The sequence below is a fragment of the Agromyces salentinus genome (assembly GCF_009749395.1).
Lineage (GTDB): Bacteria > Actinomycetota > Actinomycetes > Actinomycetales > Microbacteriaceae > Agromyces > Agromyces salentinus.
In genome coordinates, this window is record NZ_WBIR01000018.1 from 1 (window position 1) to 55850 (window position 55850).

A 55850-nucleotide genomic window follows, 5' to 3' on the forward strand; every position below is an offset into this window, starting at 1 on the left:
GCCCGCGACCCACCACCAACGATTGGTCACCGACATGTCCGTCTCCACCGCAGCCGCGCGGCCCGCCGGCAGAGCGAGCCGACGCCGCGAGGCGATCGCCGGCCTCCTGTTCGTCCTGCCGACCATCGTCATCTTCGTGGTGTTCAAGTTCATCCCGATCGGCGGCGCCGGTGCGATGAGCCTCACGCAGTACCGCCTGAACGGCGACGTGACCTTCCTCGGCGCCGAGAACTACACCCGCCTGTTCGCCGACCCGCACTTCTGGCAGAGCCTCGGCGTCACGATCGGGTACGTCTGCATCTTCGTGCCGCTGATCATCGTGGTGTCACTCGCCGCTGGCCTGCTGCTGAACCGACTCGTCCGGGCGAGCAGCCTGTTCCGCGCCCTCCTGTTCGTGCCCTACCTCAGCTCCTTCGTGCTCGCGGGCATCATCTGGAAGTGGATCTTCGCCGCCGACGGCCCGCTCAACGCGGCCCTCGACGGGATCGGGCTCGGCCCGGTGCCGTTCCTCACGGGTGATGCGTGGCTCGTGCTCGCCAGCCTCGCGATGGTCGCCGCCTGGAAGGGCTTCGGCTACTCGATGCTGATCTTCCTGGCCGGCCTGAAGGCGCAGCCCGCCGAAGTGCACGAGGCCGCCCGCATCGACGGCGCCGGCGCCTGGAAGTCGTTCTGGCACATCACCCTGCCGCTCCTGAAGCCCGTCGTGTTCTTCGTGCTCGTGATCGAGACGATCGTCGGCTTCCAGGTCTTCGACACCATCTACGTGATGACCGGCGGCGGGCCGGCCCGTGCCAGCTACAGCCTCATCTACTTCCTGTTCGACCAGGGCTTCCGGTTCTTCGACTTCGGCTACGCAGCGGCAATCGGCATCGTCCTGTTCGTCATCGTGCTCATCCTGTCGCTCATCCAGCGACGCTTCTTCGAAGGGAAGGAAGACCAGTGACCTCCACCGCTTCCCTCGCGCTCGACGTCCCCGTCGCCGGCGACGGCTCGCTGCCCAGGGGTGCCACCGGCAACGGCTCGCCTGCGCGCCGACGCCGTCGCGGCGGCCGTGACGGCAGCCAGACCTGGGTGACCGTCTCGCTCATCGTCATCTCGCTGTTCACGGTGGCACCGCTCCTCGCGGTGATCGTGCTCGCCCTCTCGCCCGAGGACGCACCCACGATCCCCTACGCGTGGCCGTCGGACCTGACGCTCGACAACCTCGTGCGCATCTTCAACGTCGGCGAGTTCCCGCTGTGGTTCTGGAACTCGCTCGTCTACTCGGTCGTCTCGGTGGTGCTCGTGCTCCTGACCGCGTCGATGGCGGCGTACGCCCTCGCCCGCAAGCGGTTCCCGGGCCGAAACCTCGTGCTCTGGTCGATCGTGGCGACGCTCATGGTGCCGATGCAGGCGACCCTCATCCCAACATTCATCATGGTCGCAGGCTGGGGCGGCGTGAACACCCTGTGGGGTCTCATCCTGCCGACGCTCGCGAATGCGCAGGCGGTGTTCCTCATCCGCCAGTTCGTGCGCGACCTGCCCGATGAGCTGTTCGACGCCGCCCGCATCGACGGTGCCGGCGAGTGGCGCACCTTCGTGGCGATCGTGCTGCCGCTCATCCGCCCGGTGCTCGCGACGCTCGCGATCTTCGTCTTCCTCTGGCACTGGAACGACCTGCTCTGGCCGCTCGTCATCGGCCAGTCCGACGAGGCCCGCACGCTGACGGTCGGTCTCGCTTCGCTCAACACCGAGACGGTCTCGAACTCGAGCATCATGGCGGCCGCACTCATCAGCTTCATCCCGTGTCTCGTGATCTTCCTGTTCCTGCAGAAGCACATCGTGGCGAGCATCACGTCGAGCGGCGTCAAGGGATGAGCATGACCGACGACGAGCCGGTGCGCTTCGGCCTCGTCGGCGTCGACTCGTCGCACTCGGTGCAGTTCACGCGGATGCTCGGCGACGGGCGCACCGGAGCCGTGGCGGGCGGCACCATCGTTGCCGCGTGGCAGGGCCCCACCGTCGCGGACTTCCCTCCGAGTCGCGACCGCAACGATGATCTCGCGGCCGAGGTCGCGGGCCTCGGGGTGCCGCTCGCCGATTCGCCCGAGGCGGTGGCCGAGGCATCCGACGCCCTGCTCGTCGTCGCGAGCGACGCCCGATCGCATCCGACGCACCTGCGCCGGCTCGCGAGGTTCGGCAAGCCGGTCTACCTCGACACTCGCTTCGCCCCGACGCGGCGAGACGCGGTCGAGATGCTCGAGCAGGCCGAGGCGGACGGATGCCTCGTGCTGGCCGGTTCTCCGAAGCGGTTCACGCCGGAGTTCCGGGCCGCCGTGGCAGAGTCCGCCAGCATGGGCGCGATCGAGCGGATCGACCTCGACGGTCCGTTGCCCGAGCAACCCCATCACGAGTTCTTCGCCTGGTACGGGGTGCACCTCGTCGACCTCGCGGTCGCCGCACTCGGCCCGGACTGTGCGAGCGTCGACGCCACCGGCGGCCGCGTCGTCCTGGCCTGGGACGACGGGCGTGTCGCCACGCTCGGCGGCGAAGCGGAGTGGCAGCCGATCACGCGAGGCTCGATCCAATCCCCCGCGGGCTTGCACGCGTTCGAGATCGAGTCCAGCGCCGAGATGCTCGCCGGCCTCCTGACGGAGATCATCTCGTCGTGCCGAACGAACAGCCCCAACGTGCCGCGGGCCGAGATCACCGCCACCGTCTCGATCGTCGAGGCAGCGGCCCGCAGCCGGGCACTCGGCGCCCCCGTCGCCGTACCCCGGTGAGCGCGAGAACCACCGACCGACCGAATCCACGAGAAAGCGAGCGTCGACGATGACCACCGAATTCCCCGATCCCTCGACTCCCCCGACCCGATCGACGATCAGCAGGCGCACCCTCCTCCAGGCAGGCGGCGCCGGCGCGCTGGCCGTCATGGCGACCGCCGCGTTTGCCGAGCCCGCCTCGGCAGCTCGCGGACCGGCTGTGACCGTGACCGACCTCGGCCCCGGCGTCGTGCAGTTCGGCTCGAAGAGCGCCTACCAGTTCGGCGACACCCTCTACATCGGTTCTCGCAACCTCGAGCCGATGTACGTCATCGCGTACCACGTGCCGAGCGCCACGGTCACCGGGTACACGACCATCCCGGAGGGCAGGTCGACGCAGGCGATCTGCGCCGACCCCACCGGCCGCTACCTCTACATCGGCACCGAGAACGAGGTGAACACCGCGACCCTGTTCCGATGGGATCTCCAGCAGGGCGACGTGGAGGCGGAGGCACTCGGCCGGGCCGGCGACGTCCGCGTCTGGGCGCTCGACGTCGCGCCGGACGGGGTGGTGTTCTTCGGCGGCCGCGAGCCGGGCGGCAACCTGTGGAGCTACGACCCGGCGGTCGGCGAGGTCGTCGCACTCGGCATCGCGGAGCCCACGGCGACCGGGGCACGCGCCATCGTCGCCACGGAGAGCACCGTGTACTTCGGGGCCGGCAACACCCTCGGCGGCGGAACCTCGAGCAAGGCCGTGCTCTCCGCGTACGATCGCGCGAGCGGCACGTTCACGTCGATCCTGCCGCCCGAGCTGGCCGACGACGACACCGTCCGCGAACTGCGGCTCGCGGACGGACGCCTGGTGGTGACCACCGCCAATGCGTCGGGCTCCAGCATCGCGGTGCTCGACGTCGCCGATCCGACCTCATACCGCGTCGCGACCCACGACGGCATCACCACGAAGGCCACCCTCGTGCACGGGGACGACATCTACTTCCTGGCCAAGGCGGGCGACCTGCGCGTCTGCTCGATCGAGACCATGCAGATCCGACCGGTCGCCATCGACGGCCTCGACCTCGGGGAGGTGTGGGGCCTCGGCTGGATCGACGACCGACTGCACGCGGTGTCCGCATACGGATTCGTCGCGCACCTCGACGTCGCGGCGGGCTCCTTCGAGACCACCGGCCTCATCGACGCGGGCGCACCACCCGAAGCCCAGCTCGCCATGAGCGTCACCGCCGGCGGCGGCTCCGCCTACGTCGCGGCGAACGGCGTGCTCGGCCGGCACGTCCTCGACACCGGAGCGGTGCACAACATCATCGCCCCCGGCGAGACGAAGGACGCGGCCTGGTCGGCGAACCGGCTCTGGATGGCGCAGTACAGCGGGCTCGGCCTGTGGTCCTACGACCCCGTCGGGGACGTTCGGCGCCAGGCCGCTGCGCTGCCCCCGTCGTACAACCGCCCGCAGTCGGTGACCTGGGATGCGGTCAACGGGCTCGTCGTCGTGGTCGCGCTGTCCGACTCGGCGGGCGGCAGTTGCCTGGGCATCCACGATCCCTCGACCGGGACCACGGACGTGGTCGAGCTTCCGCTCGGACCCGGACAGTCCGTCTCCTCCGTGCTGGCGCACGAGGGCGTGGTGTACCTCGGCGGCGGCACGGGCGGAGCATCGAGTCCCGCGGGCGAGATCGTCGCCTTCGACCCGGTGGCCCGCACGATCGCCTGGCGGATCGATCCCGGCGACACGAAGCAGGTGACCGGGCTCGCCGTCGCGCGGCAGTACCTCTACGTCGCGCTGCACGGCGGCGGCTTCCGGGTGATCGATCGTGCGAAGGGCCGTCTCGTGCACAGCGAGCGGGTGCCCTTCGCGACGAAGGCCTGGGCGCTGACGACGAGTCGCAACCGACTCTTCGCGGTGACCGCCCAGGAGCTGCGGCACGTCGACACCACCACGTACCGCTCGCGCGTCGTCGTTCCCGGGCTGGACGGCGCCTGGTACGGGGGCGGCATCGACATCTCGACCGACGAGGCGGGCCGCATGTACACGATGAAGGACCGCAACCTCGTGCAGATCGATGTCCGGTAGCCGCCGGATGTCGCAGGCCGACCCCGCTCGCACGGAGCACGCGCCGTGGGTGCCGGTCGGGGCATCCGGCCGCCCGCTGCCTGCATGGGCACGGAACGCGACGCTCGGGGTGTTCGTGCACTGGGGGGCGTACTCGGTGCCGGCGTGGGCGGAACGCTCCGGCGCGCTCGGCGACCACCCGGACGAGGATTGGTTCGCGCACACCTCGTACGCCGAGTGGTACGCGAACACCATCCGCATCGAGGGCTCACCCGCCTCGGTCCATCACACGAGGGAACATGCCGGCCGACCATACCTGGCCTTCCTCGAGGAGTGGCGCGCCGAGTCGTACGACCCGGCGGAGTGGGCGGGGCTGTTCCGGGCGCTCGGCGCCGACTACGTCGTGCCGACGACGAAGCACCACGACGGCATCACGCTGTGGGATGCCCCGGGCGCGGCGTCGACCGCCCTCGCGGGCGGCCCCGGCCGGGACCTGATCGGCCCGCTCGCCGATGCCGTCCGCGCCGAGGGCATGCGCTTCGGCGTGTACTACTCGGGCGGATTGGACTGGTCCTTCGCCGACACACGTCCGCACACCTCGAACGAGCACATCGAGCAATTCCGGCCCAAGGGCGCCGACTACCACGCCTACGCGGCCAGGCAGCTGCGCGACCTGATCGAGCGGTACCACCCCGACGTGCTCTGGAACGACATCGAGTGGCCCGACGCCGGCAAGGCCCCTGGCGACGATTCGCTCGATGAACTGATCCGGAGCTATCGCTCGGCGGTTCCCGAGGGCATCGTGAACGATCGCTGGGGCCTCGACGTGTGGGACTACCGGACGAGCGAGTACGAAGCCGGCAACGCCAACGAGTCCGCCCCCGGCTGGGAGCACTGTCGCGGCCTCGGACTCTCGTTCGGGTACAACTCGGCCGAACCGGCCTCGGATACCCTGTCGCCGCGCGAACTCGCCGGGCTCTATGCCGACATCGTCAGCCGAGGCGGTCGCCTGCTGCTGAACGTCGGGCCCACCGCGGCCGGTGAGATCCCACCGGTGCAGCGACGCACGCTCGAGGGCGTCGCCGGCTGGATCACCGCACTGAAGCCGCGCACGATCGGGCGCGGCCCGGTCACCGCCCACGACATCGAGGTGACAGGTGCCGCGTGGTGGCGCGCATGGAGCACGTCGGACGGCATCGTGGTGATCGTCGACGACCCCGGGGCATCCGCTCGGTGCCGGAGCGGGCGCCCCGTGACGGTGGTGCCGCTTCCCACGGGTTGACCATCGGCCCGCAGCGAAGCGCCCGCTCAGCGACCCGCGACGAGGTCGGCGACGTGCGCGATCGGCGACGTGGTCGCCCGGCCCCGCAGTTCGGCGCGGTCGGCCGCGTGGTACGCGCCGTAGATCGCCTGCACCGCGAGCCAGCGCAGCGGTTCGACCTCCCAGCGGCGAGCGCGATGGCCGACCCACGGCAGCCGGGTGAGCTCGGTGTCCCGGCCGAGCACGAGGTCGCGCAGGGTGCGGCCCGCCAGGTTCGTGGTGGTCACCCCGGTTCCGACGTACCCGCCCGCCCAGCCGAGCCCCGTCGAGCGGTCGTGGCCGACGGTGGCCGACCAGTCGCGCGGGACGCCGAGCACCCCCGACCAGGCGTGGTCGATCGCGGCATCCGAGGCGACCGGGAAGAAGCGGGTCAGCAGCGCCGTGAGGCTCTCGATGGTGCGCTGCTGCGTTCGGCCGTCCTGGTCGACGCGCGAGCCGTAGCGGTAGGGCACGCCCCGCCCGCCGAAGGCGATGCGATCGTCGGCGGTGCGCTGCGCGTACATGTAGACGTGGGCCATGTCGCCGAGGGTGTCGCGCCCGGTCCAGCCGATCTGCTCCCAGGCGGATGCCGCGAGCGGCTCGGTCACGATGAGCGAGGAGTTCATGGGCAGCCAGGTGCGGTGCTCGCCGTGCAGGTCGGGCGTGAAGCCCTCGGTCGCGCGCAGCACGTGCGCGGCCCGCACGGTGCCGTGGTCGGTGCGCACCTGGCCCTCGCGGATCTCGGTGACGGTCGTGTTCTCGTAGATCGTGACGCCCAGTCGCTCGACGGCGCGGGCGAGGCCGAGCACGAGCTTGGCCGGATGGACGCGGGCGCAGTGCGGATGCCACACGCCGCCGAGCGCGCCGGCGACGTCCACCCGCGCGCGGGTCTGCTCGGCGTCGAGCAGCTCGAGGTCGGTCGCGGGCCACGACTGCTCGGAGGCGGCGAAGGCTCGCAGCCGCGCGAGCTGGGCGGGCGTGTTCGCGACGGTGAGCTCTCCGCCCTTGCGGAGGTCGGCGTCGATGCCCTCGGCCGCGGCCACGGCGATGACCTCGTCGACGGCCTCGTTCTGGGCGACCTGCTGGGCGATCGCCGCGTCGCGCCCGTGGCGTTTCACGTACTGCTCGCGCCCCCCGGTGACCGAGTTGGTCAGCCACCCGCCGTTGCGGCCCGAGGCGCCGTACCCGGCGAAGCGCCGTTCGAGCACGGCGATGCGCAGGTCGGGCTGGTCGCGCTTGAGGTAGTAGGCCGCCCACAGCCCGGTGTACCCGGCGCCGACGATCGCGACGTCGGCGTGCAGGTCGCCGGGCAGCGCCGGTCGTGGTGCCGGCATGCCCACCTGTCGCAGCCAGAACGAGACGCCGCCGTTCTCGGTCATGGGGTCTCCTCGGGGTCGCGATGCTCGATGCTGCGGACCGCGTACCGGCGCACCTGCACCGGCCGGGTCGCGGCGCACGTCGAGAGTAACGGCGGCGAGGACTCCTCGGCGAGTTCCACGACGATCGACTCGCCGTCGCCGAGCCCGAGGCGCACGCGCCATCCGTCGTCGGTCGCGGACTCCTCGAGCGGCGGGTAGGCGGCGATGCGGTCGTCGCCGAAGGCCTCGCGAGCGGCGTGTTGCGCGGCCTGCACGGGGTGGCTGAGCGAGCTGCGGCCGCGCAGCCGGTCGCGCACGACGAGCCCATCGTCGAAGGCCTCGGCGATGCGGGCCGCGTCGCCGTCATCGGCATACCCGTAGTAGAGCCCGTGCGGGAACACGACAATCGTGCCCGCGAACCGGTCGCCGCCGACGTGCGAGCACTCCCAGGTCTGCTCGGGCCGGGCGAGCGCGAGCGTCGCAGCGACGCGGCGTCCGCGCACGGCGCAGCAGCGGTCGTGCCGGCCGTGGGCGCAGGCCGCGTAGACCGGCTCCGCGGAGGGGGTGCCGGTCGACCCGTCGAGCGGCAGGTCGAGCAGGTCCGCGGGGCTCGCCGCCTCGCCCCAGACGATGCGCTCCAGGCCGAGGCGCGAGTCGGCGATCGCCCAGCGCTGCATCGGCGGGGGCGTGCGCCGGCCCGGGCGACGGATCGCGAGGATCCGCATGCCCTCCGCCTCGGCGCGGTGCACGAGGCGCCGGCCGAGGTCGCGGTCGAAGGGCGCGTCGAGCAGGGCGTTGTGCCCCCAGCTCGTCGCCACCTCGACGAGCAGCCATCGGATGCCGCGCGGCGCCGTGCCCGCGAGCGGGTCGTCCCGTTCGCGGGCACGATCGCTGCACGGCGCCCACGGCTCGGCGGCGAGGGTCACGCGCGGATCACCGCGAACCCCTCCCGCACGAGCCGGCGGGCCACGACGACGGCGCTCTCGGCGTCGAGTCCGGGCAGGTCGCCGACGACGACCCGCCCGCCCTCGAGCACGTGGCGCAGGGCCGGCTCGGCCTCGACGGGCAGCGAGAGCGTCTTCGCCGTCGACACGAGGCGGACGCGGTCGCCGTCGGCCTCGACGCGCGCGCGAAGCGAGTCGCGCAGGCCGATCGTCGTCGATGCGTCGAGGCGCGCGAGCGCGGCCAGGGTCGCCAGGGGCGCGATCGGCTCGGGGCGGATGTCCCGCTCGAACCGCTCCGCGAGGGTCCCGGCCGTGGCCGCGGCATCCGCCTGCTCAATGAGTTCCGCGAGGGCCTCGGCGGTCTCGCGCAGGATCGCGGCCGCCTGGGCCGGGTCGTCGAAGTCGACGCCGAGCGGGAGCGATGCGCGCAGGCGCTCGCTGTCGCCGACGCGGGCGACGAGGGCGCCGACCACGTCGGCATGCGTGTAGGCCGACATGCCGATCGTCAGGTGCACCGAGGTGGCGTCGCCGCCGGCCGTGGCCGAGTGGATCCAGCCGCGCGGCAGGTAGAGGGCGTCGCCCGGTCGAAGCACGGCGTCGATCACGGGCTCCTCGCGCGCGGCGGCGGCCACGGCCTCGCGGTGCCCGCTCCAGGGCTGCGAGCTCAGCGGGTCGCGGTGCACCGGGGCGTGGATGCGCCAGTGCTTCTCACCCGAGATCTGCAGCACGAACACGTCGTGCGTGTCGTAGTGGGGGTCGAAGCCCTGCGCCGCCGGCGGCGTGACGTAGGCGTTGACCTGCACCGGATGCCGCAGCTCGTCGACGAGCTCCCGCGTGAAGTCGATGACGGGCGGCCAGAGGCGGTGCAGCCCCTGCAGCACGATCGTCGCCCCTTCGGCGAACCGGTCGAAGACGCGCTCGCTCGAGACCTGGTCGCCGACCTCGGCGCCGAACCCGCCCGACGCCGTGTACGCCGATGCCGGGAGCACCGTGCCGTCGCGGGCCATCCGCATGAACGGCGTGCGCACGCCGCGACGGGTGACGAGCTCATCGACGGCGTCGGCGCTGAAGAGGTCGTCGAATCCGGCGGGGAGCTCCGCCGCACGCGACAGCAGCGCACTGCGCCCCCACACCTCGTCGGCGAACCGCTCGGCGGGCATGGCGACGCAGCGCGACAGCGCGGGCCGGTTCCCCGGCCCGCGCCCGCCTGCGACCATCAGGCCGATCCGTCGGCGCCGCCGTCGTGCCCCTCGGGGTTCGCGCCGCCGTCGGCGGTGCCCTCACCGGCATCGGCCGAGCCGTCGGCCCCGCCGTCGTGGCCGTGCGGGTTCGCGCCGCCGTCGGCCGCCCCCTCGCCTGCGCCGCCGGTGCCCTTCGGCTCCGCGATGCCCTCGCGGCCCTCCTTCGGCTCGAGCGTGATGTCTTCGTCTCCGATGGACATGCCGTCCCCCTTCCGGTTCGCCGCGACCCGGCGCCGCGGCTCGTCTGCGGCCAGCGTAGCGAGCCGGGTGCCGAGCGGCCACGGGTTGACAGCGGTGGCCGCGGCGGGCGACCGGATGCGGAGAGCGCTCGGCCGGAGAGCGCTCGGCCGCCGGGCGCTCAGCCGGCGGCACTCACCCGCCGGGCGCTCAGCCGGCGGGCGCTCAGCCGGCGGGCGCGTCGGGCACGACGGCCGCGACGATCGAGTCGACGACCGCGGCGACGGCGTCGGCGCCCAGGAGCTCCGGCATCGTGAGGTGGTCGAGCAGGAGCCCGCTCATGGCGAGGTAGAGCACGAGGGCGGTCGACCGGTCGCCGGGGAAGCCGTGATCGACGTGGTCGGACGTCGCGAGGGCGAGGTTGCCGGCGAACTGCCGGGTCACGGTCGGCGCGACGTGCGGGTTCCTCGTCGCCTCGAGCCGCAGTTCGAGCAGCGCGAGATGCGCGGCACGATCGCCGATGGCGCGTTCGACGAGCCACACCATGAGTCCGCGCTCGCCCTCGCGCGTCGGCTCGACGGCCATGCGCCTCGCCGCCTCCTCGGGGTCGGGTGCGAGCCTGGCGAACACGTGCTCGGCCAGCTCGGCCAGCAGTTGGTCGCGCGACGCGAAGTAGTTGGATGCCGTGCCGGCCGGGACCCCCGCCGCTCGGTCGACGGCGCCGAACGTGAGCCCTCGACCGCCCTCGACCGCGATCACCTCGACCGCGGCATCCAGCAGGCGCTGCCGTCGTTCCGCGTTCCTCGCCATGGCCGCCCCGTCCTCGTGCCGAACGACTCCAACCGTAGTGGTCGAAGCGGTCGGCCGCCTCTGCATCACCCTTCCCACCGGAACAACTACGGCTATAGTGGTTGAGTTCGATTCCGACGCGAAGGACCCATGCGAAACCTCACGTACTACATCTCGCTCTCCATCGATGGCTTCATCTCCGGCCCCGACGACGAGGTCGACTTCTTCCCCGGCTCCGACGAGTACATGGCCTGGATGGTCGGCGACTACGGCGACGCCCTGCCCTCGCACGCGCGGGCGCAGCTCGGCATCGCGGATGCTCCGCTCACGCGCTTCGACACCGTCGTGATGGGTCGGCGCACCTACGAGCCCGGTCTCCAGCTCGGCATCACCTCGCCGTACGCGCACCTGCGCCAGTTCGTCGTCTCGAGCAGCCTGGAACAGCTCGACCCGGCGGTCACGATGGTGACGGGTGACCCGATCGCCGCCGTGCAGGCCCTGAAGGAGGAGGACTCGCCGTTCGACATCTACCTCGCGGGCGGCGGCGTTCTCGCCGGCCAGCTGCTCGACGAGATCGACCGGCTCGTGATCAAGCGCTACCCGGTGGTCGCCGGCGCGGGCCGGCCCGCCTTCGGTCCCGAGTTCAGCCCGACCGCGTTCGCACTCGATGAGGTGCGCTCGTTCGAGGGCGGCAACGTGGTCGAGTGGTATTCGCGGATCCGGTCGGATGCCGCGGAGCCGGAAGCGGAGTCCGAGCCCGAGTCGCGCCCCGCGCCCGGGCCCGCAGCATGAGCATCACCTTCGACATCCGGCACCTCGCCGGCACGCAAGAGATCGAGCTCTTCAACCGCTTCCCGTACCCGCTGAACGACGAGATCGCCGACGACCTCGAGCGTGGCCGCCGACGCCCCGAACGGACCTGGCTCGCCGTGCGCGGCGATCGCCTGCTCGGCCGGCTCGCGCTCTGGAGCCCACGGGACGTTCGAACGGCTCGTCAACCTGGCGTGGGACTGATCGGAAGGTTCCCGGCATCACCGGCGTTGTCCACAGCATGAGAGCGATCGCGTACTCGAAGACCGGTGACTCCTCCGTGCTGCGGCTCGTCGAACGCGAGGCGCCCGGACCCGGGGCGGGCGAGGTGCGCGTGCGCATCGTCGTCTCGGGCGTGAACCCGACCGACTGGAAGGCGCGGGCCGGGTCCCGCGCGGGGCAGCCGCTGCCGTTCGCCGAGGTGGTGCCGAACCAGGACGGTGCCGGCGTCGTCGACGCGGTCGGGCCCGGCGTCGTGGGTCTTACGGTCGGCGACCGGGTCTGGGCCTACCTCGCCGCGCACGAGCGCCCGACCGGCACGGCGCAGGAGTTCGCGATCCTGCCGGCGGATCGCATCGTGCACCTCCCGGATGCCGCGGGCTTCGAGCTCGGCGCCTCGCTCGGCGTGCCCGCGATGACCGCGCACCGCGCGCTGACCGTCTCCGAGGCGGGCCCGTCGCGTCTCGGACCCGGCGCCCTCGACGGCCGGACGGTGCTCGTCGCCGGCGGGGCCGGTGCCGTCGGGCATGCCGCCATCCAGCTGGCCCGCTGGGCGGGGGCCACCGTCATCACGACGGTGAGCTCGCCCGAGAAGGCGGCGCTCGCGACGGCGGCCGGGGCGCACCACGTGGTGGACTACCGGGCCACCGATGCCACGGCGGCGATCCGTGCCCTCGCGCCCGACGGCGTCGACCAGGTCGTCGAGGTCTCCCCCGCGCGCAACGCCGAGCTGAATGCCCGCGTGATCGCCAACCACGGATCCATCGCCGTCTACGCGACCGATGGCGGCGGCGAGATGACCCTCGACGTGCGGCATCACTTCGCGCTGAACGTGCGCTACCAGTTCCTGCTGCTCTACACCGTCGGCCGGGAGGCGCTCACCGCCGCGGCGGAGGACATCGTGCACGCCGTCGCCGACGGCGCGCTGCCCGTCGGCGAGGACGCCGGGCTGCCGCTCACGCGCTTCCCGCTGGAGCGCGCCGCCGCGGCGCATGACGCCGTCGAGGCCGGCACGATCGGCAAGGTGCTCATCGACGTCTCCGCCGCCTGAGTCGGTGCGATCAGCTCGCCAGGTGCGACACCTGCTCGACCACGAGCACGCCGGCGAGCACGACCATCGCGCCCCCGGAGACCCGTGACACCACGTTGAGCGCCGTGGGCCTGGCCCGCAGTACGGCCCGGGCACTCACACCCACGACCGAGTAGACGAGGGCGCAGCTGCCCACGAAGATGAGCCCGAGCACGGTGAGTTGCACGGGAACGGGCCACGCGCCCGCGGCATCCGTGAACTGCGGCAACAGCACGACGAGGACGAGCAGGCCCTTCGGGTTCAATCCGCTGACGCCGGCGCCTTGGACGAGGCGCAGCCAGGGGCGATCGACGGATGCCGCAGCAGCCGACACCTCCGCCTCCGCCGGGCCGCTCACCGCGGCGACGGCGGGCGGTTGGAGCAGGACGCGGACGCCGAGCCATGCGAGGTAGCCGGCGGCCGCGAAGGTCAGCGCGACGAGCAGCCCGGGCAGCGCCGAGACCGCGGCGCCGACGCCCACCGCCACGGCCGCCACGGCGGCGAGGTAACCGACGAGGATGCCCGCGAGCGAGGGCACGATCGAGCGGTCGCGCAGGCCCGCGGAGATGATGTACGCCCAGTCGGGCCCGGGCAGCACGACCATGAGGGTCATCATGCCCCAGCAGGCGAGCAGCAGCTCTGGGTTCATCGGAGGCCTCGTTTCGTTCGACACGACGAACCTAGGCAACATCCGGCGGAAAAGGCTTGCGAAGATCTCCACGCAGAGCCACTGCAGTGGAAGGATTCACCCCATGGACGCCATCGATCGACGAATCCTTTCGGAACTGCAGCAGGACGGCCGACTGAGCCTCACCGACCTCGCCGACCGGGTGCAACTCAGCATGTCGCCGACGCATCGCCGGCTCCGCGCCCTTGAGGCGTCCGGCGCCATCACCGGGTACCGGGCCGTGATCGACCCCGAGGTCGTCGGACTCGGCTTCGGCGCCCTCGTCTTCGTCACGATGGAGCAGGCGAACCGCGCCACGATCCCGGCCTTCGACGAGGCGGTCGCCGAGATCCCCGAGGTGATCCAGGCGCTGCGCCTCTTCGGCGATCCCGACTACCTGCTCCGTGTCGCCGTGCCCGGCCTGCCCGCATACCAGCGCCTGTGGGACGAGCGGCTCTCGGCACTGCCGGGCGTGCGCCGAGTCGAGTCGACCCTCGTCATGAAGGCCATCGTCGACGACCGGCCGCTGCCGATCTAGGCGTTGCGGCGTTTCACCCACACCGTCGTGAAGACGATGAGCGCGATCGTCCAGATCACGGATGAGATGGTGCCGGCGACGGGGTCGAGCTGCGAGGGGTCGGGAGTCAGGGCGAAGAAGTTGTCCGACGCCTTGCCCGGGAACGTGTCGCTGAAGAGCACGAACGCATCGAGCGGCACGAGGCTGATGCCGATGGGCACCAGGTAGAGGTAGCCGATGGCAACGCCGAGCGTGGCGATCGTGGAGCGGAACATGAGTCCGAGGCACGTCGCCGTGACGGCGAGGATCGCGGCGAGCAGCGCGGCCTCGCCGAGCACGCGCAGCACTTCGGGGTCGCCCAGGTCGGCGCCGCCGCCGTGCAACGCGATCGAGAGGCCGAGGCCCGTGAGCATGGCCACACCGCCGACCACTCCGCCGACGATCGCGGCGAGCAGCACCTTCGCGAGCACGAGCGGCGTGCGGGCGGGCACGGCGGCGAAGTACACCGTGATCGCGTGATTGTCATGATCGGCCGTGGCGATGCCGGCGCCGACGAGCAGCACGAAAAGGCCGCAGGCCACGAAGCCGTTCGCGGCCGCCGCCACCACGTTCTCACGAGTGGGATCGGAGACCACAGCCGACCAGAAGGCCACGAAAACGAGGAGCCCGACGACGGCCGCCGCGCTGAGCCACCATGACGAGCGCAGGGAGGCGAACTTCGAGAACTCCGAGGCGAACACGCCGCCGAACGTGACCCTCGAGCGTTCGAGGGCGCTGGTGTCGGTCGCGGTCATCGTCGTGCTCCATCCTGCTCGGACCCGGTCGTGGGGCCGTGCGGGCCCGCGACCGTTCCTGCGGCGTATTCCTGGTCGTCCTTGGTGAGCGCGAGGAACGCGTCCTCGAGCGAGCCCTGCTGCGGGGTGAGCTCGAACAGCACGATCGAACCGGATGCCGCGAGCCGGCCGATCTGTTCGGCGGTCGCGTTCGTGACGAGCAGCGCCCCGTCAGGCGCGCGGCGGGTCGAGCCGCCGATGGTCCCGAGCGCTGCCGTGAGCTCCTCAGCCTGCGGGGTGCGCACGAGCACGTCGGACTGCGTGGCCCGCGCGATGACCTCGGTCACCGGCCCCTGCGTGATGAGGCGACCGCGGCCCATGACCACGAGGTGATCGGCCGTGAGCGCCATCTCGCTCATGAGGTGGCTCGAGACGAGCACCGTGCGTCCCATGGCCGCGAGGCTCTTCATGAGCTCGCGCACCCAGTGCACGCCGTCCGGGTCGAGGCCGTTGACGGGCTCGTCGAGCACGAGCACCTGGGGGTCGCCGAGCAGTGCCCCGGCGATGCCGAGCCGCTGGCGCATCCCGAGGGAGTAGGTGCCGACGCGGCGCGACGAGGGTTCGACCATGCCGGTGAGGCGCAGCACTTCATCGACCCTCGAGCTCGGAATCCCGTTCGTCAGGGCGAGAGCCCGGAGGTGCGCACGGCCGGAACGGCCGGGGTGCAGCGCCGCGGGGTCGAGCAGCGCACCGAGCTCGTGCAACGGCCGCTCGGCGCGGCGGAAGTCGCCGCCGTTCACGCGCACGACGCCCTTCACCGGCCGATCGAGTCCGACGATCATGCGCATGGTCGTCGACTTGCCTGCGCCGTTCGGGCCGAGCAGACCGGTCACGGCCCCCTGACGGACGGTGAAGCTCACGTCATCGACCGCCGTCTTGTGCCCGAACACCTGGGTGAGTCCCTCGACCTCGATCATCGTGCCGCCTCCGTCTGCATCTCCATGTCGGCCGCCGCGCGTCCACCCTCGAATCGCGTCGGGCCGGCGCCGTCGAGCGCGAGCCGGATCCGCCGGTGGTGCTGCTCCTGCACGTCGCCGAGGTCGTCGAGGCGGTGCCATCCGACCTCCGTCATCTCGCCGTCGGCCGGGTACGGGTCGCCCGCGACCCAGGCGCAGCGGAAGACGAGGTCGAGGTAGTCGACCTCGTCGCCATTCGCGTGCACGACCCTCGGCAACTGGTGCACCCAGACGAGGCGATCGGCCCTGACGCGCACCCCGGCCTCCTCGAGCGCCTCGCGGCACGCGGCATCCGCCGGTTCCTCGCCGGGATCGACGATGCCCGTGATCGGGGTGAGCGCACCGTTGTCGGAGCGGCGGCCCAGCAGGATCTCGTCGCCGCGCACGATCACCGCGGTGACGCCGACGAGGGGAAGGGGTCGGGTGCCGGCCTGGCGGCGCAGGTCGAGCACGAAGTCGGGAGTGGCCATGCGGCAACGCTACGTGAGTATGCCGCTCCTGCGGGGCGCCGGGCCGCAGCAGGGCGAAGTGGCCGAACCCGGTCCGCCGTCAAGGGCCCTGCGACGGGGCCGGCGCGTGGTTACGATCGCCTGCATGAGCAACCTCCAGGAGAGAGCCGAGGCCGTGGCGGGTGCCGCGAAGGACACCGGGGCACGCGTGGCGGTCGCCGAGTCGCTCACGAGCGGACGCATCGCGAGCGAGCTCGGACGGGCGACGGACGCCTCCGACTGGTTCCTCGGCGGGGTCGTCGCCTACGACACCGGCGTGAAACAGCAGGTGCTCGGCGTCTCCCCCGGTCCCGTCGTCAGCGCCCGCTGCGCGATCGAGATGGCCGTCGGCGTGCAGCGCCTCTGCCGAGCGGATGTCTCGGTCTCGGTCACGGGCGTCGGCGGACCCGGCTCCGAGGAGGGCGAGCCCGAGGGCACCGTGTTCCTCGGCTGGGCGACCGCCGACGGCACGGGCAGCGAGCGGCATCGCTTCGACGGCGACCCGTCCGAGGTCGTCGAGCAGACCGTGGCGGCGGCGCTCCGCGTGCTCGTCGAGCGCCTCGCACCGGCCGAGGGCTCCGAAGGCGACGCGGCCGAGTGAGCCCGCGCTGCGGACTGAAGCGCGCGCACGGCCACGCGTGAGCACGGGAACGGCGGATGCCGCGGCAGCACGTGCTGCCGCGGCATCCGCCTGGCTGGTGACTCCGGCCGCTACCCGGCGGCGTGCGCGCGGCGGCGGCGAAGCGCGACGGCACCGGCTCCGAGCCCGAGCAGCAGCAGGGTGCCGGCGATCCACAGGGCCCCCGCGGGGTCCGCGCCCGTGTGGGCCAGCCCGTCAGCGGTACCGCCGGCGGTCTCGGAGCCGCTCCCGGCGGCGTCGGACGGGTCGGCCGGAGCCGACGGGTCGGTCGAACCATCGGGGTCGGCCGGGTCCGTCGGGTCGGTCGGATCGGTCGGGCCCGCGATGTCGGCGCCCGGGAGGGTTCCGGTGCGGAGCGCCGCCGGCTGCTCACCGTCGGCGAACCACCAGGCCTGCCGGGTGGTCGCCGCGAGCGTCGAGAACGCCGCGGCGGACGGCGCCGCGACCGGGGACGGTGCCTCGGCCGGAGTCGTCGCGAAGCCCTCGTTGTTGAGATTCGGCATGCCGGCCGGTCGGGCGAAGTGCACGATCGTCGGCTCCGCGCCCGTGAACGCGATGCGCGCGGACTCCCCCTCGCAGCCGTCGTCGCAGACCGCCCAGAGCTGGTCGAGCACGGTGTCGTAGTCGAGGGCCATGACGCCGCCGAGGCCGGGATCGATCGTCGCGACCTGCGCGAACGACCCGTCGGCGTTCAGGGCGTAGGCGTAGACCACGCCGTTGTCCTCGACCGCGACGAAGAACAGGCCGTCGCCGTGGCCGGGGTAGTCGGCGGGGTCGTAGGCGAGCCCGGAGTTCTGGTCGACGAGACCCGTGAGGTCAGCGTCCGAAACCCACTCGACGGCCTCGAGACCCGTGTTCGCGGCGACCTGCGGGAGCGAGGCCGTGAGGTCCCACTCCTGCGCGGCGACCACGTCCGGGCCGGCGGCCTCGGGGTCGACGGCGAGCACGACGTTGGCATTGACGCCCTTGTCCGCGTTGTCGCGCTCGGACGCGACGTAGACGCGGCCGTCGGACGCGACGGTGATGCCCTCGGTGTCGGGGCCGGCCTTGGCCGGGTCGGCCGCATCGCGTTGGAAGCGGATGCGCTTGCCCTCGGCCCAGCCGTCGGCGAAGGCGACGCCGCCGTCGGCCTCGGCGTCGAGCTTCCAGAACGTGCCCGTGCCGTTGTCGACGGCCCAGAGCACGACGCCCTCGGCGGTCCGCTGGGCGTCCAGGCCCGACGAGTCCTCGAGGAACATGGTCGCCTCGTCGACGACGCGCACCTCGGCCGACCCGGGCCAGACGGCGACCTCGGGCTCACCGGGTTCGCCGGGCTCACCCGGGTCGGTGCCGCAGGCGTTCGCCGCGCCCTTGGTCGAGGCGGTGGCATCGCCGAACGCGCCCGTGCCGTCGGGGCAGCGGGCGTAGGTGAGGGCCGCGTGCGGACCCCAGGCGTACTCGGCCACGATCGTGCCCGCCGCGTTGCGCACGGTCGCGCGGTCGTCGTTGCCGAGCCCGAACCCGAAGTGCGTGTTCTGGTCGAGGACGAAGAACGCCCCCGGTGCCAGCACGGTCCCGGATGCCACGGGCGTGACGTCACCCGCGTGGCCGACCGGGTCGGAGTCCATGAGCGTCCAGCCCGAGAGGTCGACGGGGGTCGTGCCGGTGTTCACGATCTCGACCCAGTCGGTCGCGTCGCCGTTGGACTCGACCTCGTTGATCGCGATCGCGGGAACCACGCAGTCGTTCGCTGCGCCCTTCGTGACCCGGGCGAGGCTCCACGGGCCGGTCGCGTCGGGGCAGCGCGCCCAGCTGGCGGCTGCCTCGTCGCCGTCGACGTTCGGGTGCGCCGACCAGGCGTGTTCGTCGAGCTTCGCGCCGGCGGCGTCGTACAGGCGGATCGCGTCGGCGCCGCCGATGCCGATCGCCGTCTCGAAGGTCTGGGCGGAACCCGCGATGTCGAGGCCGGCCGTCTTCGCGTCGACCACGAGCAGCTCGCCGGCGCCGATCGACGCACCGGCGGCGAAGAACCAGCGGTGGTCGTCGGAGTTGTCGCGGAGCTCGTAGCCCGACAGGTCGAGGGCCTCATCACCGGGATTCACGAGCTCGAGCCAGTCGGCGGGGCCAGAGTCGACCTCGTTGAGCAGCGCGGTGCCCGGCGTCGCGGGCTCCTCGGGCTCCTCGACGGGTGCGCAGGAGTTCGCCGCGCCGAGCGTGACCGCCGTGGCGGGCGCCCAGGCGCCGCCGTCGGCGCAGCGCGACCAGTCGGCGAGCGGCGCCGTCGCGAGGTACGCGTAGGCGTCGACGACGGCATCGGCGGTGTCGACCAGCACGACCTCGTCGCCCTTGCCCAGCCCGAACGGGAATCCGAGCGGCGAGGCGTCCTTCGTGAGCACGAGGTACCCGCCCGCGGCGAGCGTGGTGCCCGCGGGGATCGTGCCGCGCTCGACCCGCTTGTCGTCCATCACGGCCCAGCCCGAGACATCCACCGCTGCGGATGACGCGTTGAAGAGCTCGATCGAGTCGGCGGTGCCGTGCGACGCGGCGTCGTAGACGATCTCGTTGACGACCACGCCGGCGTCGGCGGCGATCGCGGCGCCCGGCAGCGCGAGCAGCGCGGCACCCGAGGTCACGGCCATGGCCGCGACCATCGCGGACGCGCGACGGATGGATGGGGGGAAGGGCATGGGGGCGCTCCTGACGGGTGGTGAGGGGTCGTCGCCCACTCGACCGCCCGGCGCTGAACGGACGGTGACGCGACGGTGAACTGCGGGGGGCGGCGCCATGTCGGACCGGGGCGGGCGCCCCGATCCGGGCTGGGCCCACCGGTCGGGTCGGGGAGCCCTGCCCATGTGCCGTCGTCTCGGGAGCGTCTAGCGTTCGACACGAACCACGACCGGAAGGACCACCATCATGCGCCTGAAGAATCGAGTGCGAACCGTGATCGCCGCGGCCACCGTCGCCCTGGCCCTCGGCGGCACGCTGAGCGTCGCCGCAGCCCCGGCTCCCGCCGAGGCCGCGGGCCGTTGCGTCGACTACCAGTACAGCTACGGCGGCTACGCCGGCTGCGTCGGCAACATCCAGGTGCTCCTGAATGCGTTCCAGCCCCGCCTCGGAAGCTACGGCAAGCTCGCCGTCGACAACTCCTACGGTCCCGCTACGCGGTCCGCCGTCATCGCGTTCCAGCGGTACTTCGGCCTCGCGGCCGACGGCATCGTCGGCCGGCAGACCTGGGGCGTCCTCTGCGGTCCGCAGATGGGCCCCGGGCCGATCAGCTGGTACCCGTACGCGACGGCGCGCGCCGCCGGCTGCAACATCTGAGTCGGCACGACCTGTCGACCCCGTCGCACCACGGGTGCGGCGGGGTCAGTCGTCGGTCGCGACGACCACGGGGAACCGGGTCGCCCCGGCCCCGCAGAGGCTGCGGCGCACCCAGTCCGCGGCATCCGGCTGGCGCAGCGCGCCCGCGCGGACCAGGCGCACGAACTCGATGGCCTCCGCGCTCAGGCGCCCGTCGGCGGTGTCGGGAGCGTCGCGCAGCACATGCGAGGTCAGCCACTGCGAGAGGCCGCCGCCGATGCGCACGGTGACCGCGACGGTGCCGGCGAAGTGCCGCGACTGGCCGTCGGTGTCATCGTCGAAGGCCGCCCGGAAGCCACGGCCCTTCAGCGGGTTGCTGCCGCCCGACGCGGCATCCGTCACCCAGAACGGCCCGCGGCGCACGCCGCCGATGCGGCCGATCTCCTTGAGGAACCGGCGGTTCGAGTACCCGCGATCGGCGATGTGCGAGATCGAGTCGGCGAGGGCGGCGCAGGCGTCCATGGATTCAGCGTAGCGACGGGAACCGAGCGAATGCCGCGCCGCGGCGTCCGAACCGGCGGCGCCGCAGCGCGTCTCGGACCTACAGTCCCTCGGCGATCTCCTTGATCGCGGCGAGGCGGCGGTCCCACTGGGCGCCGATCGTCTCGAGCTGCTGCGCGGTCTCGCTGAGCTGGGCCCCCATGACCCGGAAGCGCACCTCCCGGCCGACCCGCACGGGCTCGACGAGCCCGACCTCCTGGAGCACCGCCAGGTGCTTGGCGATCGCCTGCCGCGTCACGGGCAGGCGCCCGGCGAGGGCGGACGCGGATGCATCGCCCTCGCCGAGCGCGGCCAGGATCGACCACCGGGTCTCGTCACCCAGGGCGGCGAACACCGGGACCAGCGTCTCGGTGCTCACGCGTCGCCCTCGAGCAGGGCGACGAGCTTGTCGAGCTCGGTGACCCAGCCCTCGGCGTGCTCGCCCATGTTCGTGCTCGGGTCGGAAGTGCGGTCGAACCCGGTCTCGACGACGGTGAGCCGGGTGCCGCCGTCGACCTCCTCGAGCGTGAAGGTGAAGACGGTCGCGTGCTCGTCGAGCTCCTCCGGCGCGTCTCCGAGGGCGTCGTCATTGCTCCAGCGGTACGACACGAGCCGCGGTGCGTCGATCGCGTCGATCGCCAGCGGCACGCGGCCGTAGCCCTCGAAGGTGATGCTCCCCCTCGCGCCCGGCCTCGCGCCGTCGAGCTCCGCGCGCCCGAACCAGCGGCTGATGTGCTCGGGCTCGGTGACGGCCTGCCACACCCGGTCGACGGATGCGTCGATGCGGATGGTGCGTCGCACCGTGTAGGCGGCCTCGTCGATGACGGATGCCTCGTTGTCGGTCATGCTCACGATGATCGTTCCTTTCGCGTCGTCATGCAACTCATCGGTTGCGTCATTGCGTGCAACCACAGAGTTGCATCTTTGCTGCCGCATTGCAACCCTGAGGTTGCATGAATGCTCATGCCGGCCGGACCGGCTGACGGAGCACCGTCCGCAGCTTCTCCGGCGCCGTGCGCCGCGCGTCGGAGAGGTACACCTCGTGATGCGGCCCGTTGAATGTGAGCCCGTGCTGCGGCATCCACTCGTCGTGCAGCCGCGCGAGCGTGGGCGTCTCGTCGTCGTACGAGCCGACGTGCAGGATCTGCGCCGACTCGCCCTCGTCGAGGTGCTCGAGCCGCACGCGGTCGAGCGCGGGGTTCGGCGAGCCCTTCGCCTTGGCGCGGACGGCCTCGACCGCCGCCGCAACGGCGGACTCGTCGATCCAGTCGGGCTGGTTGATCAGCATCGTCCAACTCCACGCGGCCTTGTCGCGCGCGACGAAGACGGTCGGATCGTCGGCCCACCACAGGCCCTCGAGCGGTGCGACCGCGAAGTCCCGGCCGAGCTCGCGCTTGCTCGCGAACTTCACCGTGTACGCGACGCCGAACAGCGCCTCGACGGCCTGCACGTATGCGGGGGCGCGGTTCGGGTCGCCGCGGCCGTCGACCGCGAGGTAGCGCAGCGGGGGCACCTCGACGATCGCGAACTCCTTCGCCGAGGGCGCGTAGAGCTCGCGGTGGGCGCGCTTGACGTCGTACTTCTCGTGCGGTTCGCCGGTCATGCGCCGAGCGTACGCGCGGTGCGGTCAGGACTCGACCGGATGCCGCGGGTCGTCAGCGATCGAGCGCCGTCGCGCCGACGACCGCGTCCTCCCAGGACATCCCCGTGGTCTTCACGACGAACGGCTGCGACCGGGTCGTCGCCTCGGCGGCCCACCGACCGGACACGACCTCGGCGAGGGGCACGAGGGACTCGGGGTCGAGTGAGCCGTCACGGACGGCGAGCACGACGTCGCCCGCCTCGCGGAGCGCCGTCGCGACGTCCTCGACCACGACGACCGCTCGGGCCAGGAGCGCAGAGTCGAGTTCGCGGGCGTCGGCCTCGTGCGAGCCGACCGCGACGACCACGACGTCGTCGCGCAGCACCGCCGAGTCGAAGAGCGGCTCGCGCGCCGTCGTGGCGCAGACCACGAACCCGGCCCGGCCGAGCAGGTCCGCCACGGATGCCGCATCCGATGCCTCGACGAAGGCAGAGCCGTTCAGCGACGCAGGTTCCGCGGGCGGCCGCCGCGCGACGTGCGTGACCGCTCCGATCGCGAGGTCGGGGCACACCTCCCGGAGCGCCTCGACGTGGGCGACGGCCTGCGGCCCGGTGCCGAACACCACGACCGACAGGGGCGTGCCGGCAGCGGCCACGCGCGCGTCGAGCGCCCGCCTGATGCCGACCATCGAGACCGCGGGCGTCCGGACGCCGGTGAGCACGGCCCCGTCGAGGATGAGCGCCGGCGCGAACGTCGCCGGATCGAGCACGAGGTGCACGCCCTGGATGCGCGGCAGCCCGAGCGCCGGGTTGCCCGGCGCCACGGTGAGCACCTTGACGCCCACGGCGTCGCCGACCGCCGAGGGCATGAGCAGCGCCTCGGCGCCCCCGAGCGGGGCGGCCGTGCGCGGGACATCCGTCGCCGGGTCGAACCCGCTCAGGAGCGCCGCCTCGAGCGCCGCGACGGCCCCGCGGTAGCCGAGGCGGGCACGGGTCGCGGCGGCGTCGAGCACCTCGATGGACCCGCTCATCGCAGCACGAATCCGGGCACGAGGGGATCCCGCGGGTCGATGGTGAACGTCGATTCGCCGGTGCGGTACGCCATGCCCGTGACCTCGGGCACGACGGCGTCGACGCCGTCGACCTTCACGCGAGCGACGGCCTTCGCGTGGAAGCGCGAGCCGACGATCGAGTCGTGCACGAGCGTCTCGCCGAACGCGAGCTCGCCCTGCGCGGTGAGGGCGGCGACCCGTGCCGCCGTGCCGGAGCCGCACGGCGACCGGTCGAGCTCGCCGTCGGCGAAGACCGTCGCGTTGCGCTGGTGCAGCCGGCCGTCGGCGTCACGGCCGAGCCGCTCGAACAGGATCGTGCCGTAGATGCCGCTCAGGCGCGGATCGGTCGGATGCTGCGCGGCATCCGAGTCGTCCAGCAGCCACTTGACCTCGCGGCCGAGGGCGATGAGCCCGGCGACGTCGGAGGGCTCGATCGCGAGGCCGACCTGCGCGACGTCGAGCATCGCGTAGTTCGCGCCGCCGTAGGCGACGTCGACGACCAGCTCGCCCCGACTCGTCGGGACGCGCAGGCCCTCGGAGACCAGCCGGCTCGGAACGTTGACGAAGTCGACGCTCGCGACCCGGCCGTCGTCCCCGGTCGAGACCCTCGCGGTGACCCGCCCCGACGGCACGTCGATGACGACGTCCGTCACGCCGCTCGGATCCACTTCGACGAGACCCGTCTCGACCGCCCAGGCGCCGAGCGCGATGGTGCCGTGCCCGCAGGCCGTCGAGAAGCCGTCCTTGTGCCAGAACAGGACTCCGAGGTGCGCGCCCTCGTCGTCGGGCGGCGTGATGAACCCGCCGTACATGTCGGCATGTCCGCGCGGCTCGAAGCAGAGGAGGCGCCGCAGCCCGTCGACGGCCGGATCGTCGATCGCGAACATCCGCCGCTCGGCGACCGTGGCGCCATCGATGGGCACGCCCGGCTCCGCGATGATCCGGAACGGCTCACCCGCCGTGTGATAGTCCACGGTGCGGATGGGGCGGGTCATGGGCGCGTCGGCGGGCTCGGTGGTCACCCGTCCATTGTGGTCGCCTCCCGGCCGGCGACCGGCATCCGAAGGACTGACATCCGTGCCCGACCGGGGTAGCGTGGCCCGGGTCGGATGCCGGCCGACCGTGCCGGCCGGACAAGGGGGTCACCGATGGCCGAGCTCTCGCCCATCCAGCCGTGCCTGTGGTTCGACGACCAGGCGCGCGAAGCCATGGAGTACTACGTCGAGGTCTTCCCGAACTCCCGTATCAGGTCGATCGTGCCGTATCCCGACGAGTCGCTCGACGAGCACTTCGCCGGCATGTCGGGCAAGGTGCTGAGCGGGGAGTTCACGCTGGACGGGGTCGACTTCGTCTGCCTCGACGGCGGCCCGCTCTTCCCGTTCACCGAGTCGATCTCGTTCGTCGTCGCGTGTGCCGACCAGGACGAGATCGACCGCTACTGGTCGAAGCTCTCGCACGTGCCCGACGCCGAGCAGTGCGGCTGGTGCAAAGACCGCTTCGGCGTGAGCTGGCAGGTCGTCCCGGCGAACATGGGCGAGCTCACCCGTCGGCCCGAGCAGATCCAGGTCATGATGCGCCAGAAGAAGATCGTGATCGCCGAGCTCGAGAACGCCTGACCGGATGTCGGGCGCCGGCGCTGCCGCTCGGTGCTGCCCATGTGCGGGAGTCCCATTCTCGCGCCGGAGTCCCGTTCGAACGGGACTCCGGCGCTCGGGCGGGACTCCGGCGGCGGAACCGCCCTCGCGGTTCAGCGCCCGTTGACCTTGTCGATGCGCATCTCGAGGATCACGCGGTCGGCCTTGTCGTCGGGCGCCTGCTGGTCGGGGTTGCCGTAGCGCTTGCCGAGGCGCACGTAGAACGCGCCCTCCGGGTCGGGCACGACCTCGGCGAGCTGCCCCCGCACCTCGACGTAGCGCAGCGGGTTCTCGGGGTCGAGCGCCTCGAGCGTCATGTGCGGGTTCTGCTGCAGGTTGCGGAACTTCGCACGCTTCGTGGTGTGCGTGAAGCGGATGACGCCGGCGTCGGCGTCGAGCTCGAACCACATCGGGTTCACCTGCACGCTGCCGTCGGGCCGCACGGTGGCGAGGTGCCCGAAGACGGGAGCGGTGAGGATGCGGCTGGCGTGGTCGTCGAGTTCGATCGTCATACGTCGAGTCAACCGTACGGATGCCGCCGCATATTCCGGATGCCGCCGCGCGACGCCCGCCCGCCCGGATCCGCCCGGCGTTCTCGCCGACGATCGGCTTCGGCGTCCGAGTGCCGGATCGGTGCCCGAGTGCCGGATGGGTCCCCCGTTCTCGGCACTCACGCGCCGATTCGACACTCGAGGGCTGGGAGCTGGGGCGACCGGCGAAGGCCCGCGGTGCTCAGATCTCGGTGTGGCCGAGCTCGGGGGCCGCGAGGGTGCGGACGGCGGCATCCGTGAATGTCTCGAACTCGAGCACGACGACCTCGTTCGCACCGGCCCTGGTCACGGGAGCGGGCACGATGAGCGTGCGCTGCGGCCCGCGGCGCCAGTAGCGCCCGAGCAGGAAGCCGTTGACCCAGACCAGGCCCTTGCCCCAGTGCAGCGTGTCGAGGAAGAGGTCGGAGGGCGCCTCGAGGTCGAGCACCGCCCGCGCGAGCACGGGGCCGGCGAGCGCGGGAGCGAGGTGGGCGGCATCCGCTGGCGATGTCGGCTCGGCCGTCGCGGTCGCAGTCGGCCGCGCTGCCGGGGCCGGCTGCGACGCGGCGACGTCCGGCACGCGGTCGAGGTCGATCGGCCGCACGCCCCAGTCGGCGAGCGGCACGCCGTCGAGGGCGACTCCGCCGATGAGGCCCTTGTGCTCGCCGAGGCGGGCGCCGTAGTCGACGCGGCCCTGGTCCTCGACGACGAGCACGAGCTCGCCCCGAGTGTCGGGCAGTGCGATCGAGCGCTCATGCGCGTCGCGCGACATGACGCCGACGGGCACGCCGTCGAGCAGCACCCAGGCCCGGTCGCGCACCTCCTCGCCGACGGTGAGCACGCCGGGGCCGCCGCGGTCGAGTCGGGTGCGGAACACCGCCACGCCGCGGTCGTGCGCGAGCTCGTCGAACGTCGGCACCCGGTCGTGGCGCAGCTCCTCGCCGAGCACGTCGGCCGCGCTGAGCAGCGACGGGCCGACCACGAGGGGCGCCTCGAGCACGGGCGCCGGCGCCGCCGCATCCGGGACCTCGTCGGGTACGGGCGCATAGCGCGAGATGACCTCGCGGAACGCCCAGAACTTCTCGGTCGGATGCCCCGCCTCGTCGAGCGGCGCATCGTAGTCGTAGCTCGTCGTGATCGGCGCGTAGCGGCCCTTGTCGTTGGCGCCGTTCGTCAGGCCGAAGTTCGTGCCCCCGTGGAACATGTAGATGTTCACCGAGCCGCCCGCGGCGAGGAGCAGGTCGAGCTCATGGGCGGATGCCGCGGCATCCGTGGTGTGGTGGTGGGATCCCCAGTCGTCGAACCAGCCGCACCAGAACTCCATGCACACGAGGGGGCCGGTCGGCTGGAACTCGCGGAGCGTCTCGAGGCGTTCGAGCGTGCGCGAGCCGAACGAGCCGGTGAGGTGCAGGCCGGGCAGGCTGCCGTCGGCGAGCATCTGCGGCGTCGGCTGGTCGATGGTCGTGAGCGGCACCGTGATGCCGGCCTCGCGCGTGACCCGCACGAGCTCGGCGAGGTAGGCCTTGTCGGAGCCGTAGGCGCCGTACTCGTTCTCGATCTGCACGAGCACGACCGGGCCGCCGGCGTCGACCTGCCGGGGGGCGACGATCTCGTACACGTTGCGGAGGTACTCGCTGACGGCCGCGACGTAGCGCGGCTCCGAGCGGCGGATGCCGACCTCGCGGTCGCGGAACAGCCAGGCGGGCAGGCCGCCGTTGTCCCATTCGGCGCAGATGTACGGGCCGGGGCGCACGATCGCGTGCAGGCCCCCTGCGGCCACGAGGTCGAGGAAGCGGCCGAGGTCGAGCCCGCCCGCCGTCGTCCACTCCCCCTGCCGCGGCGCGTGCTGGTTCCAGGCGACGTACGTCTCGATCGTGTTCAGCCCCATGAGCCGCGCCTTGCGGATGCGATCGGCCCAGAGGTCGGGGTGCACCCGGAAGTAGTGCAGCGCGCCCGAGAGCACGCGGTGGGGCGCTCCGTCGAGCTCGAAGTCGGTCTCGCCGATCGCGAAGCGGCTCTGAGGGGTCACGGGGCGTCCGTCCTGGATTCGGCCGGGCTGCGCCGGCGGCGGTGATGCGGTCGTGCGGTGATGCGGTGGTTCGATCTGCGGTGGTGCGGTCGTGCGGTGGTTCGGGGATGCGCTGGAGATGCGCGGGGCCGGCCGGCGCGCCGCCGGCCGGCCCCGCGATCCGGCTACTCGCCGACCGTGAAGCCCTGGTCGTTGCCGTACTGCACGAGCTGGTCCTGCCAGGCGGCGAGGCCGTCGTTCAGGTCCGCGTTGTTCGCGTACGACTGGCCCACGGTGTCGCCGAAGATGCTGTTCGCGTACACCTGGTAGGGCAGGTACGACCAGCCGGTCGAGACGTCCTTCGAGGCCTGCGTCAGCACCTCGTTGATCTTCTGGCCGCCGAAGTACTCCGACTCGAGGTTCACGAAGTCGGGGTTCTCGAGGTCGGCCGTCGTGGCGGGGAAGCCGCCGCTCGCGAGGAAGACCTCGATCGAGGCCGGGTCGGAGTTCAGCCAGCGGAGGAACGCCGCGGCGAGCGCCGGGTTCTCCGACTGGGTGGTGACGGACTGACCGCCGCCGCCGTTCTCGGCCGTGACGGGCGTGCCGTCGTACGTCGGCATCGGTGCGACGCGCCAGTCGCCCGCGGCATCCGGAACGCTCGACTCGAGCACGCCGGGCATCCAGGCGCCGGTCACGAGCGTCGCGATCGAGCCGTCGCCGAGGCCCTGGTACCACTCGTCGGTCCAGCCGGGCGTGGTCGAGAGCAGCTTGCCCTCGACGAGCTCGTTCCAGACGCCGGTCCACTTCTGCGTGCCCTCGTCGGCGAGGTCCACGGTGATGTCCGTGCCGTCGATGCCGAACGGGCGGCCGCCGGCCTGCCAGATCATGCTCGTGGTGAAGCCGGCGTCACCGGTGTCGGCGGTGATGAACTTCGTCGGGTCGGCGGCGTTCAGGTCCTTGGCGGCCTGCACGTACTCGTCCCATGTGGTCGGCACGGCGATGCCGTACTGGTCGAACACGCTCGCGTTGTAGAACAGGGCCATGGGGCCGGAGTCCTGGGGCAGGCCGACGAGCTTGCCGTCGACGTTCACGGCTCCCCAGGTGGACGCGCTGAACTGGTCCTCGAGGTCGCCGAGGCCGTAGGCGCTGAGGTCGACGAGCGACTCGGACAGCGCGAACTGCGGAATGGCGTAGTACTCGATCTGCACGACGTCGGGGGCGCCCGAGCCCGCCTTGATGGCGTTCTGCAGCTTCGTGTACTCCTCGGTGTTGGTGCCGGCGTTCACGAGCTCGACGTCGACGTTCGGGTACGCCTCCTCGAACGCGGCGACCTGCGCCTCGGCGCTGGGGGTCCAGCTCCAGTACGTGAGCTCACCGCCCTTCTCGAGGGCGGCGTCGAGGTCGGAGGCGGAGCCCGAGCCCGCCGAGCCGCCGTCGTCGCCCGACGAGCAGGCGGCGAGCGTGCCGATGAGGGCCGCGGCTGCGACGACCGAGAGGGTCCGCCTGACGGCGGAGCGAGCGTTGCTCATGGTGGTTCCCTTCACTTCGTTGTGTCTTCTGTGTGTGCCATGCGGTTCCGGGGCAGGACGCTCCGGTGAGCGGATGGTGCGGGTCGTCGCGTCGACGTCGTGCGGTGCCGCTCGGTCACTGCTTGACGCTTCCGGCGCTGAGCCCCGACTGCCAGAACCGCTGCAGGCCGAGGAACGCGACGACGATCGGGACGATGGTCAGGAGCGAGCCCGTGATCACCAGGTTGTAGATGGGCTGCGCGCTGACGCCCGTGGCCTGCGCGCTCCACTGGTTGAGGCCGACCGTGAGCGGGTACCACGTGGGGTCGCTCAGCATGATCAGCGGCAGGAAGTAGTTGTTCCACGTCGCGACGACGGTGAACAGCAGCACCGTCACGATGCCGGGAGAGAGCAGCCGGATCGAGATCGTGAAGAACGTGCGGAACTCCCCCGCACCGTCCATGCGCGCCGCCTCGAGCAGCTCGGTCGGCACCGAGTCCACGGCGTAGACCCAGATCAGGTAGAGCCCGAACGGGCTGATGAGCGACGGGATGATGATCGCCCAGGGCGTGTTCGTGAGGCCTAGCTGGCTGAACATCAGGAACGTCGGCACGGCGAGCGCGGTGCCGGGCACGGCGATCGCGCCGAGGACGACGGCGAACACGGCGCGACGCCCGGTGAAGCGGAACTTGGCGAGGCCGTACCCCGCGAGCGTCGCGAGGAGCGTGGCGCCGCCCGCGCCGAGCACGACGTAGAGCAGCGTGTTGCCGAACCAGCGGAGGAAGATGCCGTCCTTGTAGGTCAGCGTCTCCCAGATGTTCTGGAAGAACACGAAGTCGTCGTCGAACCAGAGCCCGAAGCTCGAGAACAGGCCGGCCTGCGTCTTCGTGGAGTTGATCACGAGCCAGACCAGCGGCACGAGGCTGTAGATCACGAAGATGCCCATGAGCAGGGTGAAGGCGACGGACTTGCGCGGACGCAGCGGCGAGGCGAGCGGGCGGCGGGTCGGGCGCCGGCGGGACCCGCGGCTGCCGCCGGCGGCATCCGCGGTGGTCATGACCTCGGTCATGGTGCTCACAGCTCCTCCTTTCGAGAGCCGCGCAGTTGCACGACGTAGGCGATGACGGCGGTGAGGACGCCCATGACGATCGCGACGGTGGCCGAGGCGTTGTACTGCTGGCCCGCGAACGAGAGGTTGTAGGCGTACATGTTCGGCGTGAAGTAGGTCGTGATGATGTTCGGCGCGAGCGTGCGCAGGATGTTCGGCTCGTTGAAGAGCTGGAAGCTGCCGATGATCGAGAAGATCGTCGCGATCACGATGGCGCCGCGCAGGGCCGGCAGCTTGATGCCGGTGATGACGCGCATGGGTCCCGCGCCGTCGAGTTCGGCGGCCTCGTAGAGGTCGGTCGGGATGACACGGAGCGCCGAGTAGAAGATCAGCATGTTGTAGCCGACGAACTCCCACGTCACGATGTTGCCGATCGAGACGAGGATCCACTCGCGGGCGAACGGCGTGAGCACGGTCGAGCCGAGCCAGTCGTTGATGTTGGCGGCGAGGCCGAAGTTGTCGCCGTAGATGAAGCCCCACATGAGCACCGCGACGACGGCCGGCACCGCGTAGGGCAGGAAGATCACGATGCGGAAGAAGCCGGATGCGTGCAGGCGGGCGCTGTCGATCGCGAGGGCGGCGACGAGCGCGAGGCCGAGCATCACCGGCACCTGGACGAGCAGGAACAGCGTGACGCGGCCGAGGCCCTCCCAGAACTGCGGGTCGACGAAGAGCGCCACGTAGTTCTCGAATCCGACGAACGCGTTGCCGCCGACCATCTGCTCGCGGAACAGGCTGAGGTAGATCGAGTACGCGACCGGCGCGATGAAGACGAGCAGGAACACGACGAGGAAGGGCGCCACGAACGCGAGGCCCTTCCACTCGCTGCGGGAGCGGCCGCGGGCTGCGCGGGCGCCGCGGGTAGCGCGTGGGCCGCCGCCTGCACCTCGGCCTGCACCACGGCCTGCGCCGGGGTCGGATGTCGCGGCTGGACCCTGGGGTGGCACCACCGCTGGGGACGTCGTTGTCATGGATCTTCCAATCGGGGAAATGTTTACGTCAACATCTCGCGTGGACACCGTAGCATGTTGACGTGAACATGCGCCAGTCTTCAGGACGAGCGCCACGAAGGAGCCGCAGATGACGACCACCACCGGCCAGGTGCCCGCCACCGCTCGCCGCCGTGCACCCTCGATGGCCGATGTCGCCCGCGAGGCGAACGTCTCCGGCCAGACCGTGTCCCGCGTCTCGAACGGGCGCGACAACGTCGACGCCGCCACGCGCGACCGCGTGCTCGCCGCCATGGCCAAGCTCGGCTACCGGCCGAACAGCGCCGCGCGCGCGCTGCGCACGGGCCGCTTCCGCAGCATCGGCGTCATCATGTTCACCCTCTCGAGCTTCGGCAACATGCGCACGCTCGACGCCATCACCACCGCGGCGACCGACGCCGGGTACTCGCTCACCCTCATCCCCGTGCCGCACCCCACCAAGGGCGAGCTCTCGGTCGCCTTCGACCGGCTGGCGGATGCCGCGGTCGACGGCGTGATCCTCATCATCGAGGCGCACCTGCTCGACGAGTCCGACGTCGAGCTGCCCGGCGGACTCCCGGTCGTCATCGTGGACTCCTCGGGCGACGAGCGGTTCCCGGCCATCGACACCGACCAGGCGCACGGAGCCCGGCTCGCCGTGCAGCACCTGCTCGACCTCGGCCACGAGACGGTCTGGCACATCGCCGGGCCGGGCCGCTCGTACTCCGCCACGCGCCGGCGGGAGGCCTGGGCCGCGACGCTCGCCGAGCACGGCGCCGAGGCGCCGCCTGCGCTCGAGGGCGACTGGTCGACCGAGTCGGGCTACGAGCTCGGACTCGAACTCGCCGCGAACCCCGCCGTCACCGCGGTCTTCGCTGCGAACGACCAGATGGCGCTCGGCGTGCTGCGCGCCATGCACGAGAGCGGCCGGGCCGTGCCCGGAGACGTGAGCGTGGTCGGCTTCGACGACATGTCGGAGTCCAGCAGCTTCTGGCCGCCCCTCACGACCGTGCACCAGTTCTTCGGCGAGGTCGGCCGGCGCTCGGTCGAGGCGCTGTTGCACGAGGTCGAGGTCGGCGAACGGCGCGACGACTCGCTCGTCGACGTCGAACTCGTCGTGCGCCAGAGCACCGCGCCGCCGCGCGCGTGAGGCTGCGCGACGCCAGCCCTGCGGCATCCGCCCGCTTCCCGCGACGGTTCGCGCGTTGGAGGCACGATGGCAGGCGTCCTCCAACCCGTGAAGCGTCGCGGGAGCGAAACGGTGCGGGTGAGTCGGCGCGCGGCCGCCGGGCGCGCGCACCCGCACCGGCGGCATCCGCTCCGCCCGGCGGCATCCGCTCCGCCTGGCGGCATCCGCTCCGCCCGGCGGCATCCGCTCCAAGCCATGCATCGGCTCACGGCGCCCCGTGCTTCCACGACGAGCGCGGACGCGAATGGTCATCTCACGGCCCCATTGGCGACCATTCGCGACCGCGACAGGTGCCTGGGGACAAGTGCGCGTGCGCGACAGGCGCCCGGGAACGTGCGCGTCCACGCCAAGTGCCTGGGGGGAACATGCGCGTGCGCGACATCCCGCTCGTCGAGGCATCCGCAGTACCGGTCAGGCGGCTCCACACTCGGCAGGCTCGACCGCGCGATCATCGCGCGGGGCTCGGGCGGCGCGGGAGGGCGCGCGATCGGTCAGGCGGATGCCGCGTCGGCGGCCCTGCGGTAGCGGTCGGCGTAGACGCGCAGCAGGTCGCGCAGTTCGGGCGGCGACTCGACCGTGAAGTCCATGCCGAGCATGCCGATGTAGGCGGCGATCGTGTCGAGACTGTCGGCGCCGGTGAGCAGCACCGATTCGTCGGCCGAGACCTCCTCCACGATGCCGACCGCGGGGTGGATGCGATCGAGCACGGCGGATGCCGCGGCAGCGACCCGCAGGCGGGCGTGCACGTTCCAGCCGCTGACCGCGACCTGGCGCATCGTGAACGCGGTGTAGTCGCCGCCCGGCACGAGCCGCGGCTCGAACCGTCGGCGGGTGGGCATCCGGGGGCGCATGCGGTCTGCCCGGAAGACGTCCCACTCCCCCGACTCGGGGTCGCGCGCGACGACGTACCACCGGCGCAGCCAGGAGAGCAGGCGGTAGGGCTCGACGAGCCGCGGCACGTCGTCGCGGTCGTCGTAGGCGTAGTCGAACCGCAACCACTCCGCCGAGCGGATCGCGGTGGCGATCGCACGCAGCACCTCCGGATCCACCTCGGGGTCCGGGGCATCCGTGTCGTTGTTCCCAGGGGCCTGGTCGATGACGCTGGCGACCGCCTCGACCATCGGCCGCAGCCGGGGCGGGAGCACCTGCTCGAGCTTGGCCAGCGCGCGGCGGCTCGATTCGCCGACGCCCGCGACGCCGGTGGCCGCGCGCAGGCCGATCGCGACCGCGACCGCCTCCTCGTCGTCGAGGAGCAGCGGCGGCAGGCGTCCGCCCGCGCCGAGCCGGTAGCCGCCGATCGAGCCTCGCGTCGCCTCGACGGGGTAGTCGAGCGCGCGGAGGCGTTCGACGTCGTTGCGGATGGTGCGGGTGCTGACGACGAGGCGTTCGGCGAGCTCGGGCCCGGACCAGCTCGGGCGCGACTGCAGCAGCCCGAGCAGGGCGAGGAGGCGGCCCGCGGTTTCGGTCATGGACGTCGCCGATTGCGCAGACGGAGTTCGATCATCAGGAACGATCCTTTCCGCTATCGACCGTACCGTCGAAGACATGACCAACGCCAGCGCAGCCCAGACCGACATCCGCCCCTTCATCGTCGAGGTGCCCCAGGCCGACCTCGACGACCTCGCCGATCGCCTCGCCCGCACGCGACTGCCGCAGGCAGCCCCCGTCGACGACTGGACGACCGGCACCCCGAACCACTACCTGCGCGACGCCGTCGAGCAGTGGAAGTCCTTCGACTGGCGCGCCGTCGAGGCTCGCATCAACGCCGTCCCGCACTTCATCACCGAGGTCGACGGCCAGCCGATCCACTTCATCCACGTCGTCTCGCCGCATGCCGAGGCGACGCCCCTGCTGCTCGCCCACACCTACCCCGGGTCATCCGCCGACTACCTCGACCTCATCGACCGCCTGGTCGACCCGGTCGCGCACGGCGGCCGGGCGGAGGATGCGTTCACGATCGTGATCCCGGATGCCCCGGGCTTCGGGTTCTCCAACCCGGTGCGCGAGTCGGGGTGGACCATCGCCCGAGTCGCCCGCGCCTACGACGCCCTCATGCGCCGCCTCGGCTACGAGCGGTACGGCGTGCACGGCTCCGACAACGGCGCGATGGTCGCCCGTGAGCTCGGACTGCTCGAGCCGGAGGGGTTCCTCGGCCTGCACGTGCTGCAGCTGTTCTCGTTCCCGTCGGGCGACCCGAGCGAGTTCGAGCGCCTCGAGCCCGCCGACTACGCGGGCCTCGAGCACATGCAGTGGTTCCAGAAGGTCGGCGGCTACAACACGATGAACGCCTCGCGGCCGCAGACGATCGCGGCCGCCCTCAGTGATTCGCCCGTCGGACTGCTCGCCTACAGCGAGCTGTTCGAGTCGTTCGGCAACGGCACGTCGAAGGTGCCGCTCGACGCGATCCTCACCGCCGTGAGCATCACCTGGTTCGCGAACGCCGCCGCCGGCATGAGCCGGGCGTACTACGAGAACGCGCAGGTCGAGGAGGAGCCCGCCGTGAACCACGCGCCAACGGGCGTCGCCGTGTTCGCGGACGACTTCCAGACGATCCGGGTGTTCGCCGAGCGCGACAACGACGCGATCGTGCACTGGAGCCGGTTCCCCGAGGGCGGTCACTTCGCCTCGCTCGAGGTGCCCGACGTGCTCGCGGGGGACATCGCGGCGTTCTTCGCCTCGCGGCGCTGACGCGGTCGGGGCCGCGCGGGCCGGCGGCAGCCATCGCCCGGCCCCCCCGCCCCGCCCCGCCCCGCCCGCCACGGCACGCCGGGCAACACTCCGCGAGCGGTCACGTTCTGTGGTCTCCACACCCTCGGATGCCGCAGAACGTGACCGCTCGGTGGTGCGCCCACGGCGCGTCGCCTCGGCGGGGCGGCGCCGCGCGGGCGACGCGTCGCCCCGGCGGGGTAGAACAGCGCAGGTCGGGGCAGGACGAGGCGGGCGCGACGCCGACAGCACCCGTCAGGCGAACAGCAGCGGCAGCAGCTGGATGCCGATGGCGCTCGCCATGAGGCGGTTCCGGCGGTCGCTCGTGAGCTGCCCGACCCAGTCGAAGCGGCCGAGATCGACGAGTTCGACGAACGTGGCCGAATCACCGCCGCGGCGGTGCACGCCGTACCCGACGCGAAGGCCGTCGTAGTAGGCGGCGTTCGCGAGGGCCTCGCGCACGATCTCGACCCCCGGCCAGGCAGCTGCGATCGCGGCGGCCACCCGATCGCCGAGCACGGCGTGTCCGTCGTCGGCGCGCACGATCGCCCGCGGCCGATCGCCGGCGCCGAGACCCGCTGCGGCCGCCGCCTCGAGCAGCCGCCGGTAGGCACCGAGCTGGCGCATGACGGCCGCGACCTCGAAGCCGTCGTCGGCACGCGCGCGGCCGGCGTCGGCCATCGCGAACATCCGGAAGTGGCGCGTTCGGGCACGGCCGGCCGGCGCCGGCTGCATCCGCAGCGTCTGGTGCACGGTGCAGAGGCGCACCTCCTCGTCGGGCGAGCGCCGAATCCGTGCCGCCGCCTCGAGCGCCAGGACGTTCGTGGGATCCGACACCACCTCGACCGGCCGGATCGTCGACAGCACGCGGTCCTGCGAGGTCGGCCCCAGCACGGAGGTCGCCCCGAGCGGCGCGACCGGCGAGAGGAGCAGCGCCTCGTGGTCGGATGCCGCGGCGAGCGCGAGCGCGTCGAGCGCCACGCTCGTGCGCAGGTCCACGGCCGACGGGACGACGAGCGAGTCGTCCGCCCACTGCGCGAGCAGCTGCGCCGGGCGGCGGCGGGACGCGGCATCCCTCGCCTCGACGAGCAGCTCTCCTCGTCGGTCGTGCACGGGAGGGTCGGATGCCGCGGAACGGTCGTCGTCCATCGCCCCATCATGCCGCGCGTCGGGCTCGCCATCTCGCCCGGATCGGCGCCCGAGTGCCGAATCGGCCGCCACGTGCCGAATCGGCGCTCGGGAATCCGCACTCCGGCGCCGAATCGGCACTCAGGGGCCGACGCGAACGCCCGCACGCGACGACAGCTCAGTCGCGCGCGGCGAGCTCCAGCGTGTAGAAGACGCTGTTCGGATCGAGCGCGTAGTCGCCGAAGGGCGGGCACTCGACGAAGCCGGCCTTCTCGTAGAGCGAGCGGGCGGGAGCGAAGAACGGCTCGGTGCCCGTCTCGAGGCTGATGCGCGCGTACCCTCGGGCTCTCGCTTCGTCGAGCACGTGCTCGAGCAGGCGTCGTCCGAGGCCACGACCGCGGGCCGCGGCATCCGCTCGCATCGACTTGAGCTCGCCGTGGTCGGGCGCGAGCTCCTTGAGCGCGACGCAGCCGAGCACGTCCTCACCGTCGGACACCGCCCAGAACGTGACGGCGGAGTCCGACAGGCCCGACACGTCGAGGGCGTGCACGCTCTCGGCGGGCGAGGTGGCGTGCATGTCCGCGAGGTGGTCCTCGAGCAGGCGCAGCACGCGCGGGTCGGCGAGGTCTCCGGGGGCGATCACGAGTTCGGGCACCGGAGAATTCTCACAGCCGGATGAGTCGGCCAGGTTACGCCTCGCCTGCGAGCGCACTCCTCCGCTCCAATGACGGAGCCGACGCCCCGCCCGCCGCCACCGCCGCCACCACCGCCGCCGCCGCCGAGCTCACACCTCGACGGCCACCCCGTCGGTGAGCCACCTGGCTCGATCGTGCACGGATGCCTCGGCCCCATCGATCGCGTCGCGGAGCCCCTGCTCGCCGTCGACGAAGTGCGACCACCCGTCGTAGTGCGCGAACACGGCGACCCGAGGGGCCGCGACGCCGACGAGCTCGACGGCCTCGCGACCGGTCATCGTGAAGCGCAGCGGGCCGGTGATGCCGAATCGCACGCCGCCGACGTTCGCGAGCAGCACGTCGACGTCGAGTTCCTCCGCCGTGCGGTGCAGCGCTGCGAAGGGCACGGTGTCCCCCGTGATCCAGAGCGCCACGCGCTCCTCTCCCTGCCGGCGCACGGCGAACCCGACGACGTCGCCGACGATCGCGCGGGTCAGCGGCGGACCGTGCCGGCACGGCGTCGCCGAGATCACGAGCGTGGGCAGGCCCGGCCGAGGCGGCGGGAGGGTCACCGACTCCCCCGGCACGAGGCCGTGCAGCCGCGCGGCCTCCAGCGAGGGGGCCAGCCGGCCGGCGCCGCTCTTCGTGGTGAGCACGGCGCCGGCCGACGGCAGCATGGCCCGACCGGCGTCGTCGAGGTTGTCGGCATGATGGTCGTGGCTGACGAGGGCCACGTCGATCGGCCCCAGCTCGTCGACGGTGAGCGCGGGGTCGCCGGTCTTCGTGGAGCCCGTGCCCCAGCCGAACTCGTAGTGACGCCCGGCGCGGTCGAAGGTCGGGTCGACGAGCAGCCGCCACCCATCGAGGTCCACGAGCACAGTCGGCCCGCCGATGCGCGTCAGCTTCATGGTCGCGAGACTATGCCCCGCCCGGCTCGCCCCGCTACGCTCCGGCCGCGACGGAGGATCGCGCGTGGGCGAGCGCCCAGTCGAGGGCGTGGTCGGCGACCTCCTCCCAGCCGGGCTCGGCGCAGATCCAGTGCGAGCGGCCCGGGAACTCGACGTACTCGGTGAGCGCGGGCGACTTCGCGTAGTGCTTGGCGTTCGACCTGTTCACCGACGGCGGCATGATGTGGTCCTTCTCGCCGCCGATGAACAGCAGCGGCGCGCGGTCGGCGGCGTAGTCCACCCAGGTCTCCTGCTTGCCCGGCGTGAAGTTCGCGAGCAGTCCGTAGGCCCAGATCCAATTGCCCGGGGCGGGGATCGTGAACTCCTGCCACGCGGCATCCGAGTCCTCGCGCGAGAGCGTGTTCGCGAACGCGTAGTGGAACTCCTCCGGGGTGAAGGCGACGGCCCGGTGGAGGTTCGCGGGGTTCTTCAATGCCGGGAACAGCGACTTCGCCTGCGAGAGCGGCGTGACCCGCACCCCCTCCGTCGGCGCCGAGTCGACGACCACGCCCGCCGCGCCGAGCCCGCGGGCGAGCAGCAGCTGGGTGAGCGTGCCGCCGAACGAGTGCCCCATGATGATGGGCGGCGTCGGCAGCGCCTCGATCTGCGCGGCGAGGTGGTCGACGGTCTCGGGTACGGTGAGCTTCGCGATGACGTCTGGGTCCTCGCGCAGCGCCTCCACCTCGACCTCGAAGCCCGGGTAGGCGGGCGTGAGCACGGTGTAGCCCTGCGCCTCGAAGCGCTCCTTCCAGCCCCGCCAGCTGCGCGGGGTCATCCAGAGGCCGTGCACGAGCACGATCGTGTCGGGGGCGGCGGGGTCGGGCGCAGGGGGTGGTGTCTGGTCGGTCATGGCGTGGTCCTTTCGTCGAGGTGGGCGGTGCGAACGAGCAGGGCGAGCGGATGCGGCGAGGCGGGCCCGCGGCATCCGCTCGGTCAGGAATCGATGAACGCGAGCAGGTCGGCGTGGAGTCGCTCGCGGTCGGTGTCGGGCAGGCCGTGGGCCCCGCCCTCGTAGACGAGCAGCGTGGCCCCGTCGATGAGGTCGGCCGAGCGCTCCCCGCCCACCGCGAAGGGGACGATCTGGTCGTCGTCGCCATGGATCACGAGCGTCGGCACGTCGATCTTCGCGAGGTCGGGCCGGAAGTCGGTGGCCGAGAAGGCGGCGATGCACTCGTAAGCCGCTCGGTGCCCGCACGCCATGCTCTGCAGCCAGAACGCGTCGCGCACGCCCTGCGAGATGTCGTTGTTGCGGTTGTGGCCGAAGAACGGCCCGTCGGCGAGGTCGCGGTAGAGCTGTGAGCGGTCGGATGCCTCGCCGGCACGGATGCCGTCGAACACGGCGATCGGCAGCCCGCCCGGGTTGTCCTCGGTCGCGAGCATCAGCGGCGGCACCGCCGAGACGAGCACGAGCCTCGCGACGCGGGCGGAACCGTGGCGGCCCACGTAGTGCGCGATCTCGCCGCCGCCGGTGGAGTGGCCGACGAGCGTGAGCTCGGTGAGGTCGAGGTGGTCGATGAGGCACGCGAGGTCGTCGGCGTAGGTGTCCATCTCGTTGCCGTTCCACGTCTGGCTCGATCGGCCGTGGCCGCGCCGGTCATGGGCGATCGCGCGGTGGCCCTGCTCGGCGAGGAAGAGCGCCGCGGCCTCCCAGGCGTCGGCGTTCAGCGGCCAGCCGTGGCTCAGCAGCACGGGCGTGCCGCTCGTGCCCCAGTCCTTGTAGAAGATCTGCGCGCCGTCATCGGCGGTGACGTAGGGCATGGGCGCCTCCCGGGAGCGGGCGAGTCGCGCGGTTCGCGATTCGCGGATGCCTCGATGCTCGCGCCAGGCGCCCCCGAGCCGAACCACGTGGTGCGCGTAGTCGCGAGGTCAGCCCTCGGAGGTGTGCTCGGCGAGCTGCCGTCGGGAGGTGATGCCGAGCTTCCGGAACACCTTGCGCAGGTGGTAGTCGACGGTGTTCGCACTGATGAACAGCTCGGCGCCGATCTCGGCGTTGGTGCGGCCCGCGGCGGCGAGCCGGGCGACCGTCTCCTCCTGCGGGGTGAGGCCGTCGTCGGCCGCGCCGCCCGGCTGGCGGGGCGCGACGCGCTCACCGGTCGCCTCGAGTTCACGGCGGGCCCTGGCGGCGAACGCGGGGGCGGCCACGCGCTCGAAGATGTCCAGCGCGGCACGGAGCTCCTGGCGTGCCTCCCGCCGTCGCTTCATGCGCCGCAACCACTCGCCGTAGAGGAGGTGGGCGCGCCCGAGTTCGCCGATCACGGTGGACTCCGCGAGGTGCCCGATCGATTCGACGTAGAGGGCTTCCGCCTCCTCGTCGGCTGCCAGCAGTGCTGAGCCACGCGCGGCCAGGCCGCGGATCCAAGGCGTGCCCGAGTGGGCGGCGAACTCCGCCAGCCGCGCGTGCGAGGCCCTCACGTCGTCGGCCCTTCCGCTGCGGACCCCCGCTTCGATGTACTCGGGCATCTGCTGGTACGTCACCTGGAGGAACGGTCGCTCGATCATCGGTCGCAGGCGTTCGAAGGCATCGCGGTAGTGCCCGTCCGCGATCGCGCGGACGCTCAGGCCCATCATCGCGATCGTCCAGGCCCCCGCGAACCCGGTGCCGAGCACGGCCTCGGCGATCGCCTCCACCTGCGGGACGGGCGCGCCGGCCCACGCGAGGTAGGAGCCGTTCACGACCTGCTCGGCGTCGTAGCCGATGGCGTGCCGCAGTTCCCGGACGTCGTCGATGTACCGACCGGATGCCGCAGGGTCGCCCCTGACCAGTTCGATGAGCCCGAGCAGCCACAGCACCGTGTCGAGGTCGCGCAGACGTCCTCGCGAACGGGCCGCCCCGGCGATGCGTTCGAGGAGCCTCACGCACGCCTGTTCGTCCCAGAGCGCCATGCTCAATGCGACGCCGAAGGTGCCGATCTCCAGCAGCGCCTCCTCGTCGAGCTCGAACAGCATGTCCAGGGCGTCGCGCATGACGGGCACGGCCTGCTCGTAGGGCAGGAGGATGTGAGCGCTGAGTCCGCGGAGGGCGATGGAGAGCGGACCGCCGGCCACGTCGACGCCGGCCGCGAGACGCTGCCCGAGTTCCGGAAGCGTGACCCCCTCGATCGCCCACTCGACCGTCAGCGTGAGGTCGAACGCCCAGACGAGGGCCCGCTGCTCGAGCGCGGGCACGATGCCGTGGAAGAGCTCGGCCGCCCGGAGCATCGTCGAGGGTCCGGTGAGGATGCGCTCCCGATCGGCGACGAAGATGGCGATGAGCGCTCGGAGCTGGGCGACCCGCCCGGCGCTGACGGGGTCGAGGGCGTCGCCTTCGAGGCGATCCAGGAGCTCGCGCGCCAGTTGGGCGGCGCCCGCGCTCGCCGCGGCCTCGGCCGCCGCGAGGAGTCGCCCCGAGCGGACGGGACCGGCCGGTGACAGCTCGGCCGCCCTGGCGAGGAGGCGCGCACGGGACGCGGTGCCGCCGCGCCCGCCCGCGGCATCCGCCACCGCTTCCAACCGGTCGGCGACCTCGCCGTCGATGCCGACCGTGGCCTCCGCGGCATGCCAGACGGCGAGGTCATGGCGGCCCGCGGCATCGGCGACGCCGCCGAGCGCCGCGTGCACGGCCCGGCGCTCCCCGGCGGGGATGGCGTTGTAGACGGCGGCGCGAACGAGCGGATGCCGGAAGCGCACGCGGTCCCGCACCGTGGCGAGGCCCGCCCGCTCCGCGGGCCCCGGGGCGTCGACCGTGACCCCGAGCACACGGGCGGCACCGTCGATCAGCGTCGGATCGCCGGTGGACTCCGCGGCGGCGATGTCGAGCCAGCGCCGCGTCTCGGTCGGCAGCGCGTCGACGGCCCGGAGGTACACGGACTCCAGCCGCAGCCCGATGGGCACCGGGCCGACGGCGAGCGAGTGGTCGGTGAGCTGTTGCGCCGAGAACTCGAGGGCGAGGTCGATCAGTGCGAGCGGGTTGCCGCCGGTCTCCTCGGCGAACCGGGTGGCGAGGTACGGGTCGACCGGGTCGGCGGCCGAACGGTTGAGCAGGGCGACGGCGGTCGGCGCGTCGAGCCCGGCGAGGTCGAGCACGGGCACGCCGGCGGCCGCCACATCGGCTCTCGGCTCCGGCCGCATGCCGAGCAGGAGCGCGACGGACTCGGCCTCGAGGCGACGTGCGACGAACGCGAGGACCTCGAGCGACTCCGGGTCGAGGAGGTGCGCGTCGTCCACCACGCAGACGACGGGCTCGCGTTCGGCCGCCGCGGCGAGGAGCGAGAGCATGCCGAGGCCGACCAGGTAGCGGTCGGGCGGCGGCCCCGCATCGAGTCCCGCAGCGATGCGCAGGGCGGAGGCCTGCGGGCCGGGCAGGTCGCGGATGAGCGCGGCGAACGGGGTGCCGAGCCGTTGCAGGGCCGCGTACGGCATCGCCGACTCCGCCTCGAAGCCGTCGGCACGGACGACCCTCACCCCGGCGGCCGCGCGCGTTGCCTCGTCGAGCAGCGCCGTCTTGCCGATGCCGGGCTCGCCGCGCACCACGAGCGCGGCGCCCCTGCGGTTGCGCGCACCGCCGACGAGCTCGGCGAGACGTTCGAGTTCGCCGGCACGGCCGAGGAGTGCGGAGGGCGACGTGTCGATGGACAACACGGTAGTGGAGCGCTCTCACGCGGCGCTATGCCCACGTTCGGGTCAGTCTCCCGCCGACGATCCCAGGGTCAGAGCGCTCCGGTCGCCGGCGTCTCGCGCACGCGTCCGCCGCCCTCGAAGACGAGCAGCCGGTCGGCGAGCTTGTCGACGAAGAAGCGGTCGTGGCTGACGACGATGACGGCGCCAGGGAAGTGGGTCAGCGCCCGCTCCATGACCTGCGTCGAGGTGATGTCGAGGTGGTTCGTGGGCTCGTCGAGCACGATCACGGCGGCGCCCGACAGCAGGCACTGCGCGATCGCGACCCTCGCCCGCTGGCCGCCCGAGAGTGTTCCGATCTTCTGCTTCAGGTCGGCCTCGGAGAACTGCAGCATCGCGAGGAACCGGTTCACGCTCTTCTTCGTCGCGGTGAAGGCGAGGGAGTCGGGGTAGGCGTTCACCGCGTGCCCCACGGTGTCCTCGAGGTCGAGCTCGGCGTAGACCCGGTTGTACGAGACGTACCGCGCCCCCTTCGCCCAGCGCACGCTCCCGGCATCCGCCTCGGTCTCCTCGGTGAGCACGTCGAGCAGCGTCGACTTGCCGGAGCCGTTCGAGCCGAGCACGGCGACCCGGTCGCCGCGGTGCACGTCGAAGGTCAGGTTCTCGAACAGCGGCGAGCCGCCGAACCCCTTCGAGAGCCCGGTGACGGTGAGCAGGTCGTTGCTGACCCGCAGCCCCTCGTAGATGCCCGTGATGATCTGGTCGATCGGCCGCGGCGCCTGCCGCTTCTTGATGTCGGCGAGCCGGCGGGCGACGGCGTTCGAGGGATTGCGTGCGGCCTCCCGACGGGCGGCCGAGGCGGCCTGCTCGTAGGCCAGCAGCTCCTCCTCATGGGCGAACTGCTTCTCGAGCATCTTCAGCCGCGACTGCTTCGCGTGCACGTAGGCCGAGTAGTCGCCCTCGTACTCCTGGAGGCGGTAGTTCTCGATCTCGACGATGCGGGTGACGACCCCGTCGAGGAACTGCCGGTCGTGGGAGACGACGAGCACCGCGCCGGCGAACGAGGCGAGCCAGTTCTCGACCCACTTCACGCCGTCGAGGTCGAGGAAGTTCGTCGGCTCGTCGAGCAGGAGCACGTCGGGCGCCTGCACGAGGATCTGCGCGAGCGCGGCGCGGTTGCGCCATCCGCCCGACAACCGGCCGACCGGCAGGGTGCGACGCTCCTCGTCGAAGCCGAGGCGCGTGAGCACGGTGTCGATCGTGGTCTCGTAGGTCCAGCCGCCGACGTGGTCCATGCGCTCGAAGAGCTCGCCCTGCTCGGTGAGCAGGCGGGTCATCTCGGCCTCGTCCACGGGTTCGGCGAGCGCCGTCCCGATCTCGTCGAGGCGGGCCTGCGTCTCGTGGACGTCGGTGAAGTGCGCGCTCAGCGTCTCCTGGATGCTCTGCTCGCCGTCGAGCTCGGAGAACTGCGAGAAGTACCCGATGGTCGTGCCGAGGGTGACGTCGCGGGTGCCGGCGCTCGGGTCGCGGCGGCCGAGCACGACCTCGAGGAAGCTGGTCTTGCCGGTGCCGTTCTTGCCGATGAGTCCGACGCGGTCGCCCTGCTTGAGCTTGAGGAAGGCCTCCTTCAGCACCGTGCGCCCGTCGAACTCGATGCTCACGTCGTTCAGGCGGATCAGGCTCACGGGGGTCCTCTCGGGCGACGACGAGCGGATGCCGCGCGTCGGGGATCTGGCGCCCCAAGCGTACGTGGCTCGCCTGAGCCCGCTCGCCGCGCGAGCCGCCGAGCAACCGCCGGACCGGCCGCCCTGCGGGCCGCCGCGTCCGTCGGCGCCGACGTCGTGAGCGGATGCCGCACGCGCACGCCGACCCGAGCAACGAGGTCTATACATCCGATGTTTAATGCGGCAGGATGGCACCGAATCGGCGAATACCGGCAAACCTACCGTCCGGAGACCCGAGACACCAGACCAAAGACGTCCTGGAGGTTCTTGTCAGATGCTCGATCACCAACTCGACCGGCGCAGTGTGCTGCAACTGGGCAGCGTCGCCGCCCTCGCCCCATTCGTGCCAGGCCTGCTGGGCGGAGCCTCGCCCGCCGCGGCCGCGCCCCTGCGTGCCGGCGGCCTCCGCACCGCGGCCGGCACGCTCGCCCTGCCGGAGATCTCGCGCAAGGCGCTCTGGTACGGGATCCCGGCCACGAACTGGGAGACGCAGGCCCTGCCGATCGGCAATGCGCGCATGGGCGCGATGCTCTTCGGCAACCCCGACCAGGAGGTCGTGCAGTTCAGCGAGATCAGCTTCTGGGGCGGCATCAACGACTACGACAACGCGCTCGCGGGTCAGGGCGACGGCGCCTACGACACGAGCGAGACCGGCTTCGGCTCGTTCCGGGACTTCGGCACGCTGAAGATCACCTTCGCCGCCGGACCGCAGGTGGGTTCGCCCGGCGGCCCGTACACGATCTCGGGCGGCGAGGGCGTGCAGAACACGGTCGACGGCCGGTCGAACACGAAGTGGTGCATCATCGGGCCGCCGTCGCATGTGCTCTGGCAGGCCGACCTCACCGCGCCCGTCGCCCTGACGAGCTACAGCATCACGAGCGCGAACGACGTGCCGGACCGCGACCCGCAGCAGTGGGTGCTCCAGGGCTCGAACGACGGCTCGACCTGGGTCGCGCTCGACACCCGCTCCGGCCCGCCGTTCGAGCAGCGCCAGCAGACGAAGACGTACACGTTCGCGAACACCGCCGCCTTCACGCACTACCGCTTCGACTTCGTGCCGAAGGCGGGCATCAGCCACTTCCAGCTCTCGGAGATCTCGCTCGGCGGGGTCGACCTCGTACAGGGCGACCTCGTCTACGTCACCTCGCCGAGCGGGCACTCGGGCGACGACGACCGCGACCTCGCCCGCAGCATCGACGGCGACCCCGCGACCGCATGGCACGTCAGCGGCGCCGGTGCGGGGTCCGGTGCCCGCTGGCAACTGCAGCTCCCGGCGAAGCGCGCGCTCACGGGATACGTGATCACGAGCGCCGCCGACGGCGCAACCGCCGATCCGCGCGACTGGGTGCTCGAGGGCTCGAACGACGGCGCGACGTGGCAGCAGCTCGACGCCCGCAGCGGCACGGCGTTCGCCGCGCGAGGCGAGGCCAAGACGTTCTCCTTCGCGAACGCCGTCGAGTACACGAGGTACCGGCTCACCTTCACGGCGCCCGGCGACTTCCACCTGGCCGGCATCGCGTTCACCGGCGCGGGCTTCGACACCCGCACGCGCCGCATCGCCGCCGACTACCGCCGCTCGCTCGACACCGCGGTCGGCCTGCACCACACCAGGTACGCCCTGCGCACCGGTCGCGTGCTCCGGGAGGCGTTCGCGAGCCGTGGGGCCGACCTCGTCGTGCTCCGCTACACGACCGACGACCCCGCCGGCTTCAGCGGGACCATCGGCATCGCGTCCGGGCAGGCGAACATCCCCGTCGTCGCGAGCGCCGGCGAGCGCCGCATCGGCTTCGAGGGAGCGCTGCTGAACGGGCTGCGCTACGCCGCGGTCGCCCAGGTCGCCGACACCGACGGTCGGGTCACCGGGGATGCGACGACGCTGCGCGTCACCGGGGCGACGACCCTCACGCTCCTGCTCGATGCGCGGACCGACTACAAGATGAGCGCAGCCGACGGATGGCGCGGCGACGCGCCACGACCCCGCATCGACGCGGCCCTCGCCGCGGCATCCGCCCGCTCCTTCGACGACCTGCACGACGAGCACACCGCGCAGGTCGCGGAGCTCATGTCGGCCGCCGTCGTGACCTGGGGCGACACGGATGTCTCGGTGCTCGAGCTCTCGACCGTCGAGCGGCTGAGCCGCTACAAGGCGGGCGCCGCCGACCCGACGCTCGAGCAGGCGATGTTCGACTACGGCCGCTACCTGCTCCTGAGCGCCTCGAAGTCCGACGGACTTCCCGCAAACCTGCAGGGGCTCTGGAACAACCAGAACCAGCCGGCGTGGGCGTCGGACTACCACACGAACATCAACATCCAGATGAACTACTGGGCCGCCGAGACGGGCAACCTGAGCGACTCGCACCTCGGCCTCGCGCGGTTCATCGAGCAGGTCGCCGTGCCGAGCCGGGTGGCCACCCGCAACGCCTTCGGACAGGACACGCCAGGCTGGACCGCCCGCACCTCGCAGTCGCCGTTCGGCGGCAACGCCTGGGAGTGGAACACGGTGGCCAGCGCCTGGTACGCCCTCCACCTCTACGAGCACTGGGCGTTCACGCAGGACCGCGACTACCTCGAGAACCTCGCGTACCCGATGATCAAGGAGATCTGCCAGTTCTGGGAGCACGAGCTCAAGGAACTCGCCGACGGCACCCTCGTGGCCCCGAACGGCTGGTCGCCCGAGCACGGCCCCCGTGAGGACGGCGTCATGCACGACCAGCAGATGGTGTGGGACCTCTTCGAGAACTACCGGGAGTGCGCGGCGGCCCTCGACGTCGACGCCGAGTACCGGGCTCGCGTCACCGACATGCAGTCGCGCCTCGCGCCGAACAAGATCGGCAGCTGGGGGCAGCTGCAGGAATGGCAGGCCGACCGCGACAGCCCGACGGACCTGCACCGGCACACGTCGCACCTCTTCGCGGTGTACCCGGGGCGCCAGATCACCCCCGAGACACCCGAGTTCGCCGCGGCGGCGCTCGTCTCCCTGAAGGCACGATGCGGCGAGCAGGAGGGCGTCCCGTTCACGGCGGGCACCGTCTCGGGCGACAGCCGGCGGTCGTGGACGTGGGCCTGGCGCACCGCGCTGTTCGCGCGCCTCGGCGACGCGACCCGGGCCCAGGTCATGCTCCGCGGGCTGCTCACCTACAACACGCTCGAGAACCTGTTCTGCAACCACCCTCCCTTCCAGCTCGACGGCAACTTCGGCATCCCGGGCGGCATCATCGAGATGGTCCTCCAGAGCCACGGCCGCATCATCTCGCTGCTGCCGGCGACGCCCGAGGACTGGGCGACCGGGTCGTTCACCGGCCTCCGCGCCCGCGGCGGCTACGGGGTGAGCGCCACCTGGGCCGACGGCGTGGTCACCTCGTACGACATCGTCGCCGACCGTGCGCCGAACGCGGAGCCCGTCATCGTGCGGGTGAACGGAGAGGATCGCCGCGTCCGCCCGGCGAACCCCGCCACCGGCCAGCCGATGAAGGACCTCGGCCCGGCCGTGGCGCTGGAGTTCGAGCCGCTCGTGACGACCCGCGTGGTCGCGGGCAAGGTGCAGCTCGGCGTCAAGGCGACGAACGAGGCCGACGCGCCGGTCTCGTTCGAGTTCGAGACGCCGTACGGCATCACCACGGTCGCGGCGGTGAAGCCCGGGAAGAACGCGTTCCACTCGTTCTCGACCCGGCTCGCGTCGATGCCCGCCGGCAGCGTCAGGATCACTGCGACGGGCCTGGTCGGCGGCGAGCCCGTCACGACCGTGCGCGACGTGGCGTACGACGCCGCGGGCGCCTGACCGCTCGTCCTGTTCCGGCCGGGTGCCCGACGAGGGTGCCCGGCCGGACCGATGTCCGGGCCTGCCACGGGCGACCGCCCCGGCGCGGCATGTCCTGCACTGCGGGCGTCCGACCATTGCGCCCCGCACCGGCACTCGGGTAACCTCCTCGGCATGGGTACCCTGATCTTCCAGTAGGTGGCGACCGCGTCGAGCTCCGCTCCACGGTCATCTCTCGCGATTCCCTCGCGCAATCCACCTCCGTGGCCCACGCCACCAGATCATCGACCCGTCGCCGCATCGGCGCACCCGGGGCGCCCACCACCGGCGCATCCGTCCCGGCGTGCCGACCCAGCCGGCGACAGGCGGGAAGGCCGGTCCCCTTGACCACCGCACAACTGACCCTTCGATCCGTCACGCGACGCTTCGCCGACCACGTCGTGCTCGATCGCGTCGACCTCACCGCGCGACCGGGCGAGCGCATCGGCCTCATCGGCGACAACGGCGCCGGCAAGTCGACCCTGCTTCGCCTCATCGCGGGTGAACTCGAGCCCGACGACGGCGAGGCGCTCGTCGTCTCGCCCGGTGGTCGCAGCGTGCTTCCGCAGTCCGTCGAACTCCCCGACGGGGCGACCGTCCAGGACGCCGTCGACCTGTGCTGGCGCGAGTTGCGCGCCCTCGAGCACGAGCTCCACGACGCCGAGCTCGCCCTCGGCACGCTCGCGACGACGCCCGACCCGAGTCCCGCGGAGGCCGCCGCGCTCGACGCCGGCCTCGAGCACTACGCGGAACTGCGGGACCGCTACGACGCCCGCGACGGCTTCGGCGCGCCTGCACGCCTGGATGCCGCGCTCCACGAGCTCGGCGTCGGGCACCTCGGGCGCGAGCGGACGTGGACGTCGCTGTCGGGCGGTGAGCGGAGCCGCACGGCGCTGGCCGCGATCCTCGCCGCCGACGCCGAACTCCTGCTCCTCGACGAGCCGACGAACGACCTCGACGACGACGCGTGGGACTGGCTCCTGGGCCAGCTCCGCGGCCACCGCGGCACGGTCGTCGCCGTCACGCACGACCGCGCCTTCCTCGAGGCGTTCACGCAGACGATCTGGGAAGTCGATGCCGGCTCGGTCGCCCGATACGGCGACGGCTACGCCGGGTACCGCGCCGCCAAGGCAGCCGAGCGCGAGCGGCGCAGGCTCGCCCACGAGGAGTGGGCGGCGGAACTGGCACGACATCGCTCGCTCGTCGAATCGAATGCCGGGCGGCTCGACGCGATTCCGCGCAAGCTCGACAAGGCGGGCATGGGTGCGGGGCAGTTCCGGGCGCGCGGACGCGACCACGGCGCGATGGGCCGCATCCGCAATGCGAAGGAGCGCATCGCCCGACTCGAGGATCATCCGGTCGCGCCTCCGCCGGAGCCGCTGACGTTCGTGCACGAGTTCGAGCGCGGAGCCCCCACCTCCGTCCCGCTCGAGGCGTCCTCCGCGACGCCGGATGCCGCGATGCCACCGCTCGTCGCCCTCCTCGACGTCCGGGTCGCCGCGGTGCGCGTGGAGCGCCTCGAACTGCGCGCCGGCGAGCGGCTGCTGATCACCGGCCCGAACGGCGTCGGCAAGACGAGCCTGCTCCGCACGATCGCCGGCGAGGCCGCGCCCGACTCGGGGTCGGTGCGCGTCCACGGCCGGGTCGGCCACCTTCGGCAGCAGGCCCCGAGCACCGATCGGCGGCGTTCCCTGCTCGAGGCGTACGCCCGCGGCATCCGCACCGACGAGGCGAGCGCGGCGGACCGCCTGATGGGGCTGGGGCTGTTCCACGGGCGCGAACTGGGGGTTCCGGTCGGTGGCCTCTCGTACGGGCAGCGCCGGCGGCTCGAACTCGCGCTCCTCGTGAGCTCACCGCACGACGTGCTGCTGCTCGACGAACCGACGAACCACCTCGCACCCGAACTCGTCGACGAACTCGAGCAGGCGCTCGCGGGCTTCGAGGGTGCGGTCGTCCTGGTCACCCACGACCGGCTGATGCGCGAGCGCTTCGCCGGCCGGCGCCTCGAGGTCGGGCAGGAGGCGGCCCTGACCACGTGACCATGTCGGATGCCGCGAGTAGCGTGGTCGACGGATGAGAGGGGCTCCACCCATGACCGATGCTCGCGCAACCGTGCTCGACGGCCTTCGACCGAACCTCACCGGCACGATCGTGCTGCCGGGCGACGCCGAGTACGACGCCGCACGCGCACCGTGGAACCTCAGCATCGACCAGCGTCCGGCTGCGGTCGCGGTGCCGGCGGATGTCGCGGACGTGCAGGCGATCCTCGCGGCGGCCGCAGCCGCCGGGCTCGGCGTCACGACCCAGCCCAACGGGCACGGCGCCGCCGACGACCTCGAGGGGGTCATCGTGATCCGCCCGTCGGCCTTCGACGAGCTCGAGGTCGACGTCGAGAATCGGGTGCTGCGGGTCGGCGCCGGCGTCAACTGGGGCCCCGTGCTGCAGGCGCTCGACGGCACCGGCCTCGTCGGCCTCGCCGGGTCGAACCCCGAGGTCAACGTCGTCGGCCTCGCACTGAACGGCGGTCACTCGCTGTTCAGCCGGCGTCATGGGCTGACGGCCCGGTCGATCCTCGCGGTCGAGTTCGTCGACGCGTCCGGCGAGCTGCAGCGCGTGTCCGACGTCGACGACGACGTGTCGCTCATCTGGGCCCTGCGCGGCGGCGGCGGCCTCTTCGGGGTGGTCACGGCGATCGAGCTCGCGCTGCATCCGGCGGACACCCTTTTCGGCGGCAGCCTGGTCTACGCCGAAGAGGCCGCCGTACCCGTCATCTCCGCGGCGTTCGCACTCGCGCGCGACGAGCCGGAATTGGGACTCGACATCGGCATGATGCGCTTCCCCGACCTCCCCGTCATGCCGCCGCACCTGCGGGGCCGCACCGTGGCATCGGTCATGCTCGTGCACGTGGGCGACGAGGCGAGCGGCTCGGCCATCGCCGAGCGACTGCTCTCGGTGGCCGAGCCCATCACGAACGCACTCACGACGTTCACCGTCGGCCAATTGGCGGCCGTCGCCGGCGAACCCGTCGAGCCGATGCCGACGGCCGACTTCGGCGCGACCATCGGCACCGACGACGACGCGTTCGCGGCGGAGTTCGTCGAGGCGTTCCTGGCGGGCGCCGAGCACGGGCTCATGCGCTGCGGGCTCCGTGCGATGGGCGGCGCGACCGCCGACCAGCACGAGGCCGAGCGTGCCGCCGTCGGTGCGATCACTGCGCCGCTGCTGCTCAACGCCGGAGTGCTGCTCATGAACCCGGCCATCGACCCCGTCGCGGCGCTGCAGCCGCTGCGCGAGCTCGCCGATCGCCACGGCGTCGTCGGCGGCGTGCCCTCGATGCTCGGCGCCGGGCCGCTCGCCGACGCGTACCCGCCCGCCGTGCTCGAGCGCCTCGCCGCCGTGAAGCGACGCGTCGACCCGAACGGCCTCATCCGGAGCAACCGGACCATCCACGCCGTCTGAGCGGTCGGCGGGCTCAGGCGTCGCCGAGGAACTCCAGGGCGCCGTGCCGGAACTCGCGCGAGACCGGGGCGTTGAAGTGGTGCCGCCCCGGCAGCTCGATGAAGCGGCTGCCGGGCGTCGCCTCCGCCAGGGCGCGTGAGCGCTCGAGGATCGCGTCCTCGCTGCCCGTGGCGAACAGCACGGGCTGCGTCGGCGGGTTCGCGACATCCGGATCCGCATCGCCCAGCCGCATGCCCTCGGCGAGGGCGATGAGCGCCCTGAGGTCGTTGCCCGGCACGCGCTCGGTGAGCGTCACGTAGTTCTGCGTGACCTTGTCCTCGACGGGTGTTCCGTGGTCGGCGTACGCGCGAGCCTGGTCGATCTGCAGGCGTGCGAGCGGCCGACCGTCGGGGATGCCGCCGAGCACGGCCCGCTGCACGCGCTCGGGGTGGGCGACGGCGACCTGCCAGCCCACGCGGGCGCCGAGCGAGTACCCGACGTAGTGCGCGCTGTCGAGCAGGTAGGTGTCGAGCACGGTGACGATGTCCTCGACGAAGAGGTCCATGGCGTAGGCCAGGTCGAGGTACGGCTTGTCGCTCGCCCCGTGGCCGCGTTGGTCGATCGCGAGCACCCGGTAGCCGGCCCGCGAGAGGTCGCGCACCCAGCCGGTGTTGACCCAGTTGTCGCGCGCGCTCGAGGCGAAGCCGTGCACGAGCAGCACGGGCGTCGCATCGTCCGCGCCCCACGAGTAGGTCGCGATGCGCCGCCCGTTGGTGCTCATGACGAACTGGGGGGCGGGCATCACGGTCATGCCGGGGATGTCGGTGGCCATACCCACATCATGCCGTGCCGGCCGCCCGGGCCGGCCCCCTCCGGAGAGCGGTATTCCGGAGATCACGCGCGACACGCCGCGAGAGCGCCGACGAACGCGGCGCGTCGCCGCGAGTCTCCGGAATTCGGCCGACCGCGCACGCGGCGCGACCTCGGGCACTTCCTGCCCGCGAGCGCCGCACCGATGCGTCGCCACGGGCGCAGAGGCATCCGCTCAGTCGAGGTGGAAGACCTCGGGGAGCTCCATCCACCACTCGCCTGCGGCCCGTTCGGCGAAGGGCCGCTGCAGCGGCTCGCACACCGACCACCAGCGCTGCGTCTCGGGGTCCGCGGCGATCGCCGCCATGTCGGCCTCGAGGTCGTCGCCGACGTACTCCATGTACGAGAACAGCACCTCGCCGTGCCGGTAGATCGAGTAGTTGCGGACGTTGCTGGCGGTGAGGCGCTCGAGCACCGCCGGCCACACCTCGGCGTGCAGGCGCTCGTACTCCTCGCGGTGCTCGGCAGGCAGGCCGATGACCGAGGCGAGCCGCTTCACGAGCGCGCTCCCGCGGGTCGCGGACGCAGGTGCGAGACGCCGCCGTCGACGTCGAGCGCTGTGCCCGTCGTGGAGACCGAGCGCGGGCTCGCGAGGTAGGCGATCGCCGCCGCGACCTCCTCGGGCGCGACCATCCGGCCGGTGGCCTGACGGGCGTCGAGCGCCGCCCGCTCGGCGACGGGATCGGCGAAGCCCTGCAGCATCCGGTCGACGAAGGGGGTGTGCACCGTACCCGGGCACACGCAGTTGACGCGGATGCCCTCGGCGACGTGGTCGGTGGCCATCGCGTAGGTCAACGCGAGCACCGCGCCCTTCGACGCCGAGTACAGGGCCCGCTGGGGCAGCCCGTTCAACGCCGCGATCGAGCTGACGTTGACGACGGATGCCGCCTCCGAGCGTCGCAGCCACGGGAGTGCCGCGGCCGTCACGCGCGCCATGCCGATGACGTTGACGTCGAGCACGCGCGCCCACTCGGCGTCGTCGTTCTCGGCGACGGTGCCGACCGCGCTGATGCCCGCGTTGTTCACGACGACGTCGATGCCGCCCAGGCGTTCGGCGACCTCGGCAACGGCCCGCTCGATCGAGGCCCGGTCCGTGACATCCGCCGTGAATCCGTGCAGCGGCTCGGGCAGTCCGTCGAGAGTGCGGTCGAGCACGGCCACGGTGGCGCCGCGCTCGACGAACTCCTTCGCCGTCGCGAGGCCGATGCCGGATGCCCCGCCCGTCACGATCGCGACGAGGCCGTCGAACTCGGCGGCGGCGCTCATGCCTGCACCATGGACTGGCTCGCCCGGCCGAGGCCGTCGATCTCGAGCTCGACCGTATCGCCGGCTCGCAGGTACGGGTTGCCCTCGATGCCGAGCGCGACGCCCGCGGGCGTGCCGGTGTTGATGAGGTCGCCCGGGCGCAGCACCATGAACTGGCTGAGGTACCAGATCACGTGCGCGACGGAGAAGAGCATGTCGGCGCTCGTGCCGTTCTGCCGGATCTCGCCGTTGACCCAGAGGCGCAGGCCGAGCGCCTGCGGGTCGGCGACGTCGGAAGCGGGCACCAGCACGGGGCCGAGCGGGTTGAACGTCTCGCAGCTCTTGCCCTTGTCCCACTGGCCGCCGCGCTCGAGCTGGAACTCGCGCTCCGACACGTCGTGCGAGACCGCATAGCCGGCGACATGGGCGAGCGCCTCGTCGGGCGATGCGAGGTAGCGCGCCGTCGTGCCGATGACGACGCCGAGCTCGACCTCCCAGTCGGTCTTCGTCGAGTTGCGCGGAATCAGCACGTCGTCGAAGGGGCCGACCACGGTCGACGGGTCCTTCATGAAGACGACCGGCTCGGCCGGCAGCGCGGCACCGGTCTCCTCGGCGTGGTCGCGGTAGTTCAGCCCGATGCAGACGACCTTGCCCGGCGCCGCGATGGGGGCGCCGACGCGCAGGCCGGTCGCATCGCCGTCGAGGTCGGGCAGCGAGTCGAGCGCGGCCGCGATGCGGGCGACACCGTCGGCGGCGAAGAACGCGCCGTCGAAGTCGGCCGTGAGCGATCGCGCGTCGAGGGTGCGTGCACCGACGCGGACGACGGGGACCTCGTGGCCCGCGTCGCCCAGTCGAGCCAACGTGAACTGGTCAGTCATCGAGGGGCTCCGATTCTGGGAGGGTGTAGAACCTGCGGGCGGTTCCCGCGAGGATGGCGTCGCGCTCGGCGACGGTGAGGTCGGCGAGGAGCTCGGAGAGCCCCTGCCAGACGTGGGCGTACCCGCCCGCGATGAGCGAGACGGGCCAGTCGCCGCCGTACATGAGCCGGTCGGGGCCGAAGGCCTCGAGCGCGTGGTCGAGGACCGGTCGCACCTGCTCGACCGTCCAGGAGGCTGGGTCCCCGGTGGCGGCGTAGAGCCCCGACACCTTGCCGTGCACCCGCGGGTTCTCGGCAACCCGTGCGATGAGGGAGGCCCAGGGCTCCCACGCGTCATCGCCCGGCACGGCCAGGCCGATGGGCGGCTTGTTGAGGTGGTCGAGGACGAGGTCGAGCTCCGGATGCCGCTCGGAGATCCCGAGCACCGCCTCGAGGTGCTCGGGCAGCACGCCGACGACGTCGAAGGGCACGCCCGCCGCCGCGAGCAGGCCCAGCGTCTCGTCGACGTCGGGCCGGCGGAGCCAGTTCGGGTCGGGCCGGTCGTGGATCAGGTTGCGCACCCCGCGGAAGAGCGGCCGCCGTCGGAGCTCCTCGAGGCGTTCCGCGGCGCGGGCCGGATCGTGCAGCGGCACGTAGCCGACGATGCCGTGCACGACGGGGTGGCGGCCCGCGACCTCGAACATGTGCTCGGTGTCCTCGTCGTTGTCGGCCGACTGCACGAGCACGGTTCCGACGACGCCCGCGGCCGTGAACTCCGGCATCACCTCGTCCATCTCGATCGTGCGGTGCAGCACCCCGGCCTCAGGGGTGAGCCAGGCGTAGTCGGCCCGCTCGAGGTTCCACACGTGCTGGTGCGCGTCGATGACCCCGGTCATGCGGCCTCCTCCAAAGATCTGATGAATTCGAGGGCGGATGTCGCCCGTTCGCCTAGGCTGTGGCCATGACGAGCGAGAAGACCTCCGACGGCGGCCCGGCGCGCTCGCGCGCCCAGGTCGTGATCGACGGCATCCGTCAGATGATCACGAGTGGCGAGCTGGTCGCAGGGTCCCGGCTGCCCGTGGAGCGTGACCTCGGCGAGCGGCTCGGCGTCTCGCGCGGACCACTGCGCGAGGGCGTTCGGGCGCTCGTGATCCTCGGCATCCTCGAGACCAGGCAGGGCGACGGCACCTACGTGACCTCGCTCGAGCCCGGCCGGCTCTTCGAGCCGCTCGGCATGCTCGCCGAACTGCAGAGCCCCGAGAACAACGTGCACCTGCTCGGCGTGCGCCGCGTGCTCGAGCCCGAGGCGGCGGCGCACGCGGCGCTGCGCATCAGCGATGACGACCTGGCCGAGGCCGGCCGCATCCTCGACCGCGGCGAGTCGCTGCTCACCGACGAGCGCATCGACCTCGAGGCCACCATCGACGTCGACACCGACTTCCACCGGCTCATCGCGACCGCCAGCGGCAATCCCGCGTTCGCCGCGATCATCGATGCGCTCGTGAGCCGCACCGCGCGGGCCCGCCTCTGGCGCGCGATCCACCAGCACGACGCCGTGCACTCGACGCAGCAGGAGCACCGGGCGATCCTCGCCGCGCTCGCGGCGCACGACCCCGACCGGGCCCGCATCCGCATGATGGTGCACGTGCTCGGCGTCGAGGA

At 72.2% G+C, this 55850-nt stretch carries 52 protein-coding genes (1 of these 52 running past the window's edge); 18 read left to right on the plus strand and 34 right to left on the minus strand.

From position 1 onward, the window contains the following. Nucleotides 1-34: 34 nt before the first annotated feature. From GQQ95_RS15240 to GQQ95_RS15260, 5 genes are read left to right on the plus strand one after another with little or no spacing between them, the layout of a single operon-like run. The gene (locus GQQ95_RS15240) at nt 35-943 is read left to right on the plus strand and encodes a carbohydrate ABC transporter permease (RefSeq protein ID WP_157428533.1); all 909 of its coding nucleotides are present in this window, start codon (nt 35-37) and stop codon (nt 941-943) included. Further along, nucleotides 940-1857: a carbohydrate ABC transporter permease gene (locus tag GQQ95_RS15245; protein WP_246205578.1), complete on the plus strand. Its 918-nt coding sequence runs from the start codon at nt 940-942 to the stop codon at nt 1855-1857. The genes GQQ95_RS15240 and GQQ95_RS15245 overlap by 4 nt, the downstream gene beginning before the upstream one ends. A 2-nt stretch (nt 1858-1859) precedes the next feature. Then, nucleotides 1860-2762, plus strand: coding sequence for a Gfo/Idh/MocA family protein (locus tag GQQ95_RS15250; protein WP_157428534.1), 903 nt, complete (start codon nt 1860-1862; stop codon nt 2760-2762). Between the two features lie 49 nt (nt 2763-2811). Next, complete coding sequence (locus GQQ95_RS15255) at nt 2812-4827, plus strand: NHL repeat-containing protein (RefSeq protein ID WP_157428535.1); 2016 nt, start codon at nt 2812-2814, stop codon at nt 4825-4827. 7 nt (nt 4828-4834) lie between these two features. Further along, the gene (locus GQQ95_RS15260) at nt 4835-6088 is read left to right on the plus strand and encodes an alpha-L-fucosidase (RefSeq protein ID WP_170297093.1); all 1254 of its coding nucleotides are present in this window, start codon (nt 4835-4837) and stop codon (nt 6086-6088) included. Nucleotides 6089-6114: 26 nt separating this feature from the next. On the opposite strand, the gene GQQ95_RS15265 is transcribed toward GQQ95_RS15260, so the two are convergent. From GQQ95_RS15265 to GQQ95_RS15285, 5 genes are all read right to left on the minus strand, one after another. Then, nucleotides 6115-7485, minus strand: a complete 1371-nt coding sequence (locus tag GQQ95_RS15265) for an NAD(P)/FAD-dependent oxidoreductase (protein WP_157428537.1) — start codon at nt 7483-7485, stop codon at nt 6115-6117. Continuing rightward, entirely contained in the window at nt 7482-8390 is a 909-nt protein-coding gene (locus GQQ95_RS15270) for a ferredoxin family protein (RefSeq protein ID WP_157428538.1), read from the minus strand. Before GQQ95_RS15270 ends, GQQ95_RS15265 begins: the two co-directional genes overlap by 4 nt. After that, nucleotides 8387-9625 carry a cupin domain-containing protein gene (locus tag GQQ95_RS15275; RefSeq protein WP_157428539.1) on the minus strand — a complete coding sequence of 413 codons (1239 nt, stop codon included), beginning with the start codon at nt 9623-9625 and terminating at the stop codon, nt 8387-8389. The genes GQQ95_RS15270 and GQQ95_RS15275 overlap by 4 nt, the downstream gene beginning before the upstream one ends. Next, nucleotides 9625-9849, minus strand: a complete 225-nt coding sequence (locus GQQ95_RS15280) for a hypothetical protein (RefSeq protein WP_157428540.1) — start codon at nt 9847-9849, stop codon at nt 9625-9627. The genes GQQ95_RS15275 and GQQ95_RS15280 overlap by 1 nt, the downstream gene beginning before the upstream one ends. A gap of 202 nt (nt 9850-10051) precedes the next feature. After that, the gene (locus tag GQQ95_RS15285; RefSeq protein WP_157428541.1) at nt 10052-10636 is read right to left on the minus strand and encodes a TetR/AcrR family transcriptional regulator; all 585 of its coding nucleotides are present in this window, start codon (nt 10634-10636) and stop codon (nt 10052-10054) included. Between the two features lie 129 nt (nt 10637-10765). Here GQQ95_RS15285 and GQQ95_RS15290 point away from each other — a divergent pair, with 129 nt between their 5' ends. Genes GQQ95_RS15290 through GQQ95_RS15300 form a run of 3 tightly spaced genes read left to right on the plus strand, consistent with a single transcriptional unit; the run spans nt 10766 to nt 12695 of the window. Further along, nucleotides 10766-11407: a dihydrofolate reductase family protein gene (locus tag GQQ95_RS15290; protein ID WP_157428542.1), complete on the plus strand. Its 642-nt coding sequence runs from the start codon at nt 10766-10768 to the stop codon at nt 11405-11407. Then, nucleotides 11404-11670, plus strand: coding sequence for a hypothetical protein (locus GQQ95_RS15295; RefSeq protein ID WP_157428543.1), 267 nt, complete (start codon nt 11404-11406; stop codon nt 11668-11670). The genes GQQ95_RS15290 and GQQ95_RS15295 overlap by 4 nt, the downstream gene beginning before the upstream one ends. Further along, on the plus strand, nt 11667-12695 hold the full coding sequence (locus GQQ95_RS15300; RefSeq protein WP_157428544.1) for an NADPH:quinone reductase: 1029 nt from the start codon (nt 11667-11669) through the stop codon (nt 12693-12695). Before GQQ95_RS15295 ends, GQQ95_RS15300 begins: the two co-directional genes overlap by 4 nt. Before the next feature lie 10 nt (nt 12696-12705). Here the strand turns inward: GQQ95_RS15300 and GQQ95_RS15305 are convergent, their stop codons facing one another. Next, nucleotides 12706-13362, minus strand: a complete 657-nt coding sequence (locus GQQ95_RS15305; protein WP_157428545.1) for a LysE family translocator — start codon at nt 13360-13362, stop codon at nt 12706-12708. A 103-nt stretch (nt 13363-13465) separates the two neighbouring features. Between GQQ95_RS15305 and GQQ95_RS15310 the strand changes: the two genes are divergently transcribed. Continuing rightward, the gene (locus GQQ95_RS15310; protein WP_157428546.1) at nt 13466-13918 is read left to right on the plus strand and encodes an Lrp/AsnC family transcriptional regulator; all 453 of its coding nucleotides are present in this window, start codon (nt 13466-13468) and stop codon (nt 13916-13918) included. Here the strand turns inward: GQQ95_RS15310 and GQQ95_RS15315 are convergent. Genes GQQ95_RS15315 through GQQ95_RS15325 form a run of 3 tightly spaced genes read right to left on the minus strand, consistent with a single transcriptional unit; the run spans nt 13915 to nt 16156 of the window. After that, a complete protein-coding gene (locus tag GQQ95_RS15315; RefSeq protein ID WP_157428547.1) occupies nt 13915-14691 on the minus strand; it encodes a hypothetical protein in 777 nt (258 codons plus the stop codon). The genes GQQ95_RS15310 and GQQ95_RS15315 overlap by 4 nt on opposite strands. After that, the gene (locus GQQ95_RS15320; RefSeq protein WP_157428548.1) at nt 14688-15647 is read right to left on the minus strand and encodes an ATP-binding cassette domain-containing protein; all 960 of its coding nucleotides are present in this window, start codon (nt 15645-15647) and stop codon (nt 14688-14690) included. The genes GQQ95_RS15315 and GQQ95_RS15320 overlap by 4 nt, the downstream gene beginning before the upstream one ends. Next, complete coding sequence (locus GQQ95_RS15325) at nt 15644-16156, minus strand: NUDIX hydrolase (RefSeq protein ID WP_157428549.1); 513 nt, start codon at nt 16154-16156, stop codon at nt 15644-15646. The genes GQQ95_RS15320 and GQQ95_RS15325 overlap by 4 nt, the downstream gene beginning before the upstream one ends. A 124-nt stretch (nt 16157-16280) precedes the next feature. Between GQQ95_RS15325 and GQQ95_RS15330 the strand changes: the two genes are divergently transcribed. Continuing rightward, nucleotides 16281-16775 (plus strand): CinA family protein, encoded by a 495-nt coding sequence (locus GQQ95_RS15330; RefSeq protein WP_157428550.1) that lies wholly within the window; start codon nt 16281-16283, stop codon nt 16773-16775. Nucleotides 16776-16885: 110 nt separating this feature from the next. Here the strand turns inward: GQQ95_RS15330 and GQQ95_RS15335 are convergent, their stop codons facing one another. After that, a complete protein-coding gene (locus tag GQQ95_RS15335; protein WP_157428551.1) occupies nt 16886-19480 on the minus strand; it encodes a lamin tail domain-containing protein in 2595 nt (864 codons plus the stop codon). A 226-nt stretch (nt 19481-19706) separates the two neighbouring features. On the opposite strand from GQQ95_RS15335, the gene GQQ95_RS15340 reads away from it, so the two are divergent. Continuing rightward, entirely contained in the window at nt 19707-20114 is a 408-nt protein-coding gene (locus GQQ95_RS15340) for a peptidoglycan-binding domain-containing protein (RefSeq protein WP_157428552.1), read from the plus strand. 45 nt (nt 20115-20159) lie between these two features. On the opposite strand, the gene GQQ95_RS15345 is transcribed toward GQQ95_RS15340, so the two are convergent. The 6 genes from GQQ95_RS15345 to GQQ95_RS15370 form a co-directional block, all read right to left on the minus strand. Then, nucleotides 20160-20615, minus strand: coding sequence for a hypothetical protein (locus GQQ95_RS15345; protein WP_157428553.1), 456 nt, complete (start codon nt 20613-20615; stop codon nt 20160-20162). 79 nt (nt 20616-20694) lie between these two features. Then, complete coding sequence (locus tag GQQ95_RS15350) at nt 20695-21012, minus strand: ArsR/SmtB family transcription factor (RefSeq protein ID WP_157428554.1); 318 nt, start codon at nt 21010-21012, stop codon at nt 20695-20697. Then, nucleotides 21009-21479, minus strand: coding sequence for an SRPBCC domain-containing protein (locus GQQ95_RS15355; RefSeq protein ID WP_170297095.1), 471 nt, complete (start codon nt 21477-21479; stop codon nt 21009-21011). The genes GQQ95_RS15350 and GQQ95_RS15355 overlap by 4 nt, the downstream gene beginning before the upstream one ends. A 115-nt stretch (nt 21480-21594) precedes the next feature. Next, complete coding sequence (locus GQQ95_RS15360; RefSeq protein ID WP_157428555.1) at nt 21595-22236, minus strand: GyrI-like domain-containing protein; 642 nt, start codon at nt 22234-22236, stop codon at nt 21595-21597. A gap of 52 nt (nt 22237-22288) precedes the next feature. Beyond that, the gene (locus tag GQQ95_RS15365) at nt 22289-23245 is read right to left on the minus strand and encodes an ornithine cyclodeaminase family protein (RefSeq protein WP_157428556.1); all 957 of its coding nucleotides are present in this window, start codon (nt 23243-23245) and stop codon (nt 22289-22291) included. Beyond that, nucleotides 23242-24288, minus strand: coding sequence for a proline racemase family protein (locus GQQ95_RS15370; RefSeq protein WP_246205579.1), 1047 nt, complete (start codon nt 24286-24288; stop codon nt 23242-23244). The genes GQQ95_RS15365 and GQQ95_RS15370 overlap by 4 nt, the downstream gene beginning before the upstream one ends. Nucleotides 24289-24414: 126 nt before the next feature. On the opposite strand from GQQ95_RS15370, the gene GQQ95_RS15375 reads away from it, so the two are divergent. Continuing rightward, on the plus strand, nt 24415-24882 hold the full coding sequence (locus GQQ95_RS15375; RefSeq protein WP_157428557.1) for a VOC family protein: 468 nt from the start codon (nt 24415-24417) through the stop codon (nt 24880-24882). A 131-nt stretch (nt 24883-25013) separates the two neighbouring features. On the opposite strand, the gene GQQ95_RS15380 is transcribed toward GQQ95_RS15375, so the two are convergent. The 5 genes from GQQ95_RS15380 to GQQ95_RS15400 form a co-directional block, all read right to left on the minus strand. Further along, nucleotides 25014-25412, minus strand: a complete 399-nt coding sequence (locus GQQ95_RS15380; RefSeq protein WP_157428558.1) for a PPOX class F420-dependent oxidoreductase — start codon at nt 25410-25412, stop codon at nt 25014-25016. A gap of 220 nt (nt 25413-25632) precedes the next feature. Beyond that, nucleotides 25633-27459, minus strand: coding sequence for a glycoside hydrolase family 35 protein (locus tag GQQ95_RS15385; protein ID WP_157428559.1), 1827 nt, complete (start codon nt 27457-27459; stop codon nt 25633-25635). A 164-nt stretch (nt 27460-27623) separates the two neighbouring features. Continuing rightward, nucleotides 27624-28967, minus strand: coding sequence for an ABC transporter substrate-binding protein (locus GQQ95_RS15390; protein ID WP_157428560.1), 1344 nt, complete (start codon nt 28965-28967; stop codon nt 27624-27626). Nucleotides 28968-29082: 115 nt separating this feature from the next. Continuing rightward, on the minus strand, nt 29083-30015 hold the full coding sequence (locus GQQ95_RS15395) for a carbohydrate ABC transporter permease (protein ID WP_425482585.1): 933 nt from the start codon (nt 30013-30015) through the stop codon (nt 29083-29085). A 5-nt stretch (nt 30016-30020) separates the two neighbouring features. Further along, on the minus strand, nt 30021-30857 hold the full coding sequence (locus GQQ95_RS15400; RefSeq protein ID WP_246205580.1) for a carbohydrate ABC transporter permease: 837 nt from the start codon (nt 30855-30857) through the stop codon (nt 30021-30023). A 277-nt stretch (nt 30858-31134) separates the two neighbouring features. Between GQQ95_RS15400 and GQQ95_RS15405 the strand changes: the two genes are divergently transcribed. Next, entirely contained in the window at nt 31135-32172 is a 1038-nt protein-coding gene (locus GQQ95_RS15405) for a LacI family DNA-binding transcriptional regulator (RefSeq protein WP_246205581.1), read from the plus strand. A gap of 530 nt (nt 32173-32702) precedes the next feature. Here the strand turns inward: GQQ95_RS15405 and GQQ95_RS15410 are convergent. Next, entirely contained in the window at nt 32703-33680 is a 978-nt protein-coding gene (locus tag GQQ95_RS15410; protein WP_157428562.1) for a helix-turn-helix transcriptional regulator, read from the minus strand. Between the two features lie 76 nt (nt 33681-33756). Between GQQ95_RS15410 and GQQ95_RS15415 the strand changes: the two genes are divergently transcribed. Then, nucleotides 33757-34899 (plus strand): epoxide hydrolase family protein, encoded by a 1143-nt coding sequence (locus GQQ95_RS15415; protein WP_157428563.1) that lies wholly within the window; start codon nt 33757-33759, stop codon nt 34897-34899. A 273-nt stretch (nt 34900-35172) separates the two neighbouring features. On the opposite strand, the gene GQQ95_RS15420 is transcribed toward GQQ95_RS15415, so the two are convergent. The 7 genes from GQQ95_RS15420 to GQQ95_RS15450 form a co-directional block, all read right to left on the minus strand. Continuing rightward, nucleotides 35173-36066, minus strand: a complete 894-nt coding sequence (locus GQQ95_RS15420; protein ID WP_157425846.1) for a hypothetical protein — start codon at nt 36064-36066, stop codon at nt 35173-35175. 157 nt (nt 36067-36223) lie between these two features. Continuing rightward, on the minus strand, nt 36224-36700 hold the full coding sequence (locus GQQ95_RS15425; RefSeq protein WP_246205133.1) for a GNAT family N-acetyltransferase: 477 nt from the start codon (nt 36698-36700) through the stop codon (nt 36224-36226). A gap of 129 nt (nt 36701-36829) precedes the next feature. Next, a complete protein-coding gene (locus GQQ95_RS15430; protein ID WP_157425847.1) occupies nt 36830-37627 on the minus strand; it encodes an MBL fold metallo-hydrolase in 798 nt (265 codons plus the stop codon). 34 nt (nt 37628-37661) lie between these two features. After that, nucleotides 37662-38516 (minus strand): alpha/beta hydrolase, encoded by an 855-nt coding sequence (locus tag GQQ95_RS15435; RefSeq protein ID WP_157425848.1) that lies wholly within the window; start codon nt 38514-38516, stop codon nt 37662-37664. A gap of 83 nt (nt 38517-38599) precedes the next feature. Then, nucleotides 38600-39424: an alpha/beta fold hydrolase gene (locus GQQ95_RS15440; protein WP_157425849.1), complete on the minus strand. Its 825-nt coding sequence runs from the start codon at nt 39422-39424 to the stop codon at nt 38600-38602. Nucleotides 39425-39532: 108 nt separating this feature from the next. Beyond that, the gene (locus GQQ95_RS15445; protein WP_246205134.1) at nt 39533-42280 is read right to left on the minus strand and encodes a helix-turn-helix transcriptional regulator; all 2748 of its coding nucleotides are present in this window, start codon (nt 42278-42280) and stop codon (nt 39533-39535) included. Nucleotides 42281-42351: 71 nt separating this feature from the next. Further along, on the minus strand, nt 42352-43944 hold the full coding sequence (locus tag GQQ95_RS15450; RefSeq protein ID WP_157425850.1) for an ABC-F family ATP-binding cassette domain-containing protein: 1593 nt from the start codon (nt 43942-43944) through the stop codon (nt 42352-42354). A gap of 313 nt (nt 43945-44257) precedes the next feature. On the opposite strand from GQQ95_RS15450, the gene GQQ95_RS15455 reads away from it, so the two are divergent. From GQQ95_RS15455 to GQQ95_RS15465, 3 genes are all read left to right on the plus strand, one after another. Further along, nucleotides 44258-47761: a glycosyl hydrolase family 95 catalytic domain-containing protein gene (locus GQQ95_RS15455; RefSeq protein WP_157425851.1), complete on the plus strand. Its 3504-nt coding sequence runs from the start codon at nt 44258-44260 to the stop codon at nt 47759-47761. 362 nt (nt 47762-48123) lie between these two features. Beyond that, nucleotides 48124-49818 carry a ribosomal protection-like ABC-F family protein gene (abc-f, locus tag GQQ95_RS15460; protein WP_157425852.1) on the plus strand — a complete coding sequence of 565 codons (1695 nt, stop codon included), beginning with the start codon at nt 48124-48126 and terminating at the stop codon, nt 49816-49818. A 52-nt stretch (nt 49819-49870) separates the two neighbouring features. Continuing rightward, on the plus strand, nt 49871-51238 hold the full coding sequence (locus GQQ95_RS15465; protein ID WP_170296923.1) for an FAD-binding oxidoreductase: 1368 nt from the start codon (nt 49871-49873) through the stop codon (nt 51236-51238). Between the two features lie 13 nt (nt 51239-51251). Here GQQ95_RS15465 and GQQ95_RS15470 read toward each other — a convergent pair whose 3' ends face one another. The 5 genes from GQQ95_RS15470 to GQQ95_RS15490 all read right to left on the minus strand — a co-directional run bounded on the left by GQQ95_RS15470 (nt 51252) and on the right by GQQ95_RS15490 (nt 55084). Beyond that, nucleotides 51252-52049 (minus strand): alpha/beta fold hydrolase, encoded by a 798-nt coding sequence (locus GQQ95_RS15470; protein ID WP_157425854.1) that lies wholly within the window; start codon nt 52047-52049, stop codon nt 51252-51254. A 213-nt stretch (nt 52050-52262) separates the two neighbouring features. Beyond that, nucleotides 52263-52586: an L-rhamnose mutarotase gene (locus GQQ95_RS15475; protein ID WP_157425855.1), complete on the minus strand. Its 324-nt coding sequence runs from the start codon at nt 52584-52586 to the stop codon at nt 52263-52265. After that, complete coding sequence (locus GQQ95_RS15480) at nt 52583-53353, minus strand: SDR family NAD(P)-dependent oxidoreductase (protein ID WP_157425856.1); 771 nt, start codon at nt 53351-53353, stop codon at nt 52583-52585. The genes GQQ95_RS15475 and GQQ95_RS15480 overlap by 4 nt, the downstream gene beginning before the upstream one ends. Continuing rightward, entirely contained in the window at nt 53350-54210 is an 861-nt protein-coding gene (locus GQQ95_RS15485) for a fumarylacetoacetate hydrolase family protein (protein WP_157425857.1), read from the minus strand. The genes GQQ95_RS15480 and GQQ95_RS15485 overlap by 4 nt, the downstream gene beginning before the upstream one ends. Continuing rightward, nucleotides 54203-55084 (minus strand): amidohydrolase family protein, encoded by an 882-nt coding sequence (locus GQQ95_RS15490; protein WP_157425858.1) that lies wholly within the window; start codon nt 55082-55084, stop codon nt 54203-54205. The genes GQQ95_RS15485 and GQQ95_RS15490 overlap by 8 nt, the downstream gene beginning before the upstream one ends. A 65-nt stretch (nt 55085-55149) precedes the next feature. Here GQQ95_RS15490 and GQQ95_RS15495 point away from each other — a divergent pair, with 65 nt between their 5' ends. Continuing rightward, a protein-coding gene (locus tag GQQ95_RS15495) for a FadR/GntR family transcriptional regulator (RefSeq protein ID WP_157425859.1) crosses the window boundary here: on the plus strand, nt 55150-55850 show its 5' portion. The gene runs 142 nt beyond the window's last position; 701 of the gene's 843 nt are visible here — the first part of the coding sequence; it begins with the start codon at nt 55150-55152; its stop codon lies beyond the right edge, outside the window.

Excerpts from the sequence above, each read along its gene's own strand:
- GQQ95_RS15255 (WP_157428535.1), top strand. The coding sequence starts at position 2,812 with ATGACCACCGAATTCCCCGATCCCTCGACTCCCCCGACCCGATCGACG.
- GQQ95_RS15325 (WP_157428549.1), bottom strand. The coding sequence starts at position 16,156 with ATGGCCACTCCCGACTTCGTGCTCGACCTGCGCCGCCAGGCCGGCACC.
- GQQ95_RS15380 (WP_157428558.1), bottom strand. The coding sequence starts at position 25,412 with ATGACGATCGAACTCGACGACCACGCCAGCCGCATCCTCACCGCTCCC.
- GQQ95_RS15340 (WP_157428552.1), top strand. The coding sequence starts at position 19,707 with ATGCGCCTGAAGAATCGAGTGCGAACCGTGATCGCCGCGGCCACCGTC.
- GQQ95_RS15430 (WP_157425847.1), bottom strand. The coding sequence starts at position 37,627 with ATGAAGCTGACGCGCATCGGCGGGCCGACTGTGCTCGTGGACCTCGAT.
- GQQ95_RS15420 (WP_157425846.1), bottom strand. The coding sequence starts at position 36,066 with ATGGACGACGACCGTTCCGCGGCATCCGACCCTCCCGTGCACGACCGA.
- GQQ95_RS15440 (WP_157425849.1), bottom strand. The coding sequence starts at position 39,424 with ATGCCCTACGTCACCGCCGATGACGGCGCGCAGATCTTCTACAAGGAC.
- GQQ95_RS15285 (WP_157428541.1), bottom strand. The coding sequence starts at position 10,636 with ATGGCGAGGAACGCGGAACGACGGCAGCGCCTGCTGGATGCCGCGGTC.
- GQQ95_RS15265 (WP_157428537.1), bottom strand. The coding sequence starts at position 7,485 with ATGACCGAGAACGGCGGCGTCTCGTTCTGGCTGCGACAGGTGGGCATG.
- GQQ95_RS15290 (WP_157428542.1), top strand. The coding sequence starts at position 10,766 with ATGCGAAACCTCACGTACTACATCTCGCTCTCCATCGATGGCTTCATC.
- GQQ95_RS15310 (WP_157428546.1), top strand. The coding sequence starts at position 13,466 with ATGGACGCCATCGATCGACGAATCCTTTCGGAACTGCAGCAGGACGGC.
- GQQ95_RS15295 (WP_157428543.1), top strand. The coding sequence starts at position 11,404 with ATGAGCATCACCTTCGACATCCGGCACCTCGCCGGCACGCAAGAGATC.
- GQQ95_RS15405 (WP_246205581.1), top strand. The coding sequence starts at position 31,135 with ATGACGACCACCACCGGCCAGGTGCCCGCCACCGCTCGCCGCCGTGCA.
- GQQ95_RS15410 (WP_157428562.1), bottom strand. The coding sequence starts at position 33,680 with ATGACCGAAACCGCGGGCCGCCTCCTCGCCCTGCTCGGGCTGCTGCAG.
- GQQ95_RS15415 (WP_157428563.1), top strand. The coding sequence starts at position 33,757 with ATGACCAACGCCAGCGCAGCCCAGACCGACATCCGCCCCTTCATCGTC.
- GQQ95_RS15390 (WP_157428560.1), bottom strand. The coding sequence starts at position 28,967 with ATGAGCAACGCTCGCTCCGCCGTCAGGCGGACCCTCTCGGTCGTCGCA.
- GQQ95_RS15320 (WP_157428548.1), bottom strand. The coding sequence starts at position 15,647 with ATGATCGAGGTCGAGGGACTCACCCAGGTGTTCGGGCACAAGACGGCG.
- GQQ95_RS15335 (WP_157428551.1), bottom strand. The coding sequence starts at position 19,480 with ATGCCCTTCCCCCCATCCATCCGTCGCGCGTCCGCGATGGTCGCGGCC.
- GQQ95_RS15455 (WP_157425851.1), top strand. The coding sequence starts at position 44,258 with ATGCTCGATCACCAACTCGACCGGCGCAGTGTGCTGCAACTGGGCAGC.
- GQQ95_RS15480 (WP_157425856.1), bottom strand. The coding sequence starts at position 53,353 with ATGAGCGCCGCCGCCGAGTTCGACGGCCTCGTCGCGATCGTGACGGGC.
- GQQ95_RS15470 (WP_157425854.1), bottom strand. The coding sequence starts at position 52,049 with ATGGCCACCGACATCCCCGGCATGACCGTGATGCCCGCCCCCCAGTTC.
- GQQ95_RS15435 (WP_157425848.1), bottom strand. The coding sequence starts at position 38,516 with ATGACCGACCAGACACCACCCCCTGCGCCCGACCCCGCCGCCCCCGAC.
- GQQ95_RS15365 (WP_157428556.1), bottom strand. The coding sequence starts at position 23,245 with ATGAGCGGGTCCATCGAGGTGCTCGACGCCGCCGCGACCCGTGCCCGC.
- GQQ95_RS15375 (WP_157428557.1), top strand. The coding sequence starts at position 24,415 with ATGGCCGAGCTCTCGCCCATCCAGCCGTGCCTGTGGTTCGACGACCAG.
- GQQ95_RS15345 (WP_157428553.1), bottom strand. The coding sequence starts at position 20,615 with ATGGACGCCTGCGCCGCCCTCGCCGACTCGATCTCGCACATCGCCGAT.
- GQQ95_RS15330 (WP_157428550.1), top strand. The coding sequence starts at position 16,281 with ATGAGCAACCTCCAGGAGAGAGCCGAGGCCGTGGCGGGTGCCGCGAAG.
- GQQ95_RS15355 (WP_170297095.1), bottom strand. The coding sequence starts at position 21,479 with ATGACCGACAACGAGGCATCCGTCATCGACGAGGCCGCCTACACGGTG.
- GQQ95_RS15260 (WP_170297093.1), top strand. The coding sequence starts at position 4,835 with ATGTCGCAGGCCGACCCCGCTCGCACGGAGCACGCGCCGTGGGTGCCG.
- GQQ95_RS15395 (WP_425482585.1), bottom strand. The coding sequence starts at position 30,015 with ATGACCGAGGTCATGACCACCGCGGATGCCGCCGGCGGCAGCCGCGGG.
- GQQ95_RS15315 (WP_157428547.1), bottom strand. The coding sequence starts at position 14,691 with ATGACCGCGACCGACACCAGCGCCCTCGAACGCTCGAGGGTCACGTTC.
- GQQ95_RS15485 (WP_157425857.1), bottom strand. The coding sequence starts at position 54,210 with ATGACTGACCAGTTCACGTTGGCTCGACTGGGCGACGCGGGCCACGAG.
- GQQ95_RS15490 (WP_157425858.1), bottom strand. The coding sequence starts at position 55,084 with ATGACCGGGGTCATCGACGCGCACCAGCACGTGTGGAACCTCGAGCGG.
- GQQ95_RS15250 (WP_157428534.1), top strand. The coding sequence starts at position 1,860 with ATGACCGACGACGAGCCGGTGCGCTTCGGCCTCGTCGGCGTCGACTCG.
- GQQ95_RS15280 (WP_157428540.1), bottom strand. The coding sequence starts at position 9,849 with ATGTCCATCGGAGACGAAGACATCACGCTCGAGCCGAAGGAGGGCCGC.
- GQQ95_RS15465 (WP_170296923.1), top strand. The coding sequence starts at position 49,871 with ATGACCGATGCTCGCGCAACCGTGCTCGACGGCCTTCGACCGAACCTC.
- GQQ95_RS15240 (WP_157428533.1), top strand. The coding sequence starts at position 35 with ATGTCCGTCTCCACCGCAGCCGCGCGGCCCGCCGGCAGAGCGAGCCGA.
- GQQ95_RS15300 (WP_157428544.1), top strand. The coding sequence starts at position 11,667 with ATGAGAGCGATCGCGTACTCGAAGACCGGTGACTCCTCCGTGCTGCGG.
- GQQ95_RS15305 (WP_157428545.1), bottom strand. The coding sequence starts at position 13,362 with ATGAACCCAGAGCTGCTGCTCGCCTGCTGGGGCATGATGACCCTCATG.
- GQQ95_RS15275 (WP_157428539.1), bottom strand. The coding sequence starts at position 9,625 with ATGGTCGCAGGCGGGCGCGGGCCGGGGAACCGGCCCGCGCTGTCGCGC.
- GQQ95_RS15360 (WP_157428555.1), bottom strand. The coding sequence starts at position 22,236 with ATGACCGGCGAACCGCACGAGAAGTACGACGTCAAGCGCGCCCACCGC.